The 57,671-nt window shown below is 64.6% G+C and carries 47 protein-coding genes (1 of these 47 running past the window's edge); 24 read left to right on the forward strand and 23 right to left on the reverse strand.

The window, feature by feature from the left end; all coding sequences use genetic code 11:
• Positions 1–253: 253 nt before the first annotated feature.
• Genes ACYQ8K_RS15285 through ACYQ8K_RS15295 form a run of 3 tightly spaced genes read left to right on the forward strand, consistent with a single transcriptional unit; the run spans position 254 to position 3,329 of the window.
• Positions 254–841, forward strand: coding sequence for a helix-turn-helix domain-containing protein (locus tag ACYQ8K_RS15285; RefSeq protein WP_036473535.1), 588 nt, complete (start codon positions 254–256; stop codon positions 839–841).
• On the forward strand, positions 838–1,470 hold the full coding sequence (locus tag ACYQ8K_RS15290) for an RES family NAD+ phosphorylase (RefSeq protein ID WP_036473533.1): 633 nt from the start codon (positions 838–840) through the stop codon (positions 1,468–1,470). The genes ACYQ8K_RS15285 and ACYQ8K_RS15290 overlap by 4 nt, the downstream gene beginning before the upstream one ends.
• Positions 1,471–1,472: 2 nt before the next feature.
• Positions 1,473–3,329 (forward strand): hypothetical protein, encoded by a 1,857-nt coding sequence (locus ACYQ8K_RS15295; protein WP_036473531.1) that lies wholly within the window; start codon positions 1,473–1,475, stop codon positions 3,327–3,329.
• A gap of 306 nt (positions 3,330–3,635) precedes the next feature.
• On the opposite strand, the gene ACYQ8K_RS15300 is transcribed toward ACYQ8K_RS15295, so the two are convergent.
• Both ACYQ8K_RS15300 and ACYQ8K_RS15305 read right to left on the reverse strand, forming a co-directional pair.
• Positions 3,636–4,226 carry a hypothetical protein gene (locus ACYQ8K_RS15300; RefSeq protein WP_036473529.1) on the reverse strand — a complete coding sequence of 197 codons (591 nt, stop codon included), beginning with the start codon at positions 4,224–4,226 and terminating at the stop codon, positions 3,636–3,638.
• A 48-nt stretch (positions 4,227–4,274) separates the two neighbouring features.
• Entirely contained in the window at positions 4,275–5,195 is a 921-nt protein-coding gene (locus tag ACYQ8K_RS15305) for a DUF4333 domain-containing protein (protein ID WP_232232242.1), read from the reverse strand.
• Positions 5,196–5,446: 251 nt separating this feature from the next.
• On the opposite strand from ACYQ8K_RS15305, the gene ACYQ8K_RS15310 reads away from it, so the two are divergent.
• Positions 5,447–5,854 (forward strand): hypothetical protein, encoded by a 408-nt coding sequence (locus ACYQ8K_RS15310; protein ID WP_459970265.1) that lies wholly within the window; start codon positions 5,447–5,449, stop codon positions 5,852–5,854.
• A gap of 104 nt (positions 5,855–5,958) precedes the next feature.
• Here ACYQ8K_RS15310 and ACYQ8K_RS15315 read toward each other — a convergent pair whose 3' ends face one another.
• A complete protein-coding gene (locus ACYQ8K_RS15315) occupies positions 5,959–8,043 on the reverse strand; it encodes a serine/threonine-protein kinase PknH/PknJ (protein WP_231122297.1) in 2,085 nt (694 codons plus the stop codon).
• A gap of 188 nt (positions 8,044–8,231) precedes the next feature.
• Positions 8,232–8,714, reverse strand: coding sequence for a hypothetical protein (locus tag ACYQ8K_RS15320; protein WP_036473518.1), 483 nt, complete (start codon positions 8,712–8,714; stop codon positions 8,232–8,234).
• 121 nt (positions 8,715–8,835) lie between these two features.
• Between ACYQ8K_RS15320 and ACYQ8K_RS15325 the strand changes: the two genes are divergently transcribed.
• Together ACYQ8K_RS15325 and ACYQ8K_RS15330 are read left to right on the forward strand one after the other, a co-directional pair.
• On the forward strand, positions 8,836–10,395 hold the full coding sequence (locus tag ACYQ8K_RS15325) for a hypothetical protein (protein ID WP_036473515.1): 1,560 nt from the start codon (positions 8,836–8,838) through the stop codon (positions 10,393–10,395).
• A 45-nt stretch (positions 10,396–10,440) separates the two neighbouring features.
• On the forward strand, positions 10,441–10,911 hold the full coding sequence (locus ACYQ8K_RS15330) for a DIP1984 family protein (protein ID WP_036473513.1): 471 nt from the start codon (positions 10,441–10,443) through the stop codon (positions 10,909–10,911).
• A 936-nt stretch (positions 10,912–11,847) separates the two neighbouring features.
• On the opposite strand, the gene ACYQ8K_RS15335 is transcribed toward ACYQ8K_RS15330, so the two are convergent.
• Entirely contained in the window at positions 11,848–12,189 is a 342-nt protein-coding gene (locus ACYQ8K_RS15335) for a hypothetical protein (protein ID WP_139813797.1), read from the reverse strand.
• A gap of 161 nt (positions 12,190–12,350) precedes the next feature.
• Here ACYQ8K_RS15335 and ACYQ8K_RS15340 point away from each other — a divergent pair, with 161 nt between their 5' ends.
• A complete protein-coding gene (locus tag ACYQ8K_RS15340; protein ID WP_139813796.1) occupies positions 12,351–12,806 on the forward strand; it encodes a hypothetical protein in 456 nt (151 codons plus the stop codon).
• Positions 12,807–13,226: 420 nt separating this feature from the next.
• Here the strand turns inward: ACYQ8K_RS15340 and ACYQ8K_RS15345 are convergent, their stop codons facing one another.
• The 5 genes from ACYQ8K_RS15345 to ACYQ8K_RS15365 all read right to left on the reverse strand — a co-directional run bounded on the left by ACYQ8K_RS15345 (position 13,227) and on the right by ACYQ8K_RS15365 (position 19,368).
• Positions 13,227–13,838, reverse strand: coding sequence for a hypothetical protein (locus ACYQ8K_RS15345; protein WP_232232241.1), 612 nt, complete (start codon positions 13,836–13,838; stop codon positions 13,227–13,229).
• Between the two features lie 65 nt (positions 13,839–13,903).
• A complete protein-coding gene (locus ACYQ8K_RS15350) occupies positions 13,904–14,389 on the reverse strand; it encodes a terminal protein (protein ID WP_231122296.1) in 486 nt (161 codons plus the stop codon).
• Between the two features lie 230 nt (positions 14,390–14,619).
• Positions 14,620–17,826 carry a hypothetical protein gene (locus ACYQ8K_RS15355; RefSeq protein WP_036473503.1) on the reverse strand — a complete coding sequence of 1,069 codons (3,207 nt, stop codon included), beginning with the start codon at positions 17,824–17,826 and terminating at the stop codon, positions 14,620–14,622.
• Positions 17,823–18,215, reverse strand: a complete 393-nt coding sequence (locus ACYQ8K_RS15360) for a hypothetical protein (protein ID WP_036473501.1) — start codon at positions 18,213–18,215, stop codon at positions 17,823–17,825. Before ACYQ8K_RS15360 ends, ACYQ8K_RS15355 begins: the two co-directional genes overlap by 4 nt.
• A 793-nt stretch (positions 18,216–19,008) precedes the next feature.
• A complete protein-coding gene (locus ACYQ8K_RS15365; protein ID WP_051641682.1) occupies positions 19,009–19,368 on the reverse strand; it encodes a hypothetical protein in 360 nt (119 codons plus the stop codon).
• Positions 19,369–19,655: 287 nt separating this feature from the next.
• On the opposite strand from ACYQ8K_RS15365, the gene ACYQ8K_RS15370 reads away from it, so the two are divergent.
• Complete coding sequence (locus ACYQ8K_RS15370; RefSeq protein WP_139813795.1) at positions 19,656–20,240, forward strand: hypothetical protein; 585 nt, start codon at positions 19,656–19,658, stop codon at positions 20,238–20,240.
• A 947-nt stretch (positions 20,241–21,187) separates the two neighbouring features.
• Here the strand turns inward: ACYQ8K_RS15370 and ACYQ8K_RS15375 are convergent.
• The 4 genes from ACYQ8K_RS15375 to ACYQ8K_RS15390 form a co-directional block, all read right to left on the reverse strand.
• Positions 21,188–22,120, reverse strand: coding sequence for a ParA family protein (locus ACYQ8K_RS15375; protein WP_036473497.1), 933 nt, complete (start codon positions 22,118–22,120; stop codon positions 21,188–21,190).
• A gap of 760 nt (positions 22,121–22,880) precedes the next feature.
• Complete coding sequence (locus ACYQ8K_RS15380; RefSeq protein ID WP_051641681.1) at positions 22,881–23,114, reverse strand: hypothetical protein; 234 nt, start codon at positions 23,112–23,114, stop codon at positions 22,881–22,883.
• Between the two features lie 4 nt (positions 23,115–23,118).
• Positions 23,119–23,997, reverse strand: coding sequence for a ParA family protein (locus ACYQ8K_RS15385; RefSeq protein WP_036473494.1), 879 nt, complete (start codon positions 23,995–23,997; stop codon positions 23,119–23,121).
• Positions 23,998–24,075: 78 nt separating this feature from the next.
• Positions 24,076–25,716, reverse strand: coding sequence for a ParB/RepB/Spo0J family partition protein (locus tag ACYQ8K_RS15390; protein WP_036474044.1), 1,641 nt, complete (start codon positions 25,714–25,716; stop codon positions 24,076–24,078).
• 576 nt (positions 25,717–26,292) lie between these two features.
• Here ACYQ8K_RS15390 and ACYQ8K_RS15395 point away from each other — a divergent pair.
• The 10 genes from ACYQ8K_RS15395 to ACYQ8K_RS15440 all read left to right on the forward strand — a co-directional run bounded on the left by ACYQ8K_RS15395 (position 26,293) and on the right by ACYQ8K_RS15440 (position 39,407).
• Positions 26,293–26,523, forward strand: coding sequence for a hypothetical protein (locus ACYQ8K_RS15395; protein ID WP_081284089.1), 231 nt, complete (start codon positions 26,293–26,295; stop codon positions 26,521–26,523).
• Positions 26,498–27,346, forward strand: coding sequence for an ESX secretion-associated protein EspG (locus tag ACYQ8K_RS15400; RefSeq protein WP_225337319.1), 849 nt, complete (start codon positions 26,498–26,500; stop codon positions 27,344–27,346). The genes ACYQ8K_RS15395 and ACYQ8K_RS15400 overlap by 26 nt, the downstream gene beginning before the upstream one ends.
• Before the next feature lie 33 nt (positions 27,347–27,379).
• Positions 27,380–28,957 (forward strand): MinD/ParA family ATP-binding protein, encoded by a 1,578-nt coding sequence (locus ACYQ8K_RS15405; RefSeq protein WP_036473488.1) that lies wholly within the window; start codon positions 27,380–27,382, stop codon positions 28,955–28,957.
• A gap of 3 nt (positions 28,958–28,960) precedes the next feature.
• Complete coding sequence (gene eccD, locus ACYQ8K_RS15410; protein ID WP_036473487.1) at positions 28,961–30,376, forward strand: type VII secretion integral membrane protein EccD; 1,416 nt, start codon at positions 28,961–28,963, stop codon at positions 30,374–30,376.
• On the forward strand, positions 30,376–31,755 hold the full coding sequence (gene mycP, locus ACYQ8K_RS15415) for a type VII secretion-associated serine protease mycosin (protein WP_036474042.1): 1,380 nt from the start codon (positions 30,376–30,378) through the stop codon (positions 31,753–31,755). Before eccD ends, mycP begins: the two co-directional genes overlap by 1 nt.
• Positions 31,736–33,346, forward strand: a complete 1,611-nt coding sequence (locus tag ACYQ8K_RS15420) for a hypothetical protein (protein ID WP_225337320.1) — start codon at positions 31,736–31,738, stop codon at positions 33,344–33,346. The genes mycP and ACYQ8K_RS15420 overlap by 20 nt, the downstream gene beginning before the upstream one ends.
• Before the next feature lie 352 nt (positions 33,347–33,698).
• Positions 33,699–35,093 (forward strand): site-specific integrase, encoded by a 1,395-nt coding sequence (locus tag ACYQ8K_RS15425; RefSeq protein ID WP_081285079.1) that lies wholly within the window; start codon positions 33,699–33,701, stop codon positions 35,091–35,093.
• A complete protein-coding gene (locus ACYQ8K_RS15430; protein WP_036473483.1) occupies positions 35,090–36,853 on the forward strand; it encodes a hypothetical protein in 1,764 nt (587 codons plus the stop codon). Before ACYQ8K_RS15425 ends, ACYQ8K_RS15430 begins: the two co-directional genes overlap by 4 nt.
• Positions 36,850–38,997 (forward strand): hypothetical protein, encoded by a 2,148-nt coding sequence (locus tag ACYQ8K_RS15435; protein WP_064942977.1) that lies wholly within the window; start codon positions 36,850–36,852, stop codon positions 38,995–38,997. The genes ACYQ8K_RS15430 and ACYQ8K_RS15435 overlap by 4 nt, the downstream gene beginning before the upstream one ends.
• On the forward strand, positions 38,994–39,407 hold the full coding sequence (locus ACYQ8K_RS15440) for a hypothetical protein (protein ID WP_036473482.1): 414 nt from the start codon (positions 38,994–38,996) through the stop codon (positions 39,405–39,407). Before ACYQ8K_RS15435 ends, ACYQ8K_RS15440 begins: the two co-directional genes overlap by 4 nt.
• Positions 39,408–39,431: 24 nt before the next feature.
• Here the strand turns inward: ACYQ8K_RS15440 and ACYQ8K_RS15445 are convergent, their stop codons facing one another.
• Complete coding sequence (locus ACYQ8K_RS15445; protein WP_036473479.1) at positions 39,432–40,127, reverse strand: TetR/AcrR family transcriptional regulator; 696 nt, start codon at positions 40,125–40,127, stop codon at positions 39,432–39,434.
• 781 nt (positions 40,128–40,908) lie between these two features.
• Between ACYQ8K_RS15445 and ACYQ8K_RS15450 the strand changes: the two genes are divergently transcribed.
• The 3 genes from ACYQ8K_RS15450 to ACYQ8K_RS15460 all read left to right on the forward strand — a co-directional run bounded on the left by ACYQ8K_RS15450 (position 40,909) and on the right by ACYQ8K_RS15460 (position 45,417).
• Entirely contained in the window at positions 40,909–43,986 is a 3,078-nt protein-coding gene (locus ACYQ8K_RS15450; protein WP_081285076.1) for an MMPL/RND family transporter, read from the forward strand.
• A 79-nt stretch (positions 43,987–44,065) separates the two neighbouring features.
• Entirely contained in the window at positions 44,066–44,467 is a 402-nt protein-coding gene (locus ACYQ8K_RS15455; protein ID WP_100882369.1) for a PaaI family thioesterase, read from the forward strand.
• A gap of 56 nt (positions 44,468–44,523) precedes the next feature.
• Complete coding sequence (locus tag ACYQ8K_RS15460; RefSeq protein ID WP_023870467.1) at positions 44,524–45,417, forward strand: alpha/beta fold hydrolase; 894 nt, start codon at positions 44,524–44,526, stop codon at positions 45,415–45,417.
• Positions 45,418–45,533: 116 nt separating this feature from the next.
• On the opposite strand, the gene ACYQ8K_RS15465 is transcribed toward ACYQ8K_RS15460, so the two are convergent.
• Both ACYQ8K_RS15465 and ACYQ8K_RS15470 read right to left on the reverse strand, forming a co-directional pair.
• Entirely contained in the window at positions 45,534–45,956 is a 423-nt protein-coding gene (locus tag ACYQ8K_RS15465) for a DUF6188 family protein (protein WP_036473472.1), read from the reverse strand.
• 74 nt (positions 45,957–46,030) lie between these two features.
• Entirely contained in the window at positions 46,031–46,636 is a 606-nt protein-coding gene (locus ACYQ8K_RS15470; protein ID WP_225337321.1) for a TetR family transcriptional regulator, read from the reverse strand.
• A 334-nt stretch (positions 46,637–46,970) separates the two neighbouring features.
• Between ACYQ8K_RS15470 and ACYQ8K_RS15475 the strand changes: the two genes are divergently transcribed.
• The 3 genes from ACYQ8K_RS15475 (at position 46,971) to ACYQ8K_RS15485 (ending at position 49,907) form a co-directional block, all read left to right on the forward strand.
• A complete protein-coding gene (locus ACYQ8K_RS15475; RefSeq protein ID WP_023870462.1) occupies positions 46,971–47,570 on the forward strand; it encodes a TetR family transcriptional regulator in 600 nt (199 codons plus the stop codon).
• A gap of 268 nt (positions 47,571–47,838) precedes the next feature.
• A complete protein-coding gene (locus ACYQ8K_RS15480; RefSeq protein ID WP_036473470.1) occupies positions 47,839–48,423 on the forward strand; it encodes a hypothetical protein in 585 nt (194 codons plus the stop codon).
• Positions 48,420–49,907 carry a coiled-coil domain-containing protein gene (locus tag ACYQ8K_RS15485; RefSeq protein ID WP_036473468.1) on the forward strand — a complete coding sequence of 496 codons (1,488 nt, stop codon included), beginning with the start codon at positions 48,420–48,422 and terminating at the stop codon, positions 49,905–49,907. The genes ACYQ8K_RS15480 and ACYQ8K_RS15485 overlap by 4 nt, the downstream gene beginning before the upstream one ends.
• A 141-nt stretch (positions 49,908–50,048) precedes the next feature.
• Here ACYQ8K_RS15485 and ACYQ8K_RS15490 read toward each other — a convergent pair whose 3' ends face one another.
• The 6 genes from ACYQ8K_RS15490 to eccB all read right to left on the reverse strand — a co-directional run.
• Positions 50,049–50,336, reverse strand: a complete 288-nt coding sequence (locus tag ACYQ8K_RS15490; protein WP_036473467.1) for a WXG100 family type VII secretion target — start codon at positions 50,334–50,336, stop codon at positions 50,049–50,051.
• Between the two features lie 56 nt (positions 50,337–50,392).
• Positions 50,393–50,683 carry a WXG100 family type VII secretion target gene (locus tag ACYQ8K_RS15495; RefSeq protein ID WP_036473466.1) on the reverse strand — a complete coding sequence of 97 codons (291 nt, stop codon included), beginning with the start codon at positions 50,681–50,683 and terminating at the stop codon, positions 50,393–50,395.
• 97 nt (positions 50,684–50,780) lie between these two features.
• Positions 50,781–52,100, reverse strand: a complete 1,320-nt coding sequence (locus tag ACYQ8K_RS15500) for a PPE family protein (RefSeq protein ID WP_036473464.1) — start codon at positions 52,098–52,100, stop codon at positions 50,781–50,783.
• A 27-nt stretch (positions 52,101–52,127) separates the two neighbouring features.
• Entirely contained in the window at positions 52,128–52,445 is a 318-nt protein-coding gene (locus ACYQ8K_RS15505) for a PE family protein (protein WP_036473460.1), read from the reverse strand.
• Positions 52,446–52,650: 205 nt separating this feature from the next.
• Entirely contained in the window at positions 52,651–56,814 is a 4,164-nt protein-coding gene (eccCa, locus tag ACYQ8K_RS15510; RefSeq protein ID WP_064942974.1) for a type VII secretion protein EccCa, read from the reverse strand.
• Positions 56,815–56,829: 15 nt separating this feature from the next.
• Positions 56,830–57,671, reverse strand: the 3' portion of a protein-coding gene (gene eccB, locus ACYQ8K_RS15515) for a type VII secretion protein EccB (protein WP_036473459.1). The gene runs 682 nt beyond the window's last position; 842 of the gene's 1,524 nt are visible here — the last part of the coding sequence; its start codon lies off the right edge, out of view — the gene reads right to left on this strand; its stop codon occupies positions 56,830–56,832.

Here is a 57,671-nt window from a genome sequence, read left to right on the forward strand (position 1 = left end):
CGACCGCCAGCAGGCCCCCGACGTGGAAAGGGTCGTAGAGCATCGAGGCACCGTGTCCTTTGATGATGGTGGTGCACCCCGCGGCGGCGACGGCGATCATCGCGACGACGCTGACCGCCGTCGCCGCAGCGACCGCACCGCGCAGTCGGCTAGTCACGAGGCAACCTTATCGTCGCAAGATCCGCGCGCGCCCCGTTCTGTGTGGCCCATGCGCGGGCCGCACAGAACAGCACATGCGTGCTAGTATGTGCGTATGAACGGTTCGGCGGCGCCCGCGTTGGGTGCCCTATTGGCCAAGCACCGGATTGACCTCTCGGTGGAGGAGGTTCTCAACGAGCTAGATTCCGCGTTTGCGGCGATCCCGGGAGCAACCACGCTGTCGAAGACGGAGGTGGACTTTCTTCGCACCCACGCCGAACCCAGCGCCGAGGCAGTCATCGAGACATGGTCGGCCGACGATGAGCGCCAGGCCCGCGCCCGTGTTGCGTTGCGGCAACTCACCGGCGCGCTTTCTGGATCGGTCAGCATCAAAGAAGCCGCCGCGATCTTGGGTGTCGATCGGTCGCGCGTGTCACGGCGGATCACCGGAAAAGCGCTATGGGCCTTCGATCTTCAGGGAAGCCGACGCATCCCCCGCTGGCAGTTCCTCGGGAAGGAGCTGCTTCCGGGCTTGGACGTAATCGTGCCTGCGATACCACGCGACGCTACCCCCGCGGTCCTGGATGCGTTCATGCACACCGCGCAGCCCGACTTTGACAACCGCACGCCGATCGAGCATCTGGCCGCCGGCGGTGACGCCGAGTTGGTCGCCGGCTTCCTCGAGGATCTCGGACGCTGGTGAGCCCCCAGCCCAAACCGAAAGCGCCTCGAACACCTCCCGCGCAGCTCGTCCAAGAACCGCAAGACAGCATCGACTACACCGGCACGCTATGGCGGGTCCACCGCACCGCCGGCGAGCACGTGCTGCCTTGGAACCAACTGCGCACCTACGGGCCGCTGCCATCGATGCGGTGGGACCCCCACCCGGGCCCTTCACCTGGCGCACGCAGCGAAGGTGTGCTGTATGCCGCAGCCGATCTCGCAACCAGCCTGGCCGAGGTCTACCAAACAACGCGCGTGATCGACACCCGCGCAGGCACTCCGACCCTGACCGCCTGGCACCCCCAGCGGCCACTGCACCTGCTCGACTTGTCCACAACTTGGCTGCTGCGCAACAGCGCCTCGACCGCACTACTGGCCGCGCCACGCTCGGTATGCCGGCGCTGGGCCCGTGCTATCTACACGACTTGGCCTGACCTGGACGGGCTCTACGTCCCGTCGACGATGACCGGGCGGCCCAACATTGTGCTGTGGACCGCGGCCGCCGACTCTATCCCGATGATGCCGGCGTTCTCACGCCCGCTCGCGCACCCGCTCGTCTGGTCGATCACGCAAGCAGCAGCTGGCGAGATTGGCTACACGATCTTATGACCATGGCCTCCGATGATGAGCCCGTCCAGCCGGGGCCAGTGACACCCGAGGGCGCTATCACCGTTCACACGATGGGCGTCCACTACCGGTGGCAAATTCCTGAGGTGGTCCGCCAGCAACTGCGGCTCGCACATAGCCTGCGCGAGGATCTGGTCACCTTGCAACTGGCCTATGACGAAGACATCAAGGCGATCTGGTCGTCGTATCCGACGGTAGCGGCCGCTGAAGCTCACGTCGCGGCGACCGAAGCGGAGGCCATCGCGGCCAACGAGGCACTGAAGGCTGCCCGCTCCGCAGCCAGAGGCAAACGCGTGAACACCGCGATCACCGAGCGACTACACGACGCCAGGACCGCACTCAAAGCCGCACGCCACGCCCGCCGGGAAGCGATCGCCGACGTGAGGCAAGACGCCGCGCAGCGCCGCCGCGACCGCGGCGCACAACTGGCGGCCGAGCAGAAAGCCCTCTACCGCACCTACTGCCAACACGGCGACCCGACGCTGTTCTGGGCGACGTTCAACAGCGTCATGGACGAACATAAGGCGGCGGTGCGCCGAATCCAGCAACAGCGCGCCCAAGGCCGCCCAGCTGCGCTGCGCCACCACCGCTTTGACGGCACCGGCACCCTCGCGGTCCAACTGCAGCGAACCGCCGGCGCGCCGCCACGGACTCCGATGCTGCTCGCCGATCCCGCCGGGCGCTACCATAACGTCCTGCACCTGCCGTGGGTTGACCCCGACCAGTGGGCATCCATGACCCGCGCCGAGCAGCGCCACGCAGGACGCATTACGGTGCGGATGCGATGCGGATCCCTTGGGGGCCAACCACAGTGGATTGACTTGCCGGTCCAAGCCCACCGCTGGCTGCCCCAAGACGCCGATATCACCCGCGCCAAACTCACCGTCACCCGACTCGGCGCCGATCTGCGGGCGCGGCTTTCGATCACCGCGCGGCTCCCCCATCCGACTGTCCCCCGCCGCGGCGATCTCCCCACCCTGGCCATACATTTGGGCTGGCATGCCATCGATGAGGGTGTCGTGGTCGCGCATTGGCGCTCAGACCGACCAGTGGCGATCCCATCCGAACTGGCCGACGTGATCGTGCCCATCGTCGAGGGAATCTCGGGCCGCATCATCGCGCCCGGCTCCGTCGGGACCCGGCTAGAGCGCTACGCCGAGATCGCCTCGGCTCGTGATGCGGCATTGAACGACATCCGGGACCGGCTGAGCACGTGGCTTGCCGACCAGGGGCCGCGGCCGCATCCGATCCGGCCCGACGAACAGATCACCGCCGCCGATGCTGCGCGGTGGCGCTCCCCCGCTCGATTCGCCGCCCTCGCGCTCGCCTGGCGCGGCTCCGACCTCGAGATCGCCCAACCGCTTGAAGCGTGGCGGCGGGCCGACAAACTGTTATGGCAACAGCAAGCGCACGGCCGTGCACGAGCCCTCGGCCACCGCACGGACTTGTGGCGGCGGGTTGCAAGCGCGCTGGTCAGCCAGTGCGGGCGCCTAGTCGTCGATGACACCAATATCTCCGCCGTGATACGAAACACCATGGAGCACACTAGGATTCCTGCCGACCTACAGCGCCAAATCGATCGCCGCCGCGATCATGCAGCGCCTGGCGCTCTGCGGTCGAGCATGGTCGCCGCAGCGACCCGCGACGGCGTCCCGGTGATAGTGGTGCCCGCTGCGGGGTTGAGCCGAATCCACGCCGGCTGTGGATATGAGAACCGGGTAGAGAGCCGACGGCGGCGCCGCAAGATCATTTGCGCCGGGTGCGGTCGCACCTATGACCCCGATCTTTCAGCGACGGCGCTGATGCTCGCTCGAGCGGCGCAACCACCGGTGCAGCCTTGACCCGCCGGCCTAGCGTGCCACTGGCTACAATGACTCACGAGGACTTCGCCCAGCGATCCGGGCCCAAAGGATCGACGGGTCATTCCACGGTTGCCCACGGACTGACAAACAGAGCCCAGCGATCCGGGCCCAAAGGATCGACTCCTTCTCCGGTTGGCAGGCACCCTGCAACGGATATCGCCCAGCGACGCGCTGCCGCGCATTTCAGAGGCGCGGAAGATTCCTGGTGTCCCGCAGTCAGATTCGTGCCGGATAGCGACGGCTCTCATTGCTGCTGTCGGTACCGCTGATCGTCGCGGCGCTCGGCTACGAGAGGTAGCGCCACATCGCGCACGTTTCCAGCAGCGGCTTAACCAAGTCCACAACCTCGCCGTAGCTCATGGAGACGTTTCGCATCGTGCGGTTGCCGCCCAACTGGGGCAGGTAGGGCCGCGGCTCTGCGCCGTTGAGCCGGTCAAGCAGCGCACCGGCCATCTTTTCGACGACTGGCCAGGCTTGTTCTAGTTGGCCCGACCAGTACGGCTCGTTGTCGGGAATGCTTGGGACGACCTGGATTAGACCCGCATAGCAGGCGCCGTCACTGTCAGCCCCGAAGTCGAATTTCTCAGCGACGGTCTGGCGAAATGACTTACCGTCTTCGTCCGTGTCGTCCACTGCGTGCGCTGGCTTACCCCACTGCAAGCGGGCCTCTGCCCACGGGCCCGCGTAATAGATGAACGCGGCCTGCACCGGGTGATCGCTTGATATCAGTACCTTGCTGTTGCCCCCGGACGGACCTCCGTCGATCGTGCCCATGGTGACGGCCATCCGGTCATCAAGTAGCCCGTTGTTCGCAGTCATCAGCGCAGCGACGGTGTGGGCCGCCTCGTGGTGCGCGACCGCAGTCTTATCGGCCATGCCGCGCAGACTACAGACACATACGGTCGGCCCCGGGGAGCCGACCGGTTAGTCGGGTCGGCCCACTTCGTAGTTGCCGTTGTTGTCCAAGAACGTCACGGTGACCTGCCGAGGGGTGCCGTCGACGCTAACCCGGCAGGTGAAACTGGCGCCCTGCCTCACAGGAACATTCGCGCCGTCATTGCATTTGACGTCGGAAACGTTCTTGTCGCCGTAGCCGGTGACCTCGTCGGTCAGTACGCCTTGGACCTCCGCTTCGGCAGCCCCGATGTCGAGTTTCTTGGTGGTTAGGAAGCTGGGCTTGGACAAACCGATAGCCACACCCGTCGCCAGGAGCGCGCCAGCCAGTCCCAGGCCACCCCACAACAGGGCCTTAGACCGCTGAGGGCGCCTGGGGCGTGCGGGTGCAACCGGGCCGTAGGGCGCGGCGGCGTAAGGCCCGGGCGGCGGGAAGCTGTACTGGCTGGCCGGCCCATAGTGCAGTGGTTGGGGAACGAAACCCGGCTGGGGAACCGCCGGTGCTGATGCGTTCTGGGGCGCAGCAGGCGGATAGCCCGGTGTAGGGGCAGGCCTCGGATGCTGCGGCGGCGCCGCCGTTGGCGGAGGCCCAGATGGCGGACTGGCTTCCTGGTTCGGGGTCGGCTGCCAGTTCCCGAGTTGTCCGTACTGTCCGTCGGAAGCGGCCTGGACAGGCCTACCTCGTCGGCTGTCATCTGCGACGTCGGCGTCTTCACTGCGTCGCGGCTCGAGCGACGGGGGCGCCACCATTGTGCGCTCAGGGTCGTCAACCAACTGCTGAGGGTTGGGCACCACGACGGTGCATTCTTCGTCGTCGTGCGAGTGCCCGCGGGGCACGACCACCGTGCGCTCCGGATCATCATGCGGTGCGACCAGGCGGGATTCTTCGCCGCCTTCTCGCGCCAATGACCCCGAGGCGCTGGTGGTCTCCCCGTCCTCCGGACTGTTCATCATCACTCCCTCGCCTGGCTCATGATGTTACGCAAAGGTGCGTCGCGCAGCTCCTTGCCGGGCAAGGTCGAGTAGAAGCGGGAGGTGCCGGGATCCGCAGCTGCCGTCCTCTCACCGGTCGTCGCCGCCTGCGGCGACCGCGCTCGCGACCCGCGTCGGGCCGAGGCTGGTGGCCACCCCGCCCAATGGCCGCCCCTGGTGTGCTCAAATACGGGTATGTGGGGACGATTCCGCTGAGCAAGGGCGACTCCATGGATCCCTACGAGCAAGCGCTACTTTGGACGCGGGCCCAGCTGGGCATCGTCGTCACTGCTGAGGAACGGATGCACCTGGTCGCGATCAGCGATCACGTCGTAACCGATTGCATCGGCAAGCAAGTCGAAACGCTCACCGCTCGTGGCGGCGCGGTGTTTTGGTTCGGCCATACCGGCCGAAATGCGCCGGTTAATCGCATGGCGACACTCAATCTCTTTGCCGCTGCGACGATGTCGGCATTCACCCTGCCCTTGCTGCGTGGCCCGGTCTTGATCACGGGGGCCGATTCGCGCGGCAACCCGAGCGGGCTTTCAGGCTCTCAATTCCAGCTCCTGAAATCTGGGCCGGGCGCGAACTGGCGGCAAAGACTCATCTTCCGGCTTCGTGAGCGCCGGATGGATTGACCTATCCGCTCGGGTAAGGTCAGGGCGGACTTTCGGCTTTTGCCGATCGGGGCCCACGCACCGGCCGATTCCCAGATGAAGTTGCACTAGTACGGCTGCAGCAGTTACGGCTTGACGTTTCCCAGCATTGCGGTGGCCACCCGTTTGGCATCGGGGACAGCCCATGCAGGATCCCGCGGCCATCCCTGATCGGGGTCGTAGTTTGAAGCGATCTTCGGGACCTGGCAGCTGCGCGTTTCGACGATGACGTTCCCGTGGGCTCCCATTGCCTGCTGGCATGCATCTGGCCCGTTCTCCCCACTATTTGTGGCCATGGAAACGGTGATGAGGTCTCCTTGCCGCTGCACTGGGCCCAAGACATAACCGGCGCCGTTCTCGAAGCCCAGGGAGGCATCGACTTCACTTTTCGCACAGGTATTCCATTGAGCCTGCGCCGAATTCAAGAAGTCCTGGGCGTCTTTCGCGGAGGGATACACCGCTGCGGTTTGTTCGATGAGGTGCGGGCCCGGCGAACCGAGGTACACGTGGCCAATGGTTTGAGTTTTGATTTCGGTGGGCTGGGAGGGGGCATAGACGTCATGCTCACCGGTGAACACCACGCCAACACATGATCGTGGCGTGACTTGGCTTGAATGATCCGACATCCCGTACGACGACGATTCAATGGCAAGGCCGCCGCCCCCATCACCGGCGGGAGTGCTGGCGACGGTCACTCCGAGCACCTTGCTCAGCTGGTCAGCAGTCAGCAACACTTGATCGATCGCCTTTGGCGAGAATAACGGCTGCGTTGGTGACGTCGGCGATCCACTGACTGATCCGACGCGATCAGATCCATCGAGGAGCATCACGCCGTTCACCAACACCACTTTGAGCCAACGGGTTTCGGTACTTGATGTTCCGTCTGGTCGGACGTACTTGAGTTCGGCAACCACGCTGCTGGCGTCGCGGGGGCTGACCGAAAGAACGGTCACCGACTGTATTGTCGCCCAGAAATCAACGAATTCACGTTGCCCTGTTTGGTTTTGGTACTTGCTATCGAGTTTTGTCCACGCGTCTGTGGGATGAGCTGGGAGCTCCCCGTAATAGCTGGTGACGAAATCCCGCATGTTCTCGAACGTGACCGGTGACGCAGCCGGCGCCGCGGTAGTTGCGGTGCTCCGCGCGGATTGGTCGTGCGAGGACTGCCGCATCAGCAACGCGGCCGCGCTGATTGAAGCGCCCACAAGAACAGCGACGGTGACGGCTACGGCTACCCGCCGTCGCCGCGATGGCCCGGCCTCGGCATCGACCGAAGGGGTAGCCCGCGGCGCTGACACGGTAGGAGCCGACGGTGTTGAGGCACTGGCAGAATCGAGTTGTTCGGCCAGGGCGTGCACGAAATCGGAGCAACGTTCGAAGCGGTCTTCGGGACGTTTGGCGAGACCGACGGCCAGCACGGGGTCGAATTTGGCAAGTGCCGGTCGCAGGTCAGCCAGAGCTGGTGGAGGCACATTGAGGTGACGGCTGATGACAACCGCGGGGTTTGAATTGTGGAAGAGCTGCGAGCCGCAGAACAGATGGTAAGCCGTGGCAGCCAGTGCGTATTGGTCCGCACGACCATCGAGGTCTTCGCCGAGTAACTGCTCCGGTGCACAGTAGGCCACCGTGCCCACCGTCATGTTGGTCTTCGTCAGCCCGCTGATGTCGTCGACGTTACGAGCTATCCCGAAGTCGGTCAGCAGGATTCGTTGCTCACCCTTGTCGTCGAGATGGGTGAGCATGATGTTGGCTGGCTTGACGTCTCGGTGGAGCAAAGCTTGCTTGTGGGCGTGGTCTAGCGCGCTGGCGACGCCGCTTACGATGCGGACGACGTCTTCGGGGGGCATTCCAGCGGGGTATCGATCGGCCAGGAGCCGGGCAGCGTCCAGTCCGTCGACGAAGTCCATCGAGATCCAGAGTTGACCATCTTCTTCCCCGCGGTCGTGGACACCGACGATGTGGGGGTGCCACAGCGTCGACGCGAGATCGGCTTCGCGGTTGAAGCGGGCCCGGAATTCGTCGTCGGCCGACCACTCGCGAGGTAGCAGCTTGAGGGCATCTCGGCGCGGTAACCGTGGGTGTTGGGCGAGATACACCTCGCCCATTCCGCCCGACCCAAGCAAGCGAATGATGGTGTACCCGGCGAACGTCTGGCCGGTCGTCAATGGCATAGCGTTGACGTCCTCCCCGCAGTCATTGCGGGCCGGCCAGCTGTGGTTTCACGGCTCCTGAGAGTAATGAGCCGCCGTCGGTCCCGACGGGAGAATCCAAGAACTGAGTAATCGGGGACCCCGGGGCTCAGCTCGCGGCTGTCGGCGGCCGAGGTCCGACCGCTGCGAAAAACGGTTCACGCCGGCGCTCAGATGTCAGGGGCGGTCGTGCGGCTGTTGAGGTAAGTCGCGGTGGCCACCAGCACGGTGTAGCTGGCGATGTTCACCGAAACCAGCAACGCAATAGGGGCTCCGTGGAACGCCGCCGTCAGCGCGAGAGTAAGGCCGTAGCTGGTGCCGCCGGATAGTGCCAGGCCGATCAGCCAGCCCAGTGCCTGATTTGAGGGGGATCCGACTGCCACCACTAGCAGTTCCGACAGGTGGGGGTGGCGGTCTAGGAAGGCTTGGGCCGCACCAGTTCTGCGCCCGTTTTGGACTGCGGTTCGTCGTTGCCGTTCCCAGGAGGCGGCCAGGTGTATGCCGGCTGCGAAAAACAGCAGGGCCCCGGCGCCGGCTGCGATGACCGCTGCTGTCGGTAGAGGGCCGTGCTGGCGATGGGGGCCGAAGAGGGCATCGAGGGCCGTGAACGCGAGCACGTAGAGCGGCATCAACCAGATCAGTACGCGGGTCATGCCCAGGTAGCCGTGGCTTGGGTTCTGGTCTGCATTCGTCCACATCTAACACAGTTGTGTGCCATTTCAGCGCGCCTTGAGCCTTGCGCCAATGACACCGAGGCGTGTCAGAATCCGGGCTGTGCCGGATTGGACTTATGTGCCGCTTCGTCGGCCTGCGGCGTTGTTGCTCGGTGAGCGCCTCAGCCAGGTTTGGGCACTGCGGTTGCTCGCTGCATTGATTCGCTACACCGGCGGGCGACGCTGGATTCCTCTGGTGTTCGATCACCCGGCTGTGCCGGCGCAGTGGGCCGGCCGGTTCGGCGCCTCGGTCCCACCCCGGATCGCGTGGGAGGCCATCGCGGTTCTTCCTGTGCAAGGCGCCTCGGTAATCGAGATTAACCCGGTCGGTGTCGATGATGTCGCGACCGTGCGTCGCGCGGCGGCCGGCCGCCGGTGCCGGGTCACCGTGGTGGCCGACAACGCGCAAACATGTGCAGCGATCGCCGGCGACGTCGACGCCGTCAGCGTCGGCGATCCGGACGGCCCCGTTGTGCGGTTGAGCGGCGCGGATTTGGCGCCGGCGGTGTCTGCGCTCACCGATGCGTCGACGACGGTGCTGGCCCGGCCCTCAGTGCTACTCGAGGCGGGGCCGGGCTGGTTCAACCGGGTAATTGAAGCGGCTACCCCCACCTCGCCGGTGCCGTCGTCGCGCTGCAGCCTCGCCGCGGGTCCGCGCCGCTGGCCCGATTGGTTCTGGGCCTCGCTGACCGGGCTGGGGTTGATCGTGGCCGGCTTGGGTGCGGGCGTGGTCGCGTTGGGCCCGGTGCTACTGGGCTATGACCGCGCCTATCTGGGTGCAACGGTGGCCGATCTGCATCGGCTCAACCCACATCTGGTCGGCTTTTTGCAGCATGATCGAATCACCATGGCCGCCAACATGATCGGCATCGGGATCCTCTATCTCGGCGTGGCTGCGGCGATGCGCCAAGGCTACCGGTGGGCGCGTCGTGTTCTGCTGATTTCGGGTGTGGTTGTCTTCGGCAGCTACTTCTATTTCCTTGGCACCGGCGGGTTCGTGGAACCGTTGCACACGGTGGTCGTCGTCGTGTTATTCCCGACGCTGGTGATGGCGGTGTGCCGGCGGGCGACCGGGGCGCATTGGGCGCCGGTGGTCGAAGGGCCTGAGGCGCAGCGCCGCCGGGCGCTATTCGGGCAGCTGTTGATGGTCGGCGTCGGCGCAGGCCTAACGGTGGCCGGCGTGGTCATCTCCGTCGTCGGATTCACCTCGGTGTTTGTGCCCACCGACCTCGGCTTCATGGGCACCTGCGCCCATCATCTGCAGGCGGCTGACGCGCATCTGCTGCCGTTCATCGCCCATGATCGGGCGGGCTTCGGCGGCGCCCTGATCGGGGCGGGGCTGGCGGTCCTGTTGATCAGCACGTGGGGTTGGCGTCGGGGCCAGCGCGCGGTGTGGTGGACTCTGCTGTTGGGATGTGCGTGCGCGACCGCGCCGGTCCTTATCGTCCACTTCGCCATCGGCTACACCGATTTCATGCACCTGCTGCCGGTCTACGTTCTCGTCGCCGCGGCTAGCGTGGCGCTCGCCTTGTCGAAGAGCTACCTGACCGCGCGGCAGGATCTCGAATCGACCAATCCGGTTGAGGGCACCGCGCGCAGCCGAAAAGGCGTTGCCGGCTAACCGGTGCTGGACCATCATGGTTGGGCAAACTGTGAAGGAGTAGCTGTGAAATTGGCAGAGGCGTTGTCGCTGCGGGCGGATGCGGTCCGCAAGATCGAACAGTTGCGCACCCGCATCGTGAGCAACGCCCGCTACCAGGAGGGCGAAGAACCAGCCGAGGATGCTGCCGCCTTGCTCGCCGAAGTCGACGGCGTCATCGACGAGTATCAAATCCTCATCCAGCGGATCAACCGTACGAACGCCGCCACGACGATCGGCTCGGACGGCACGCTGACCGACGCGTTGGGCCGCCGCGACGCGCTGCGGTGGCGCCACCATGTTCTGACCAGCGCAGCGGACGCGGCCGCCGGGAAGAATCAGCAGGGCTACACGCGGCAATTGCGCTCAGAGCTCAAGATGCTGTCTGCGGTGGCGGTCGCTGATCTGCGGGCCCGGGCCGATCAGGTTGCCCGCGACCTCCGTGAGCTCGACGTGCGGATCCAACGATCGAACTGGGAGGTCGACCTACAGGAGTGACAGGACCCCGAGGTGTAGCAGGTAGTCGTCGCGGAGGCGTGCACAAGCCTTGACCGGCGGGCCAAGCCCGGTCTCTGCTGGCGCACGAAGGGCAGTGCGGGGGATTCGATTTCCCCTTTCACATCGCAGCCCAGCATCGCGCACAGGTGACAGGGCACGGCACACAGCACATCACCACGTGCAGATCCGGGACGATGAGGGCGGGCATGGGGCATACACCTCGCGGTAGGCCGCCACCAGGGTCTCGCAGAACACTCTCGTCGAGGCGCAGAACACGCCAGCCGCTCGTGGCATGTCGTGCCCGCGAACAGGATTGGGCCTGCCGTGGCCTCAGTTCTTAGTGAGGGTTGCTGGGACCACGGCGACACCCGGAGGCTGCGCGCACGGTAAGGAGTTGGTGGCGGTCCCCGTCAATGTTTGGGCGTCAAGCGAGTAGCTGATGTTGGAGGGCTCCGCGGCGCAGTCGGCGGGCAGTTTCCGCGTTGCCTGCCATGTGTGTTCGACAAGGTGTAACTCAGCCGTCCAGCCCAGTGAGGACTGCACATGAGCGCAACCAGGCCCGCATGCATTGATCTCCCAGACCGTCTTGGACACGACGCCTCCCGCGCGTGGCTGACCGTCAACGGGTGAGTCGCGCGCCGTCAGTGGTGAACGTGTAGCTTCCGTTCAGCGCTGGTATGGGCTCCTTGGTGGATGGCGCCAGGGTCGGCGCCGACGACGAAGGATGGGACGAACATGCGGTCAAGCAGACCGCGGCGAATGCGGCCCACCCCCACCGTGGCCCGCTGGCAATGCGCATCGAAAGCTCTTTCCGGGCAGGGGGTTTGACCGACGAGTCGAGCCTATCGCACAGCTGTTGGGTCGGAAGGGTCATGCACCATCCAGATCGGGTCAAACCCTGAGACGCTTGCCCGCTCAGGGAGCCAACCATGCGGATCACGACCACGAGCCCAGGTGGCTTTTCGAAGACCACACGCGAAAAAACTCCTCAGCGCGCAGCGCGTGGGATCCGACGGCGTCACCCGCGAATCCACCGGTGCGGCCGGATGCATCCCGCTGCCCACGGGCGACAGTCTGACCTACGCCAACAACGTGGTCCAGCACCTGCGCAGTCGATACCGCCAGCACGCGCTGCACCGTCACCAGCAACCACAGCGTCGGCACCAGCACCACCAAGAGCTTCGTGTCGTCATGAAACTCGGCTACTTTGATTGCTGCAAGATTCACGCGTCTTGAGAGATCGAGGTCGAAGGGTGTCGCAGCCGAACCCGCAGCCACTACCGGGCGGTTATCCTCCTAGCGCCGGGGGCGCGAGACCCGGTTATCTGCCGCCAGCGTCGCCGGGTTATCCAGCGCCCTCAAGCTCGGCTCCGGCGGCATATCCACCGCCGCCAGTGGAGCCGACGTTTCAGGTGCGCACGTTCAAACACACTGGCGCTGTGATGTTGTGGCTGAATCAGCCGTGCATCACCACCGGTAGCTATGCGCAGTGCGAGGCCGCGATCGATGCTGCTCAACAGCACTGCATGCTGGCCGGTTGGTGGAGCATGGGCTCGCTGGTGTGGAATCCGATCTCGTTGGCGCGAAACGCGCGCGCCCGCACGGTGCTGCGCCGCCAAGCCGGTCAAGTTCACGACTACGCGCTATGGTGGGCGACTTACCAAGCAGGCGGCCGCCACATCCATGTATGGGCGCCTCCACCCACCCGTCCGGCGTACACCAAATGGTGGATGTGGCTGCCGCTCATTATGATTCCACTGATTGTCGCACTGATTGTGGCCATAGCAACCAGCAAGGAAAGCCACCGCAGCCCCACCAGGCCCACTCAGAATCCTTTGACAACAATCACGTTGCCCACGTTGGCGCCCAAAGCTACGCAGTCCGCTTCGCGCTGACCTTCCGGCGAGCAAGACACTGGTTCAGGCCGCGCCCACTCGTCGTCGACGGCGTCGTTGTCGCCTGTACGCACGGCGGGTCAAACGCCAGTTCGGGCAGTCAGGAAGCCACTGCGCATAGGCGTCAGGTCGGTAGGGATCTGCCAGCCCGTATGCCTCGAGCGTGACGACAGCACCGGCGTGATGCTGGCGTTCACTGACTGGCTCAGCGGCCACCGCCACCGCCATTGAGCGCGGCGCGGGGGCCCCGGCCTGGGTCGCTGCGACGGGGGGCGCCGTCCCTGATGGCAAGTCGATCGCCGATGAGTCGATCGAGCTCTGACGCCGCATGCCAAAGAGCGGCTGACTCAAGGCTTCGGCGGAGGCGCGTTTGATTCGAGTCCGCGCGGCGAAGCGCCTGAACAGGACCACTTGCTAAGCCTAACCGGCGCTCTGGTCGGAGGCCGGGTGCACTATTCCCAGGTCAGCGGCCAGCGTGGCGAGGTCGACCGGGGGCGCGTCTGCCATCCAGGCTTGTGTACGGCCGGCAGCAAGATAGCGCGGTGCGGGGTGGACTCGCCATGCTTGTTGACGGACCATCACGGCGTGGGCCAGGACTTGGGCGTGGAATCGTGTCGGCACCGTCCGGCTGGCCACTAGCGTTCCCCGGCGTCGCAGTTCCCCTAATGCCCGTGTGCTGGCGTTGGTGACGGCGACTTGCAGCCAGGGCTTGGCGTGAATGGCGATGATGGCCACGGTGTGCGGGTCGAGCCAGCCTTGTTCGCGCCAGGGCGGCAGGATTGCGCTCTCGTCCTCGATCGATGCGAGCGCATTGAGCGCGTATCGATACTGCTGGTCGTTGCGCCGCTCGACATCGGCGGGACCGCGTTGCAGTTGGGCGATCCGATGTTTCGGGATGGCCATGCGCCGAGATGGCGGGTGTCGCTTGGAGATCCAGCGGCGAACGGTGGAGGGTGTGACACCGGCATACGCGGCGACCGCCGCCGCGTCGACGGTGTTCCGGTTGGTGGCGCCGTAACAGTCGAGCAGCATGTCGATGAGTCTTTTGCGGCTCCACCGGGGGCCAGCGTTGGGTCGTATTGCTTTGGCTTGCAGGCTCATTCGGGGGTACCGATACCGAAATCGTCTATAGTGACGAAGTCCCAGCCAGCGACGTACTTGTCGTCGAAGAACTCTTTCATCCACTTTCGAAGGCCCTCATCGCCGCCGTCCTCATAAGCCCGCAACAGGGCCTCGATCTCCTCGGGACTGATGTCGTTGGCCACGCGGCGATCGCGCGCATACCCCTGGTCGTAGCCGCCCACGCCTTGCTCACCGCTGACCCAGATTTTGCTGCCAGTGCGAAGCGCCTGCCTGCCTTGTGAGCTGCTGCGGAAGTCCGCCGTGGCCCCCCGTCGACCCCGTTTGGTCGTCGTGACGCGCCGCGCCGCTGCCCGGATCGACGCCAGTCGGCCCTTCGACGGTTGTTGGGTGCCAGCGGCCCAGCGCCGTACGGTGCCCTGGGAAACTCCGAGTGATTGCGCGGCGGCTCTGGCGTTGACTGTCCCACCACGCGGGCCCCGGCCGAACACTGCCTGCAACATGCCTCGCATGCTGCTGCCCTCTGCGGAGTCGGCCTCACGCCGGCCTGAGATCCGCCGCAAGAACGTGTTGCTTTGCGCTGCTTGTGCTTGCCGGATCGCTTGGCGGACATCGCGTTTGGATGCACCCAAGCCCCGTGCGGCGCGGTCGACGTCGACCGTTCCGTTAGCGACCGAGCCGTACCCCGCCAGGTCGCTGGCACTGATTCGGCTGCGTCTGCCTCGGCGCGCCATCAGCAGCCCTCAGCGTCAGTGCACAGATTGGCGCGCCACTCACGGGCGGGGATCAAGTCTCGTTTGCCGCGGTAGTCACGTCCGTTGAGGTGCTCGAGGTGCTCGTCGAGCAGCCCAGAGCCTTCCGGCTTGTACTGCCCGAAGCCGCGGCCAAACGACTCTGGCCCGCCAGGCCAGGCTGTCACCGGATCCGGGTCATCGGAGGCGTAGAGGACCGTGTCGGTGGCCACCGCCAAGGGCCATTGCCCCGTCTTCTCACCGATTTGGTGTAGCCGGTAGACGATGTTGGCCTTGGCTTTGGCGAGTACGTGCAGCCGCCGTTCGGGGCTGTAGGCGGGTTTGCCTTTGAGGTGCTCATCGGAGCCGATGATGCCGATCCCGTGGGTGCGGATGATTTTGGCTTGATCACGCGCGGCTTGAGCGTCGGGATCGTCGAGGTCCAGCATCGCACTGGCGTCGCGGAACCGTTCGTACCAGCCCAGTAGCACTCGGCCGTGGCGCGACCACAGCCATGCTTGCAGGATTTGTGGTTGGTAGCCGAGCTCGATAGCGCGCTCCAACGTCGGGGTGCATACCCACTTGGGGCCGGTGAACTGCAGTCCTCTCGGGTTGAGGACATAGGGCAGCCGCCAGTCGGGGGTTTCGGGGATGTCGACTAGCCAGTAGCCCGGTGTCTTGGCGTTAAATGGTGCCCCATCGGGGTGGTGGATTGGGTCGCCGATGGGCAACTCCAGACCGGCGATGCCGGCCACGTAGGAGCCGCCACGGTCATAGGCGTGGATGTAGCGGCGTTGGCGTTCGTCGCTGGTGGGTCGGCGTGACCAATCGAAGTCCGATTCCACATCTCCGATACCGAACGGCGGCGCGGTTGTCGACGGCGCGAAGACGACGTCGCGCCACTCCTGTGGGGACCACGTCTTGGTTCTGGTCTGCAACATCAAGTCCACCGCGGTGACACCGGCGTTGATTTTCCACGGGAACCGCAACGCGTCAGCCAGTAGCTGCAGCCGCTTGGCGATCTGAGCTGGCGCCGGTTCATCGGACAAGATCGGCATCTCATCCGCGCCGGTGCCCATGCCGGGGATGAGCGCGATCATCACACCGCGCTTGTCGTCTCGATAGACGCGGGTCCAGGTGCCCAGCCGGTGAGCGTTAGGGTCCTCCCCCGCCCCGCCTAGGCTCCATCCTTCGTTGACCGCGCCGGTGACGAAGTCGATGTTTTCGGTGAGTTGGCGCAGCGACTTGGCGCGATCGCGGCGACTGATGGCAGCGACGTCGATACCGAATTCCTGGCACGCCGCTTCGGTGATCCAAATTTGTCCTGGCTCATTGTATTTCGCGGTGAGGCGGTACCCGAGATGGTGCGTATAGGCAAGCTCGGCGACCTGACCCACGTGCACGATCGGTGGGCCCAGTTCGACTCGGGTGCCATCGGCCAGCCAGAGCCCGTCGGTGTGTAACACCGCGGCCGGTGCGCCGCCAGATACGGCCCTGTTCGAGGCGCGGCCAGATTGGGTCCCGGCCGTCGTCGGCGACGGTGTCACATCGTCCTTGGCTGCCGATCCTTTAGCCGTTACCGACGCCCCGTTGAGGGGCCCCTGGTCAGCATCCACAGCAGCGGTTTCCGATGCCGGGCTCTCCACACCTCTTGGATTGCTGGCTTCCATCTTGGGCGCGACGGCGATGGGCGTTCGTTGGCCGGGTCCCTCGAGTGCAGCGCTCAGCGCAGCGGCGACCTCGGCGGTGTTCTCAGCGGTCAGGACCTCGAGGATGAGCTCGTCAGTCACCGCCGCTTGGTGGGTCACCGTCATGCGTCCCAGGCGGGAATGGGTGTCGGACAGATCCACTGGCTCACCCGTCGCTTCGTCGAGGCCAGTCGCATAGATCATCGCGGCATCGCGCGCATACACCGGCCACAGCCGGTATTCGCGCGAGATCCGCATCGCTGCCCGCCGGCCACGGAATCGCACTCGCGCGGCGATCGCCGCGGCCCAGGCTGGCTGGAAGTGCTGTCGCCACGCTGGATCAGCCCACGGTTCGGGGTCGGCCAGCGCCTGCAGATATTCCGCGGCAGCCGAATCGACGAGCGCACGTAGTGGCGCATCGTTGGCGAACTCTTCCCGGGCTTCGCGCAGCCGCGTCGACCAGGCTTCCAAGAGGCGGGTCTGCTGGGGCCACACGATCGCCTGCTCGATGCCGAGCCGAGCGGCGGGCAGGCCGGCGCCGCCGTCGCGGACGTCTTTGGCCAGCCCGTCAAGATCCTCGGTGGTCACCCAGGCCAGGGTTGGCGTATCAAGGCGCATCTGTGGGTGAGGCGGCGGCAGCATCTGAGGCAACCGCATGTCACCAGCTGGCGGGAGCGTGACCCTCCACAGTCCGAATGGCCGCTTCTGGCCGGTGCTGGCTGCAGCTGCTGTTATGGCGTCCAGCACCTGCGGTTGGCCGTATCCGAACGTCAGTGTTCCCGCGGCCGCCAGCTCAGGGCATTCCTGGGTCAGCCACACCAGCTGGTCGCTGTGCTCGAATTCCTCTTCGACCTCCGAAGCAGGCGCACACCAAGGTGGCTGAACGCGGATCTCGGCCATAACGTTCGCCGGCAGCACCCCGGGCTCGGACACGACGGCCCCCCGCCGCCCGGCGCGGGCCCGCATGATGCGGTCATTGATCACCGCTGCCGAGGCCGCTCCGCTGCCTGCGGGCAGCGCTCCCAGCACGGCCGACCACCGGTGCAGGCGGCGCCCCAATTCAGCCGCGTCCTCGACAAGATCGTCGCGCTCACCGACTAACCAGGGATGCAGCTCGGCCACGATCTCGACCGAAACACGTTGCGCGCCAACTCCCCGAGCCAGAACGACCGCACGTCCCTTTCCGTGCCGCAGCTCCCAACCGCGCCCCACCAGCGGCGCCAACGACCGCCCCAGCTGCTCGACCAGTCCGGAATCCCCCGCGCCGGGGTCGGGAGTAATCAAATGGCGACACCCCGCACCTACCACCCATATCCGGGCAGGGTCCGCATCGGCATCCCCGGCAGGTATCGGCTGCAGTAGGCCACGATTGCCGTGCGCCCACTCGATTAGCTTCTCAAGCTTGTCGACGGAGTCCACCGGCCCGGTAAGGACATCACCGCCGACCGTGAACGCACCCGAGCCGGTGACAATCACGACGTGACGCTCAACGATTAGCGACGCTGTGTTTGCGTCCGTCATAGGCGGCCTTCAGGCGTGCGGGCGGCCAGGTACGGACGGATGCGCGCGCTGGCCCCCTGCTGGGTCATCCCGAGTACGGCACCGACTTCGGTGTAGGTCGCACCGGCCGCGATCGCCGCCGCGGCGGCGGGTCGCTCATCGAGGCCGGCGGCGCGTAAGAGCGCGGCGCGCGTCAGCTGCACCGCTTTGGTTTCAGCGGCACTGGCTCGTTCCACAGCTTTAACCAGTCGAGCACGTTGCGCAGGTGTAGCTTTGCGACGGGCCACGCGGCGCAGCCAGACATCCACTGCGGCCGCCAGAGATGAATCAGCCATCTTCGAGGCAAAGCTTGCCGATTCCCGTTGCGCGGCAGCCTGAATCGACGCGACGCTAGGATCCGTCGTCGTCATGGCCGCCTGCGTTCTGCAGCTACGTTCAGCACGGGTGTGATGCTATCCACGAACTGTGACACCAACAAGCATTCGTTGTGCTTGTCTACAAGTGTTTCTTGTGCCCCTTGATGACCTGGTCCAGGTCTGGCCTGCATAAAGGCACGACGCAAAACTGCTTATTTGTCACACTCAACGCTTTCAGCTAGTCAGTCCACGTGCGATCACTGTGTTCGCCATACTGAGCCGCCACGTCGTGTGGCGACCCACCGTGCCTGCGCGGATTACCTGGCCGCGTTTCTCGAGGATCTCCAAGTTGTGATAGATGCGTTCGTGAACCACGTCCGCGCCGAAACTAGTTGAAAGACCGCGCCGTAGTTCAGCGGTCGTCATTGGCCCGGCCGCTTTAGTCAGCGCGGCGAGCAGTCCTTGTCGCACCGCCTCCGGCGGGAGGCTAGGCATACGATGGACCTTCGTGGGTGGTCTGCGCCGTACTCGCCGAGGTTGGGAAGAACCGCCGCCCCCACCGCTGTGCCCCAACGGCCACAGGCTGCGAGGTGGCGGACGTGTCCTGGTCGGCAGCCAACAATGTTCCTGCGGATCCGTTCATCGCAGCTTTCACTGCCGCCAATGTGCGGCCACGGTCTACATGCCGACCCCTGGCCCGCAGTGCGCCTTCACCAATTTCGATGGCCGTCATGCCGCACACGATGATGATGCGTAGAACGCGCCACAGCCCGCACACCCGCGATCTATCCGCCATGTAGGTCAGGCGATTCCCCTCCCCCGTCGCTGATCAATCCCCGGTCGACAATTAGGTCGTCAGACCACGGAAATCCTCGTCAGCGCGGTCGCTTTCCATCGCGGCGTCCAGTACCTCCCACCCTGTATCGGAAAGCCGTCCTCTACCGTTGCCGGCCACGAGCATCGCGGCGGCCACGTCGGCGGCGGTGTCGCGGTTCCGGGTGAACATATAGTCGAGGTTGGGCTCTGCCACGCGCACTGTTTTCGGCAAGCTGCCGGCAAGGATCTCACGCACAATAGCGACCAAGGCTGGTTCACCACCAAGTAAGCCGCCAGCAATCCCGCCGGGCGGCCCAACTGCGCGCCGCTCGAGCGCACTCCACGAGACGACCCCTCGGGAGGTGCTGAACGTGATGGTCGTGGCGACCATGTTGGGGGCTCCTCGGTTCGCCGGATCAGTGCCCGTGACGTCGGTCGCACACGAGCCCGCGGTAGGGCGCGCGCACACCGGCGTCGAAACATGCATGGCGTCCTGATGTGGGCTCAGCGGACTGTTCATTGGCCAATTGCGGATCCTCTCGGTTCTGCTCTTAACTATCGGTGCTCCGAGTGACATCTCCCCCGAAACCGGCCGATCAGATCAGTCCCGCAGCCGGCTCGGGTGCAAACCTCCACTGTCCCGACAGATAATGCTTTGGTGCACACACACTATCGGCGTTGGTCGACGCGGTGAGTCCGGTCATCCGAGACGGCAAGAGTTGGCCGATTGGTACGCGCGCGGATGTCGCATGGATCACCACGGCTACCTCGATCGGCGTCAGAATCACGTCGGCGATCCCGCCGATATTCGATGACTACGCCACCGTTTTACTGCCAAAGCCCCAAGCTGAAAAGCAGAGCCACGACCAGGCTATCGTCGCACTACTCACTAGACAGTCGCCGGATCAACAGTGGTGGATTGGTTACCTCGACACTGGGTCCGCGGACGTCGTTTTCCCTGACGCGCCAAGAGTGACGTTGTATGCGAACTGGCCTTATGTACTCGTACAGGCCGGACCAGAACAGGCCGCCTGCTGGCGGTCCGACGACTTATGGTCGTCGCGGTCAACTCGCCTGCCGGACCTGATGTTCCCGGTGGATCGGTCCTGGCTGGTGTCCACGCTGTGGGACGACGACTGGACCTGTGTCGGCGGGCCGGTTCCGCTCATCGACGGCTTCCTGAGCGACCCCGATCTGAGGACCCGCGTGCGGCGCGTCGGCCCCAAAGAGGACGCCACTCCACCCGGGCGCAACGCGATCTGACCGCCGATGGGAATCGGTGAATAGCGCCAGATTTCCCCGAACCGACTGGACGTGAACAGATCCCGCGGGACTAACGCCACGCTGGATAATCACAGTCACCCTCGCGCGCAAAGTACTTGACCGTAGCGGACTTTCGCGGGTCAACAGCTGCTCCCGCTCTTCGCGACGGGCGGATGTGACTTATCAGGATGCGATCAGCAATTTGTTCCCGCTGCGACGCGCAGCCAGGCGAATTCGCGCGAATCAGTCCGGGATGAGCCCAAATTCGTATCTGAGTGCTTGTTCCACGAGTGCGCTTCGCGTGCCGGCGGCCCAGGCCTCGACGAGGTTGTCAAGCCGTTGACCGTTTGCGGCTGTCACTCCTGACAGAACGACGGTGCGTGGAGCGGTTGCGTGGCGACGCCGCCGCGGGACTGCGTGCGAGGACGGGCGTTCGAATAGTTGGCCCTCCCCTACGGCGTATCGCTGGGTAGTCCAGGTTGTCGCCAGTTTCGTCGCGTGGGTTTCGATGGCGTCCAAGACGATGGCGCCCATCGTTCGGGCGAGTCCGCGGCGTACCTTCTTTTCGGCGATCTGGGTTCGGTAGAGCTCGTCGTAGACTTCCGCTGATAGCAAGACCTCGGGTGGACGGGTTCTTGTGCTCGGCCGTCCGGTAGTTGTCTGTCGCGGTTTTGTGGGCTGTTCCGGGCTGGTCGTTGCTGGCGTGGTTGCGCGGGCCGATTCAGTCGCGGGGGCGCTTGCGAGTACCGGTTCGATGACCGAGGCACTTGCCGGCCGCGGGTCAGAGTGGGCCGGTTCGGCACTGACAGCGGTGTCTGCCGGTTGTGGCGAAACCGGCGGTGGAGTCGGCGCGGCAGCGGCGCGTGGACGGGCCGGCCACAGTTCGTCCAGGTCCTGATTGAGCGCCTCGGGGTCGAACAGCGGCTTGCCGCGGGTGCGTGAAGGGCTCATCCGACCCGCTCCCCCGCCGTCACTGATTCGTATCGGCCGAGCCGTGTGACGATTTGGCGGACGAGCTCTTGGTAGTCGGCGGCAAGGCCGGTGGGGTCACTCGTCCACATGGCGCGCTCGGGACTTTGGTTGTCGCGCAGCTTCGACAGTCGAGCTCGGCGGTCGTCGTTGGCTAGCGCAACGAGTTCGCCGGCGGTTTTGTGGAGCGTTCGCATGTCGACGGCGGCCGCGGGTGCGGAGCGGATCGTGATGTCGAACGGCGTTGTCCCGCTGCCTTCGAGCATTTCGCTGACTTGATCGAACACGTCCTGGTTGCGCTTTTTCGCTCGTGGGTTGACATCGAACAGCAGCACACCGAGAAGTTGGATGGAGGCACCGAGTTTGCGTGCTCGCCAGAAGCGTCGCGCCAACCGTTCGACACCGCCCAGGCTGGCTTGGTCGTCGCGGGTGGGGATCAACAGATAGTTGGCGACGGTGAGATAGGTATCGAGCAGCGGTACGTCACCTGGACCTGAGTCGATGAGGACCAGGTCATAGCCTTCGTCTTCGCATAGTTTGGCGAGCTGGTTTTCCAGGTTGGCGGCCATGTCAATGCCGTTCTCGGCCATCAGGTGAGCGCCGGCGCCGACGACGGCAAGTTGTGGACCGCCGGCGACTACGTCGAGGTTGGCCCGTACGTTGCGCACCGGGACAAGCGGCGCACCGAATTGCAGGGTCTGGGCCAGTGATTGTCCGCGGTCTCCGTCGACGCCGAGATCTTCGACGGTGACGTTGGCCTGTGGGTCGCCGTCGACGACGAGCACGCGACGGCCCCTTTTTCCCGCGGCGGCGATCATTTCCGCCACTGCGGCGACGGTCGTTGACTTTCCAACTCCGCCTTTCTGATTCGCTACGAGGATGGCCCGCGCATCGGGCCCAGTCATTGTCATGCGTCGCAACGTACGTACCCACCCGCGAGATGTCATGTAGGCGCACGGACGTGAAGTCGAACCGTTACCTAGCCCACTATTTGGACGTTGCGACCGACGGTCCTTCGCCCGTGGGCCCGGGCGGCGATCGGCCCGTGTGGTCACGGCACTGTGCTGCCGTCAATTCGGACGTCTGCGCGTCCGGGACATGTTGTGGGTGCACGGGTGGTCGCTAGAGCGTTGCGACCGCCGTGTGTTCACGCGGTGGGCCGCACGGGTAGTTGGCTGAGGCGTTGGACGTTGCGCCACACGGGCATACGTGCGTTGTCCGTGCGTGTGGCAACGCGTCGGTCAGCCGACAACGATGCGGCGCTAGACCCGGCACCACAGGCGTCACTGCCACGTACGCAGATTCGCACATAGGGCGGGCAGTCACCCGTTGATGACCCTCATGTTATCCGGTGCGATACCCGCGAGTCACACGTCTCGTTATCCGGTTATCGCCCGGATATCGCAGGTCACACGGGCTATATGGACGCGGCAGTGGGGGAGCCTGGTCGTGCAGCGGGAGGACCCTTCACCGCCCCTCGTGTCCGATGCGGCGCCAGGGCACTGAGTCGCGGCTTCGGATTCTCATGGGCGTAAGGCGAAATCAGCCCGGGTTCTTGAATGCGGCGGCGTGCGCACTCGGGTCAGCAACGTGACCTCAGTATCGTGTGCATTTGGCGTCGCCGCATGAGCCCGACGGCTCATCGTGGAGCGGCGGGGCTGTCAACGCGCCTTAGCGTCGCCCCGGTTCGAGGGGTTGTGGGTCGGGGAGGATCTCGCGGCCCTCGTTGTAGTCGTGCTCGATTACGCGCAGCTGGGCGACGATAGCTTCCTCGATGAATTGGGTGATGGTGTAGCGGCGGCCTGTGACGCGCTCGACGATGCGCACAGCCGCGCGGGCCCTGTGGTGCAGCTCGGTGGGGACATTGACCTTGCTGAGGTCGCTGGATTTGGCGGGGCCGTCCACGGAGCTAGGCTTTGATGGCTGCTGGGCGGAACATTCCTTGGCGCTTCATATGGTCAATGACGTTCTCGTAGTCTTTGCTGACGTCTTTGGCTCGGTATCCATACAGCGGGACGGGAAGGTAGTTGGTGTAGGCCTCATCCACGATCGAGCTACGTCGGACCGCCGGTGTGACCTTGTCACCGAAGCCTTCCTGTAAGTACTCCATCTGTTCGCGGTACACGCCGCCGGTGCCTGGCACGGCGCACGGCACGATGGCCAAAAGCGGGATGTCGATCCTGAAGGTCTTTTTGATGATCGCGAGTTCTTGCAAGAGCGCCTGGATGCCTTCTGATTCCTTGCCTGCTGGTTTGGTGCACATGATCAATCCCCATCCGCCGGAAGGGCCGTCCTCGTCGACTGAGGACGCGATCAGTGCCGTGGTGACTAGTGCGCTGTTGGAGCCGGGGGAGTCGATGAGGGTGACGTCAACAGGAGTGGCCGCTTCGAGGGCATCCCGCAGGCGCAGTACGCCTCCGGTCACGGCCGGTAGTTCGACCATCAGTTTGTCCAGAGTCGAGCGGGCGGCGGGCACGACCGTCAGGTTGCCGATGTGCATTTCGGTGGCCTCGTCGGTGGTGTATTCGGGTTCGCCGGCGTCGGTGAAACCCTGGATGATGCGAGCGGGCCGTTCGATGTCGTCGATTGTGGCTTGCTGGCGTAGTACATCGGCGATGGTGACACCGCTGATGTCGGGGTAGCCCAGCCAGGTGCTGGCGTTTGCTTGGGGGTCGAGATCGATGACGCGCACCCGCAGGCCAGAGCCTGCGAGCTGGATGGCGGTGGTCACGACGGTCGTCGTTTTCCCGACGCTGCCAGACATGTTGGCGACGGTGTAAGTGGACATCGATAATCTCCTTTGAGCATGGGGCGGGTGATGCAGCCTGCATCACCCGAGGCGGTTGTGACGGTCGATGCGGATGGTTTAAGCGCCGGCGGTCTCGAGCTGGCGGTGTTCCCATGGAGTCGGTTGGTAGCCGGCTCGGTTGATGAGCAGGTTGACGTGGGCGACGGCGTCGTCGTCCCAGGCCTTGTCTTTGAGTTCCGCGGTGTGTAGTTCAGCCGCGGCCACCGCACGGTGCCAGGCCCGTGCGTTTCGCGCCTTCTCCGCTGGGCCGTCAGCGGTGGCGTCCCAGTCCCGTAGCAGCGCGCTTACCGCTGATGTTGCGCTGCGCGCGGCCACGCCGGACAGGTATTGCGCCACCAGTATCTTGAGGAGCTCGGCGTTGGAGGGCTGCTGATTGATCAGTACCGCGCAGAATTCCCGCCTTGCGCGTTGGGCCTGGGCCGCGGCTTGGGCGTCTGCCTGTCGCTGGGCGGCTTCCGGAGACGGTTCGTCACTGTGGCCTGGATCCTGCCCTGTTTCTTCTCGAGGCGGGGGTGCGTTCGATTCGGCTGGCGGGTCGAGAATTTCAGCAGCGCCCGGCTGAGCGGCCGGGTCCGCGGCGGCCGCGTCGCCGATGCTCGACGTCGTCGACGTCAACCCTTCGCCGGCCAGGGGCCGTGCGTAGAGATCTAGGGCCCCTGAGGCGGGGTTGATGGCGCCGATGATCTCGGCGCCGGGCTCGTAGTCGGGGACGCGGTGGAGGTGGTAGTTCTCGCCGAGCTCGGCGCGGGGGTCCTCGACGAGGGGGATCCCTAACTCGTCGGCCTTGGCGCGGGCAGTGCGCTCGGCGATGACCCGCTCGGCGGCGCGGGTAGCGATCATCCCACGCGTGAGGATCAGGTGCAGGGCCTGCGTTTGTTCTTCGTGGCGCAGGTCGCTGAGCTGGTCGGGGTCCTTGGTCTTCTGCCAGCGCCGAGGCGGGCCATAGGGCAGCTTGCCGGCCAAGGCCGCGGCCTCGGCGCTGGGTAGGCGGCCGTCGTCGACGGCGTCGCGGACTTCGGGAGCCAGTAGCTTGAGCGCGAGCTTGCGCGACACTGTGGCTTGGTCGACGCCCAGTCGCTCGGCAATGGCGCGTTGGGAAAGTCCAATCTCGGAGTAGCGCGCGTACAACTCGCCCTCGGCAAGGTCGGAGAGGTCTTGGCGGCCAAGGTTTTCGGTAGCCATCGAGTCCAGATCGCCGTCGTCGACCATGATGGCGTCGTCGACGACGGCTGGGACGGTGTCTCTGCCGGCTTCGATCGCCGCGACGCGCCGGCGGTGACCGTAGACCAGTACGTAGCGCGCAGTGGCAGCGATGTCGGCGGCCGATGGTCGCGCCGCCATGAACGCATCGCGGGTGACCACCAGCACGGGCAGCCGTACGCCGCTGGCACGTACCCCGTTGAGGAGGTCTTCCCATTTGGGATCGCCAGGCTGCGGCTGTGATCGCCGGGGATCGTTGAACGGGTGCGGTGCGATCTCGGCCACGTGGATCTGGACGACCCGGTGCGCTTCGTTGGCGACCATGGCTGACATGCCCGCGATAAGGCCGGTTTCTTCCTCCGACGCCGCGGAGTCGGTAGCGGGGGAGGGGTCTGTGCTTGGTGCGGCGTCTCCGCCGGCCAGGGCCGCGAATCGGTTGGCGGTTTTGCGTCCGGCTGGCTTGGCTCGGCGGGCGGGGCGGGCTGTCGTTTGGGCCACGAGCACTCCTTTCTAAATACCGGTATTAGAGTAATAAATCGCGCGGCGCCTCAGCAAGCCTTTTGGCGCCTTTGCACGCTTGACCAAAGTGCTGCGGCCGTGATGCAGCGTGCATCACCCAACCCTCGAAGGCCACCGCAAACAAATCCTTCGTGTCACGTGACGATTTGGGGAGCGGGGGATTGGATAGCACGCGGTAGGGGCCTGGAAGACTCTGACGGGTTCACTCGCGTGGTCCCCATCATGGCAGCTCTTCGCGACACTGGCGAGACATGGGCCGCGCGCCCTGCGGTCATCGGGGAAAACGCATAGCGCATACCGAGCGCATACCGGGCGATGCGCCTCGCGCATACTCGCAGACTGCCTACCGGCATCGGCGGCTCGCGCATTGTGCTTTGGTGCGCGCGGTTGTCGCGCTGACTTCTTCGCTTCCCGAATTCTGCGGGGTGCGAACCTTCGCGATGGCTGCGCGAGGGCATGATTGGCGAACGGGATAGGCGATCTATTTGCCGTGTCCGCTTTATGTGCTCTACTGCGAGCGCGCGGGCAAAAGACCCATTGCGAAAGGGGTGACCGATGGCTGAATCAGACCTGGTACGGGAGTTGAGTGCCCGCGTTCTCGCCCAGGACGACAAGGTCCCGACTACCTTCCGTCTCAACCGGCGGACCCTCAAACGGCTTCGGACTCAAGAGAAACGCTGGTCGACATCGATGTCGTTCATCGTCGAGCGCGCCCTGGAACCGGTGCTGACCCAATTGGAGGAAGCCAAGCTGCCCACCGATGGAGCCGGTGCCGATGACGAATAGGTACGACGCGGTCGAGGTCGATGCGCACCAGGCCTGGTTTCTCGCCGACCACCTGCGCGTGGGGGCCTATCCGTGGATGCTGGCGATCACCGCCCCTTATGTCGATCCAGCGGAGCGGGAACCATTCAACCAGCGCTGCCTCGCGGAGCTGGCTGAGGCCGGCGTCATTGACGCAGAGGGGGACATCAAACCGTCTGTCGCGCAGGCGGTTAAGACCGTATGCCAGCCGCGCCAGTGGCTGGAATGGCGCACGATGATCGATCCCGAGCAGATTTTGCGGGGGGTGCTGGCGCGCACCTCACCGCCAGATGCCGTGGTCGCGTTGCGCTACGCGCAGATGGTGACGCTCACGCCGCTGCAGCTGACCCACAGCGAAGCGATCGTGCCGATCATCACCGCGGGATTGCCCCCCGATCAGCCGCCGGCTCGCTTCGAGGAGTTCTCACTGCCGATGGACACCGGCAAAGCCATCGACGACCGTGTCGCTCGTGGCGCTGACTTGATGGAAGCCCTCGTCGAGCTGGGCATCCCCGAACGAGAAGCTGAGATCATGGAAGTGGCCCGTGCTGGCGATCGCATCACCGTCGAACTGACCGCCCATGAGGCCACCAACGGCGCTCACCATCACACCGATGTCAGTGTCAACATCATCAGCACCGAGGTCGGGCAGATCCTCGTCAGCCCCACACCGGGGCAGCCTCGTGCCGGCGGGGTGTCCATTTTCGCTCCCGCTGAACCGTTTTCGATCGCCATGGCGGTGCGCGACCTCACCGAACGCCTCCCCTCGGGCTCGTGGTTCCCCGACGAAAACTTCAGTATCTGACCCTCTACCAACCCGAAAGTAGAAACCGAAGCGATGAGCACACCTTCTGATTCCTTCCCCCAAGACGACACCCCCCACCACGAACAGCCCACCTCAGACCAGCGCTACCCCTATCCTTCTGGGGCCGCCCCCCAGGAGGACGGCAGGCAGCCCAGCAACGGGCCAGACACCGGGCCAGGGCAGCGTGTGCGGTGGCCGGCGGCACCGCCTCCGCAGCAGGGGTCTACTCCCGGCGGCGAGGCGCCGCATCAGCCGCTGCCTCCTCCGCCGACCCGCGCGCCAGTGCCGCCGCCGTCGCGGCCACAACATGCGGCAGCGCACGGAGCGCCAACGTTCAAGCTGCCTGAACCGGCGCGGCCCAATGCCGAACCGCGCCAGCCGGATCCCGCTTGGCAGGCTGTCGAGGAGACGTCTAACGACAAGACCGCCGAGATCTCACTCGACCAGATCGCCGCGCACCGCGGCCAGCCCCCGCAGCACGAGCAAGGCCTTGACGGCTTTTTCACTGACACGCCGCTGCCGCATGAGCAGCACCTGCCGGCGGGCTGGCCTTCGACCGGGCCCTCGCAGCCGCCGGCCGCTGACCCGCACCAGCCGCTGTTCGGAGACCAGCCAAGCTCACCGGCAGCCTTCGCGCCCAGCGGCTACGGCGCGCTTGACGAAAGCCAACAGTTCGTCACCTCGCGGCGCCGACCTGTAGGCAAGGGCTGGCGAAAGCTGGTGTCGCAAATGACCTTCGGGCTCATCACGCCCGGGCCCAGCGCCAAGCAAGAAGAGCACGACAAGCTCATCCGCAGTATCACCGCACCGCTGCTCGACGTCTACGTGGTGGCGTTTGTCAGCGCCAAGGGTGGCGTGGGCAAGACGACCATGACCGTCGCCGCGGGCAGCGCGATCGCCCGCGAGCGTGGGGATCGGGTGATCGCCGTGGACGTCGACACCGATCTCGGCAACCTCTCGTCGCGGTTCGAGCAAAAAGGCGGCGCCGACGCCAACATCGAGGCGTTGTCGTCGCTGCAGGACGCCAGCAGTTATCCAACAGTCGCGACCTTCACCGTGCAGAACAAAGACCGCCTCGAAATGCTTGGCGCTCAGAACAATCCACGCTCCTCGTACACGTTGAACACGCAAGACTTCGAAGCGACGATGAAGATTCTCAAGAAGCACTACAACGTCATCCTGCTCGATTGCGGCACGGCGATCACATCACCGCTGTTTTCCACCATCGCCAATCACGTCGACAGCCTGGTCGTGGTGGCCTCTCAAGCCCCGGATGGACTCAACGGCGCCTGGACCACCATCCAGTGGCTGCAGGCGCACGGTTTCGCGCGGCTGTTGCCCCGCACGGTGATCGCGTTGAATTCGACGTTCAAGAACAAGCCGTTGGTGGACCTCGATGACGCCGAACAGGAGTTCACCGCCAAGATCCCGGGTGTGAGCGTGGTCAGGATCCCCTACGACGTCCACCTCGCCGAGGGACGCGATGTCACCTTCGTGGAACTCAAATCGCGAGCCCGAAAGGCCCTGATGGCGTTGGCCGGCTCGATCGCCCAGCACTATCCCGCCCGGGGGCCGCATCAGCACCGAACGACTGAAACTGGGGGTTTCTGATCGATGGATCCGGCCGCCGCTACCGGCCAAGTCCGCGTCGCCATCATCGGTGAAGACGCCGCGGTGGACTTGGCCCTGCCGACCACACTCGCCATTCGGGAACTGATTCCGCGGATCCGGGCAACACTGGCCACGGGTCGCGACGACGACGACGTGCCAGCCGATGCCGTCAACGACGACGGGTTGCGCCCTTACTCGCTAGCGCCTCTCGGAGGAACACCGTTTAGCTTGGACGCCACCCTGGCCACGCTGAACATCGATGACGGTGAGCAGCTCATCTTGTGCAAGCTGCCGCCGGGCCCCACGGCGCCGCCAGTGGTCGAAGACATCGCTGACGCCTCGGCGATTCATTCGGCCAGCCAGTTCAAGCCCTTCGAGCACGCCATGTTGCGCACCGCCGCCCAAGCGGTGGTGGTCACCGCGGCGACCTTAACGTGCGGCCTGGCGATCTATGGCTGGCACCGCGGCTACCGCGTGTGGTCGGCTGCAGCTTTGGGTGCGCTCGCGGTGGTCTTCGTCGCCGTCACCATCTGGCTGTACCGGCGCGGCCTGCTTGCTACCGCCGGCCGCCTGGGTCTCGCGGCCGCGGCGCCGCTGGCGTTGGCCGGCGCCGCGGTAGTGCCGGGTGATGCCGCGGCGCCGCGGGTTTTCCTGGCGGCGGCTTTCCTGGTCGCCTGGTCGTTGCTGCTGCTGGCCGTCACTAATAGTTGGGTGGCCACCCACACCGCGGTCGTCGCCGTGACGGCCACCGTCGCGGCCGCGGCCGGCGCCCGCATCCTGTGGCACTTGCCGTACTTGTCCCTGGGGTGCGGAGTCCTTGCGGTGTCCTTGCTGTTGGCCTCCAACGCCCCCACGGTGTCAGCGATGTGGGCGCGCTTCCCGCTACCGAATGTGCCCGCACCAGGCGAGCCCACACCCGCCGCGTCGTCGCTGGCCGAACTGGAAGATCTGCCCCGTAAAACCGCGACCTGCAACTCCTACCAGAGCGGTCTGATCGCGGCCTCGGTGATCTTGTCGGTGATCGGATCGGTGCTGGTGGTGTGGTTGCCTGACGCACCGCCACTGTTGGCGTGGTGGCTGGTGGTGGTCACCACCACCGTCACCGTGCTGCGGATGCGGATCTGGGACTCAGCGATCCCCGCACTGTGGTTTCTGGCGACCCCTTTTCTGACCGCGATCGCGTTGACGGTGTCGTTCACCGCCGCCGGCCACCTGGTCTCGGGCCTGTACGCGGCAGCCGCCGTGGTGGCTTTGACGCTCGTGCTGCTCGGCGCTGCAGCCATCAAACCGCGCGAGCTTTCCATCCCGCAGCGCCGCTGGCTGGACCTGTTCGAAAACGCCCTGCTGATCACGATTCCGCCGGCCATGTTGTGGCTCATCGGCCTGATCAGCCTCATCCGCAACCGAGGAATACTGTGATGATCCGCCGACTGGCCTCACTCGCCGCGACCATCGCTGTGCTGGTGGTGTCTAGCCCCGTGCCTGAGGCCGCCGCGCTGGCATATCCCGTCGTCGACCCAGCTGCGCTGCCCCCTGACGGTCCGCCCGCTCCAGGGCAAGAAATGCGCCAGAACGGCCAATGCCAGGTCTACGGCGCAATGCCCGGGTTCGACCCGGCCGCGGTGCCTCCCAGCCAGGCCATGCTCAACCTGCCCGAAGCGTGGAAAACCTCACGCGGCAGGGGAGTGGTGGTCGCGGTGATCGATTCCGGTGTCACACCACAGCCACGCCTGCCCAACCTCGCCCCGGGCGGGGATTACATCGATCCACCCGCCGGGGGTTTGTTCGACTGCGATGGACACGGCACCGCGGTCGCCGGGCTGATCGCAGCCCAGCAAGGCCCTGACGGATTCGCCGGCGTGGCCCCCGAGGCCGCGATCGTCTCAATCCGACAAACCTCAGCGCAGTGGGCACCCAAGACACCCTCAGGACAAGATGCCCAGCAAGCAAAGACCGCCGGCGATGTCGCCACGTTGGCGCGGGCGGTCCGCCACGCCGCCGACATCCCCGGCGTCCGCGTCATCAATCTCTCGCTGATCGACTGCTTCCCTGTCTACAAGCAGGTCGACCAAGCAGCGCTGGGCGCGGCCGTGCGCTACGCCGCGATCGACAAGGACATCGTCGTGGTGGCCGCAGCTGGAAACACCGGTGAGAGCAACTGCACCAGCAATCCGCTCACCGATCCCAATCGTCCCGACGATTCCCGAAACTGGGCCGGCGCCACCACCGTCTCCACCCCATCGTTTTGGCAGCCCTACGTCTTGTCAGTGGGCTCCCTGACCCCCGAAGGGCAGCCGTCGAACTTCACTATGGCTGGCCCATGGGTGGGCGTCGCTGCACCCGGTGAACAGGTCGTCTCGCTCGGCAACGGCCCAAACTCGGGCATCATCAACGGTCTGCCATCCAGCAAAGAGCCGTTGGTTGCCATCAACGGGACCAGTTTCGCGGCAGCCTACGTCTCCGGCGCCGCCGCCCTGGTCCGCTCCAAGTTCCCCAACTTGACCTCCCGTCAGGTGGTCAACCGCCTGGTCGCCTCGGCGCACAACGCCGCCCGTGCACCGTCCAACCTCGTCGGGGCCGGCGTCATCGACCCGGTAGCCGCGCTCACCTGGGACATCCCTCAAGGTGACGCCCTGCCGGCGCAAATGCCGATCGTGCGAGTCGCCCCGCCAGCACCACCGCCACCGGATAATCGGCTGCCGCGCCTGATCGCCTTCGGTGCGGGCATCGCGGCGATCGCCGCCGCCGTCATCGCTGTCACCGTGATTGGAATGCGCCGTGGTCGCACCACCCGCTAGCCGCGAGTCGTCTCGATTCTCCCCAGCGTGGCCCAGCTGGCGGCGCCTGACAACACTGGCCTCGCTGCTGCTGCTCGGGTGGGCGACGCTGCTGCCGCCAGGGCGAACACCCCAGTGGTGGCACTACGCCGCGGCGGTCGCGGCGGTCGCCGCATTCGTGGGGTCCTGGCACGGCCAGCACGTGTCGACGACGGTGGCCCGCTGGACTCCCATGGCGTGGCATAACCGCCGTCAACGCTCCCAACGCACCGGTCACCGCAGGCGCAGCGCAACCCCGGCGCAGCCGCCGCCGACGCCCCGGGAGAGCGCGCTGCAAGCCCGCATCGTCATCCACCTGCGCACCCATCCGCATGCACTGAGCGCCCCCGGCGACCACAGCGACCAGCTTCCGTGGGAGTTCATCACCGCTTGGCTGGATCGTTATGGGGTGCGCGCCGACGCGCTGACCATCTGCTCGGTGACCCGCACCCCACCGGCCAGCGGATTGCGCAGCGACTCAGCGCCGCTGCTCAGCGGCCGCAACAGCCAGCACCGCGACACGTGGCTGAGCTACACATTGCGCGCAGAAAACAACGTGGGGGCCTTGACCGCCCGCCGGACCACACTGAGAACTCCTCCCGGCGTGACCTCCGACGACGACACCTCGCAATCACAACCGCATCGCGCGGCGCTAGCCGACACCGTGGCGCGCCGGCTTATCGCCGAACTGCGGGAACGGGGATGGCTGGCCACCCTCAGCGACGAGGAAGAACTTCCTCGGTTCGTACCGCCGTCGGCAACGGTGCGCAAGGAAACCTGGACTGGCACAGAGTATTCCGATGGCTTCCGCGCCGTGTACGCCGTGGATCCCGCAGCGCTGCCCGATGTCCTGGAAACCCTCACCACCCTGCACACCAAGGCCACCTGGGTGGCGGTCACCATACGCTCACGCGGCCGCCAACCAGCCACCGTCGAAGCCGTGGTCGGCACGCTGACTGCCAGCCGGCCGCCCCGGCAACTGCCGGGCCTTACTGGGTTTCACGGATTGCATCGACACATCGCGCCGGTGCTGGCAGCCACCGGCATCGATGCGGGCGCCGACGTCGAGCTGCCGGCGACCGAGGTGGCGCCGTCAACACTGGCGGCGCTGCGGTGGCCGACGGCGGCGATCGGTGTTCCGATCGGCTATAACCGCGCACGCCAGCCGGTATATCTGGGGCTGGCCTCACCGGAGCCGGTGCGGATCACGGTGACCGGCACCCGACAGTTCCACATCGGCATCATCGCCCGCCTCGCCTTATCAGGCCAGCCGGTTGCCCTCTACACCGCCGATCCACGCCAGTGGACCGCTCTGGCCAATCACGCGGCGCCGCAACAATTCTCGATACGCCCTACCACACCGCCGCCTGACGCGATTGTCGTCAGCGACGCCAGCAGCGATGCACCCACCGGTGCGATCACGGTGACACTGCGCCGCCCGCAGTCTGCTCAGGCTCCCGCCACGACGATCGTCATCACCCAGGACGGCCGGCACCCGGACCTGTTCTACATCACCACCGCGCATGGCCGTCAGTGGCTTAGCACGCGCCTTGTTCCCGTGCCCAACGAGTAAGCGAGGTCAAAGGTCATGTCGACTACCCCAGAGGAATTCCTCGCCGATACGGTCGAGCTGCCTGAGCGGATGCCGGCGTTACCGTTCCCTGCCGAGTCGGCGTGTCGACTAGGTTCAGGGTTTTTTTGAGTGCAGTCTGGGGATGGCGCGGTGGCTGGTCAGCAAACCAGTCGCGGGAGGGTTTCGCTTGGTGGGCTGGCGAGTTTTCTGGGTTCCGGGTGCATGCTCAGCTCAGGGTGTGCGACCGCGGCTGTTAGCCGGCTGGGTTAATCTCGCGAATCGCGAAGAATCGGTTGGGGTTCGGCCGGGTGACCCTATCTTTTTGTCACCGGAGCGGTGAGTCGACGCGCGGCTGTCCGCGTATGCCCAGACGAGAGTCTTTCGCGGTTACACCGCTGAGACACGGCGCAACCATGTGACCGACCTGCGCTTATTTTTGACCTTTCTGTGGGCAAAGAAGGTGGGTTGGTGGGAAGCGACCCGTGATGATGTCGAGGACTATGAGCATTGGCGTCGGTTCGCCGAGCACAATCCTCGCCGTATCGGCGGGGCGAAGTGGGATCGTGAATTGTCAGCGTTGGCAAGCTTTTACGCTTGGGCTTCCGAACACCGGCATGTTCCGCGTAGTCCCGTAGCGATGAAGCGTGTGATCGCTCGTGATGGCGCGGCGGTCACGGTGCCCGCGGCACGGGCGAAGGATGTGCGCCGCAGTAATGTGCACTGGCTTACGCCTCGCAGCTGGCGGCGGTGGATTGATGTCGGGCTACGCGGCTATACCTGCGACGGTGTGCTTGACCGCGGTTGGGGTGGACGTTTAGAGGACCGCAACGTCGCTTATGTGCGGCTGATGGTGACATCGGGTCTTCGACGAGCCGAGGGTGGTTCCCTTCTGACAGTTGAAGTCCCGGCCCGTCGCGGGGATACGAGCCGCTACTGTCGAGGACGGATCGCCGCCGAGGTCACCAGGGCGAAGAAACCGAGAACGTTCTACGCTGCCGCTGATGCTGTCGCTGAGGTGGAGACTTACTGCGATTCCTCCCGCGCGCTCGCGGTCCGCGGCGCGCAGCAGGCGCGGCGCTATGAACGCCTGGTGGAGCGGCGTGTTGTCACTGAGATAACCCGCGGTCTTAGCCCGCTGGTGGTATGGCGGTGCCCGGATGGCTCCATCGTGCGACGTGAATTGAACAGCCTGACCGTCAATGAGCGAATTACCCTGTTTGTTGAAGGCGAACATGGGCTTGAGCCGTTGTGGCTGTGGCTGAATGAGCAGGGACTGCCGTTTCAGGTGCATTCGTGGGACGGTGTTTTCACCGCGGCTAATCGCCGATGCGATACGGTCCTGACTCCGCGGCAGCGGCTCGGGTTGGATCCGCACAAGGTGTATGCGCCTTATGCCACACCGCATTCCGCACGGCACAGCTTTGCCCTCTACATGCTGGTCGTGCTGAATTCTTTGATGGATCAACGGTATGGGCTGACACCTGAGGATCGTCGGGACTTCCGCCATCTCTACGGCGATCCGTGGTTCATGGTGCAAAATCTCCTCGGTCACGCTTCCCGGGAAACCACCGTTGAGCGTTACCTCGCACCGGTAGCTGATCTGCAACTGCGCTCGATGCTGGCAGATGCTGTCGATCCGGTGCCAGCGCCCATGCCTGAGCTGGATGCCGTATTCGCGCGTATTGCCCGGGAATCGGAAGGCATTCAAGACGTTGATGACTTCGGTTGGGCAGGCGGCGGCACATGACTGTGCGTGGCCGGCCCGCAGTGCTTCCGCCTTCCGATCACCGTCGACCCAAGGCGCTGGCACCGCAGGGCTTGGTTGTTTTCCACTGCAACGCTGCGGGCCGGGTCAAGGAATATGACTTCGCCACGTTGCCGGTTGACGAAGCTTTGCAGCGATCGTTAGCGGCGTTGTTCGCCCGCCGCTGCGTGCCACAAACCTGGACCACGCATAGGACCTCGCGCGGCATGTGGCGACAAATCGTGCGGTTCGCCGAATTCCTCGTCGAGCAACCAGAGCACGTGCGCGATCTCGATGATCTCAGCGCCGCCATGGTCAGACGGTGGCGCAATAGCGTGGTCATGCTCAACGACAAACGCCCCTTCACTGAGGTCGCGCTGCTGTTGCAAGAGGATCCGCGACTGCAGTGCGGGCCGGTGGCCGACGAACTTGTGCGCCGCTTCAGGCGAGCGCAAAGCGCCACACAGTCATACAGCCACGACGAGTTTCAGCTCATCAAGGTCGCGGCCCGACGGACCTTCCGCGCCGCGTTAGCGCGCATCGAACATAATGCTCGGCACTTGCACCGTTGGCAGCAAGGGGAATTCGTCGGAGACAGCCCGGATTGGCTGGTCGGGCACGCGTTGAGCGTTCTCGCCGATACCGGGTCCATGCCCGAGTACACGATGAAGAACGCCAGAACCAAAGAGGGAGCGCATCTGCTCAAAAAGCGATATCACGGACCGCTGGGTGGCACCAGGGCAGAGGTGACGTGGCAGCGGCTGTTTTTGTCCAGGATGGAGGCGGCAGCGCTGGGGGTGCTGATGATGGCCGAATACGGGTGGAACTTGTCGGTCATCGACGGGCTGGCGGTGCCTAAGGCATCACCTGATGCTGGCCACGATGGTCGGCCGACGTATCGGGTGGCTTTGGAAAAGCCGCGACGCGGCGCTGGGCGGTATCACGAATCCAGGAACTTCACCGATGACGGTGCCGCCTCGGCCGGGCGGTTGATCACGCAGGCCTTGCGGGCGACCCGTTTTGCTCGCGCGTTGGTCGAACAGATGGCTCCGGGAACTGACCGGCTCATCGTGTGGCGCACCGGCAACCGCGGTCATGTGTGGGTGCGCGGGGACCGTCATCCTCCTGTCGGGGATTTCCGTTTCGGGGTGTCGTCTTTTGACGCATCACTGTGGGCGCAAGCTCAAGGGTTGACCGGTTCGCCATTTCGTCGCGGTCGCAGAACGGTTGTCGCCCTGGGCCGCCGTGAGCCCACGCAACACTCTGAGCAGACCTTCGATCGTAGTTATGCCTTGGTGGACAAGCGTGTTCAGGCCGAAGCCGTCGAGGTGATAGCCGCGGGTGCTGAGGATGCGTTGGGTCGTGCTCAAAAGGGGGTTCTGGTCGCCGAATTGCGCGACCGGCCGGCAGCGGGCGATGTTGAGACAGCGACAGCCGATTGCGCCGACCCTGCGTCAAGCCCGTTCGCAACCTCACCCGAAGACGGCTGCACAGCTTCGTTTTTGATGTGTCTGGCCTGCCCCAACGCGCACGTCCATCCCGGACACCACGCGCGACTGGCGCATTTGCATCAGGCTTTAACGAATCTGCGCTCGGTCCTTCCCTCCAAGACGTGGCGTCGCGATTGGGCCGAACACCATGGCCGCCTTGAAGACCTCAAAACACGTCTTGGCGATCCGCTCTGGGAGCAAGCGCTGTCACAACTGACCGATACTGACCGCGGTCTGGTCGATCATCTGCTGGTGGGAGTGCTCGACACATGAGCACTGCGGCGCAAGATGATCCGTACTTGTTGCTGATGCCTGGGCCGCGTAGCCCGGTGGTGGCACCAGATCTGGTCAAACCTATTCACGCCCACCTCAACCCGTACTACGGGGATCCTGTGTGGTCGCTTGCTGCTCTGACAGAAAACCCTTCGGCGGTACGGCCCAAGATCCACTGGAGAAACTGCCCCGCAGCGTTCGAGAACGAACTGCGCCTTGCTGTCTGGTGTCTTATCAATGGCGAGCTGCGCCCCACTTTTGTCCGCAGCCGCGGTACCAGGATGCGAACGCGCCCGGCGGTCTCGACGCTCATTACCATAGTGCGTCACTGGCTAGAACTGGCCCAATGGCTCGACAGTCGCGGCGTCCGGGGGCTGGCCGATTGCGACACCACCACCCTTGATGGCTACGGTCGGTATCTGCTGGCGACCAAGGCCGAAGTCCGCTCCAGCGCGCTTCGGCGCCTGGTCGCACTGACTCGATTGTGGGCGCTCGACCAAATCAGCCCCGCCCCAACCGGTCTTGGGCAACCTCCGTGGGAAACCACCGGAGTCGACGACTATCTGCCAAGGCCAATCCCGTTGGGTAATGAGAATGCCGCTGCGCCGTTAGCTGAGGAAACGCTCGGGCCGCTCCTTGTCTGGGCCATGCGCGTGGTCAACGACCTAGGCGACGACATCCTTCGCGCGCACGCCGAGCATGCGCGTCTGCTCAATGCGATACCCGACAGTGCGCGTCCCGAGGGCCGACGGGCATTGTGCGCCTACCTTGATGCCCTTCTTGAGTCCGGTGATCCGTTGCCCGTTCATATCGAAGGGGACCGGGTCACGTTCGTGGCCGCCTACATTTGCGGTCGCGTCGGCGCTGCGAAGTCGCAGATGAAGGAATATCCGCGCCGCGACCAACTGCTGGCGGCCGCGACGCAACGCCTGTCGGGCTGTCCGCTTGGCATCCCGATCACCGGCCGCATCGACGGAAAGCCCTGGCGCGACGACATCGACTACGTGGAAGCGTGGCCCTTGTGGCGCCATCTCGGTACGGCGGCATTCATCGTGTGTGCCTATCTCACCGGGATGCGCCCCAGCGAAGTACTTGGTCTGACAACGGGTTGTTGCCCTGACCCCGAGCCTGACGCCGCGGGCACAGTCGGGCGACACTTGATCCGCGGCCGCGAATACAAAAGCGCGGTCGACGAACACGGCAACCATCTCTCCGCCGGGACGGACCGCGACGCGCCGTGGGTGGCAATCACCCCCGTCGTCAACGCCATTCGCGTTCTGGAGAAAATGGTTCCCGACGGGGGGCTTCTGTTCGACTCATCGGCCCACGATAGATACAACCAACCCACCGCGACGGGTTCAATGGTCCATAGGTCGATGCGTTCCAGGATCGATGAATTCGTTGACTGGGCCAACACTCAAGCCGCACGACACAACCTGGCCAGCGAGACAATCCCGCCCGACCCGCACGGCAGAATCGGGCTCAAACGCTTCCGCCGATCCCTCGCCTGGCACATCGCCCGGCGACCAAATGGACACGTCGCACTGGCCATCCAATACGGGCATATGCGTTCGGCCGTCGTCTCCGGACGCTACGCCTCGCGCGGCCGCGACGGTATCCACGACCTGCTCGACATCGAAACCGTACGCGCCGTAGCCGACACCGTCGCCGAACTTCGAGACCACCTCAACGACGGCGGTGGAGTCTCGGGCCCAGCGGCCCGCGACGCCATCAAAATCGCGGCACACGCACCCACATTCAGCGGGACAACGATCACCGCGAAAACCGCTCGCCGGCTCGTCGCCAACCCTGACCTGATGATCTACGACAACCCGCAAGCGTTACTGCTGTGCCGCTACAAGCCAGACCGGGCCCTATGCCAACGCGACGGCATCAAAGATGCCCCCAAGCTGGAAGCTTGCGATCCCCGCTGCGGCAACGTCATACGCACCGATCGGCACGCCGCCCAGCTACGCACCCGCGCCGACCAGCTCGAACAACAGGCCACCCACACCCCCCAACCGATCGGTGAACGGCTGCGCGCCAACGCCGCAAAACTCCGCCACTACGCCGACACCCACGACAACACGCGCGTCACCTCGAGCGGGGAAGACAAACACCACCTGACCGAGGAGCCCATGTGACCGCTGCACTCGACGAACGCGACCGCATCCGCGCCGCCATGGACCGCATCTTCGCCGGCACACCCCAGCGTTCCAACGGTGCACTGACGATCGTTGCCCTCGCACAAGAAGCCGACGTACCCCGCAACGCCCTAACCCAACGCCACACCGACCTGAAAAACCAGTTCTACCAACAGGTACGGGGAAAGGGCGGACCATCAGAACTGGAGACAAGACTTCGTAACACCATTGCAAAGCTTCGCAAGACCATCGTCAACAAGAACGGCGAGCTTAAACAACTCCGAACAGATGTCCCCGCCCTCGTACGCGTCGTCAACCAGCTCACCCTGGAAAACGATCTACTACGCAGCCAGTTAGCCCAATCCGGACGCACAGTCATTGCGTTTCCCAAGGTGCACCCGCCCATGTGAAGGCCCCCCAAAGGTTATGCCGCGTTACCTGGAACGGTTTGTGCCGGACGAGGATTTCCGGGCCGAGGGCCGCGACGGGGGTCTGTCTGTCGGGCGGCGGTGCGCGGCGAGGAAATCATCGACGATGCGTTCACAGTCGTGACGATCGATTGCGCGCAGCCCGGTGAGTCGAGCGAACGCCACCGGGCCGACGAGCTGGCACAGAATCAGTTCTAGATCGAAGTCGTCGAGATCGGCCCGGGCTTCAGGGCCTTCCAGAAGGCTGTTGAACGGCCGGCGATAATGGTCGATGATCCGCGTCCGCAGCGCGTTGCGATCGTAGGTCTCCTCTGTGCCGTCCGGTGTTGGCCCGAGCGCGACCCAGGCCAGCGTGGTGACATGCAGCGGCGCCTCTTGAAAGAGGGTCGCCTGTCGGCTCAGCAGCTCGATCAGCTGGTCGCGTAATGTTCCCGTGGCAGGTGGTGGGGTGACCTGCGGTAGCAACCGTTCAAATGTTGCGGCCAGCAGCTGAGTAGAGCTGCTGAAGTGCCGATACAGCGTGGTGCGTGCGACCTTGGAGGCTTTGGTGACCGCGTCTATGGTGACGGCTTCGATGCCACCGGCATTGAGGAGTTTCGTGGCCGCATCCAGCAACCGGGTCCGTGACCGAAGGCGGCGGGGATCGACGTCGTCGTCGACATCGACATCGACATCGATCGGGATTTCAGCGTCACGCTCCACGTAGTCACCGTAAACCCCCCACGGACCTGGCCTACAGCGAATCGCATCGGGGAAGTCGTTCAATCCGACGAACGGTACTAGTAGTATCGTAGCGATACTACTAGTACACTTCGGCGGTGTAGGCCAAGCACCGAAGGAGGATTGGTGATCAGGCAACCGGTCGAGCGGTTCGGGACCCGGGGGAGTCGACGGCGCTGCCCCCAATCGGCCGGCCGCGTGGCGATCGAAAAATCCAGCTTCTGCCTCCGCGCGGCGACCTCACGGACGAAAGACGTCAAATCCTGATGAATGTGCCGATTTCGCTGACTAAAACCCACCTCTGGAGACGTGCGGTTCGGGATATCCGGCTGGCCAGTCGCGGTATTGCCAAGCGGCTGCACCCAGCGCCGCCGGTCCACCAGGGCCGCGTTCGTCCACGTCACTATCCCCCTCGCTCTTGCTCGTACCTGGACGACGATCTGATGAGTCGGGAAATGTACGATCATGTTCGCGATGAGCCGATCAGGCTCAGTTCCCGGCTGGCATTTCGCCTACGGCGTTCGTGAGATTGTCAGCAGCCAGAGATGACCCATGGCCAACGTCAAATAATCTGCATACCAATGGATTACGCAATGACGTACCCGATACGGAACCGGCAACAGGACATCGAGGTCGAGCGCAAGGGCCGACGCGGCGTCGCGGCGTGGGCGGGCTGGCGGTAGCAATTTCGCCGACACCATGAAAGGGTACCGATAGTACTGTTGCGATACCATTGGTTTCTTTCCAGTAGTGGAGACGGGGGATGGTAGATACCGGGTGGGTTTCGTCGGGCGTGGCGACGTTGAGTCGGCCGGTCCGGGAAAGACTCCGTAAGGTCACCGCTGGTGAGGGCGTTTACAGCGATCGATTAGCCCGCGTGGCGCGGTTTAGTATCCGGCACAAGGTGCTGGTCATCGGTGCGTGGGTGGTGGCTGCCGGCGTCCTGGCCGCGGTGTTTCCGCAATTGGAAACAGTCGTAAAGCAGCAGTCGGTGAACCTCATTCCCTCTGATGCGCCGTCGCTCCAGACCGTTGAGCGGATGGGGATCGCATTCGGCGAGCAGGGGTCCAAGACGACCGTCTTTGTCGCGGTGGAGGAACCGACGGGCCTGAGTGCGCCGGTGCGTCAGCGTTACAACGCGATGGTTTCGCGGTTACGTGCCGATTCCAAGCATGTGCGACTGGTTCAGGATCTGTTGGCCGACCCGGTTACTGCCGGTCAGGCGGTGAGCCAGGACGGCAAGGCATGGTATCTGCCGGTCGGGATAGCGGGCACGCTCGGCGATCCCCGAGCGGCCGAATCCGTCCAAGCGGTGCGCGCTATCGCCGCCAATTCGTTTAGCGGTACCTCCACGACCGTCCGCGTAACCGGCCCTCCCGCGACGTTCAGCGATCAAATTGACTCGGCTGAGCAGGATTTGATTGTCGTCTCCGTCGTGACCGCGGGGCTGATCGCGCTGATTTTGCTGGTCATCTACAGGTCATTGTTTACCGCGTTGCTGCCACTGTTGGTTATCGGCGTCAGTCTGGGGGTAGGGCGTGGAGTGCTCTCGGGGCTGGGCGAAGCGGGAATGCCGGTATCGCAATTCACCATCGCGTTCATGACGGCGATTCTGTTGGGTGCCGGCACCGATTATTCGGTGTTTTTGATCAGCCGGTACCACGAGCAACGCCGCCAGGAGGTCTCGGCCGACCTCGCGGTGATCAATGCAACCGCCACCATCGGACGCGTGATCCTGGCCTCCGCGGCCACTGTGGCGTTTGCATTTTTAGCCATGGTGTTTGCAAAACTGAGCGTTTTTGGCGCGCTGGGCCCAGCGTGCGCGATCGCCGTCTTCGTCGGAGTCGCGGCCACCGTGACGTTGTTCCCACCGGTTTTGGCGCTGGCCGCTCAACACGGCATCGGCGAGCCCAAAGCCGACCGCACACGCCGCTACTGGAATTGGATCGCGGTGGCCGTAGTCCGCCGGCCCGGCCCATTGCTGGCCGCCAGCCTGGCTCTCGTGTTAGGGCTAGCGGCTGTGGCGCTGACCATGCGCATGAGCTACGACGACCGCCAAGGCCAGCCGCCCTCGACCGCCAGCAACGAGGGTTATCACCTGCTGGACAGACACTTTCGCAAAGATATTGTCATCACGCAGTTCATGGTCGTCGAATCACCGACCGATATGCGCACCGGTAAGGGCCTGGCCGACCTTGACGAAATGGCGTCTCGCGTGTCGCAATTGCCGGGTGTCACCAAAGTTTCCGGCGTCACCCGGCCCACCGGTGCGCGACTGGACCAGGCGCAGCTTTCTTGGCAGAACGGCCAGATCGGGACCAAGATGGCCGATGCCGTCGCCAAAGGAGACGCCCACAAGACCGATCTCACCAAACTCACCGGTGGCGCCGACCAACTCGCGGGCGGCTTGGCGCAACTTGACACTACCCTTCGCGCGGCGTTGACTCCGCTGACCGGGATCCTCAGCCAAGCCCAGTCCAGTGGGGCACAATTTCAGCGCTTTCGCCCGCTGCTGCAGCAGCTTTCGGCTACCACACCGACCATCGACCAAGCTATCCGAAGCGGGCCCGGCTTACGCCAAGAAGCTCAACAAGCCCAGAATGCGATCGCCACCATCGACCCGTTGGTTAATGCGCTCAATACATCCCCTTGGTGTGCCACCACACCCGAGTGTGCCCAGATCCGCGACCAGGTACGGATTCTAGTGACCTTGCGCGATGGCGGCTTTTTCAACCAGCTCGCCAACCTCGGCGACATGTACCAGCCGGGCGGCGATACGGCGGGGGGCACTATGGCAGACCTGCAGAACACGGTCACCTCGCTGAACAACGCGTTCGGAGCGCTCGGCGACCCCGCCGACATGGCCGGCAACATCCGCCGCCTCCAAAACGGCATCAGCCAGCTCGCGTCGGGCGCACAAGCCCTAGCTACTGGTGTGCACACCCTCGCCGACAGCAACATCGAAATGTTGTCCGGCATGGGTCAGATCGCCACGCAGCTACAGAATTCCGCGCGGTCTAGCGCCGGTTCGGACAACTCTAGCGGCTTTTACCTGCCCGCTAACGCCTTCGAGAATCGCCAGTTCTCCGATGTGGCGAAGCACTTTCTGTCTGCTGACGGCAAGACCGCGCGCTTTGCCATCGAATCCAGTTACAACCCCTACAGCAGCGAAGCGATGAATCTCGCGCAGAAGATCACCCGCGTTGCTGATGCCGCACGCCCTAACACCTCGCTGGCCAACGCACGGATTTCGATGGCCGGCTTCCCCGCCGTCAATTCCGATATCCAGCGCTTGCTGTCGGCCGACTTTCACCTACTGGCTTTCGCCACGCTCGTCATCGTCGGTTTGATCCTCGTCGTTCTGCTACGCGCCTTGGTGGCCCCGCTCTATCTGCTCGGTACAGTGGTACTCAACTACGGGGCCGCACTGGGCATCGGCACACTCGTCTTCCAATACGGCCTAGGCAAGGAAATCGCATGGCCCGTACCGCTTTTAGCGTTCATCATCTTGGTCGCGGTGGGCGCCGATTACAACATGCTGCTAATCTCGCGGTTACGCGAGGAATCTGCTCACAACGTTCGCGTCGGCGTGCTGCGCACGGTCGCGAACACCGGCTCAGTCATCACTTCGGCCGGGCTTATCTTCGCGGCCAGCATGTTCGGCCTTATGGTCGGTTCGGTCGCGATCATGATCCAAGCCGGACTCATCATCGGCTGCGGCCTACTCTTGGACACCTTCGTGGTCCGCACTCTCACGGTTCCCGCGATCGCCACATTGCTCGGTGAGGTCAGCTGGTGGCCTCAACGGAAGTCCTTGGCCCCACGCGGTAGAGCACGCTGACGATGACCTGTCACCCAAGGGACTGCATAGCGTGACCGGCGTGGACTTCGTCCGGTTCGACGAGCGAATCGCCGAGCAGATGCTCGGTGCGGCGGCGACTGCGGGTGGGCTGTCGACCTACCTGAACTTGCGCCATACCCAGCTAACCGCGGGACGATTAGTTGCCGAAATGGATGCCCGCGAGGACCTGCTTACACCGTTTGGGAATCTCCACGGCGGTTGTCTGTCCGCCATGGTTGACCACTGCCTCGGGGTGGTGTTCTATCCGGTCATGCCTGCAGGATGTTGGGTCGCCACAACAGAATTCAAGGTGAATTTGGTTCGACCTGTCTCGGGCGGAGTGTGCGTCGCCGTCGCTAACATCATTTCGTTGGGCAAGCGCAGCGGTGTAGCACGTATCGATATCACCAACAGCGGGATGCTTGTGTGCGCCGCTCAAGGCACCATTACCGTCATGCCGCCGAAAGAAACCAGGCAATGACTAAGGCCGTACATGCCTCTCATTAGGGGGCGTTCCGCCCGAGGGAAACGAACTACATGACCATTACTCAGGAGCGCATCCGCACGCGCGACGGCATCACCCTCGTGGCGGATTGTTACACGCACGCCACGACTGGTCCTGTGGTGTTGCTCCTCCATGGCGGCGGCCAAAACCGCCACGCCTGGGCCACCAGCGCGCGTCGCCTCCACGCCCATGGCTACACCGTCATCGCGTACGACACCCGCGGCCATGGCGACAGCGACTGGGACCCAAGCGGACAGTACGACGTCGAAAAGTTCGTATCCGATCTGCTCTCGGTACGAGACCACGTCAGCCCCGACGGTCCCCCCGCCGTCGTTGGCGCGTCGCTGGGCGGGCTGATCATCCTCGCTACCCACCAGCTGGCCTCACCCGACCTCTGGGCAGCCGTTGTCCTGGTCGACATCACCCCGCGAATGGAATTTGATGGGGCCCATCGCATCGTGTCATTTATGGCCGCACACCCCGACGGATTCCGCACGCTCGGTGATGCCGCCGATGTCATCGCCGAATACAACCCACGCCGCGCGCGACCCGAAAATCTCGATGGCCTGCACAAAGTTCTGCGCCAACGGAGCGACGGCCGATGGATCTGGCGCTGGGACCCCGCCTTCATCAGCTCCAACTTCGATGTCCTGCAAGGCAATCTCATGACCGGAAGCGAGGCATTCGACACCATCAGCGGATTTCTCGCCGAAGGAGCACGTCGAATCACGGCCCCAACGCTGCTCGTGCGCGGCGCACTTTCAGACGTCGTCTCCCAGGACACCGTCAACGAATTCCTCCAGCTCGTCCCGCACGCCGAAGCGACGGACGTCACCGGGACCGGTCATATGGTTGCCGGCGACAACAACGACGCGTTCACCGGCGCTGTCACCGACTTCCTCGACCGCACAATGGGGATGGCATGAGGATCCAAGCGTTGGACGCGACCCGCACTGCTATTGATCCTCGTTGAATTCGACGAATCCGGCCGCCATTACGACTAAGAGCCCTAGATGGTTCCCTACGTCCTGCATGTAGCGAATTACGTATTATCCGAGTCGTCCTCTTCGGCAGAAAGGTCGTGCCGAACCGCTCGGACTCGGCCCCGAGGCAGACACGCCATGTAGCCGTGCCGTTTGCCATAGAGTTCCCACGCGGTCGCTGCCGCGTCTGGGGGGACATCGATGCGGTGTCCACCGGAGAACCCGAGATGGAGCGACCCGTCATCATCGAACCAGGCCCGCGTGCATACCGCTCCGGCCAGGTCCAACAACGTCCGCTCTTCAGGCGAAAGGTGGGCAGGGTCGATCAACACCTCTTCCTCGGGCCAGGCTCCTACTGCAGGAAGCGTCAACCGCATCGGCCGGGAGATTACGAGCTCGCTGTAATCGTCGAGGTCGAGTACCAGGCCTTCTTTCAGTGAGACTCGCTGGACAGTGCACTGCTCGATCCATTGTGTGTGCATAGCCGCTCCCTTCGACACGTCAGCGGAGCCACACTTATAATACTGATCGTATCGCAGCGATACGATCGGTATCGCTATAGGTTGCCAGCACCCTCCCATGCATCCAGAACACGCCGTGTAGCTCTGTTGATGCACTTGCGTGTCTGCTCCGCTGTCGCCCGGCCGCCGACGAAGGCCATCAGGTTGGCCAGCCAGATATCAGCGATGAGGCTGGCAATCTGTCGCTCGTAGATTCCTTCCGTGCCGCCACTGAGTGCCCGTGCCAGCATGCTTTCGATCAGGTCGGCGGCATGTTGCGCCCCCAGAGCTTCATCGGTGTCAGCAATAATGAATGCGCGCATCACGGCCTCGGTGAGCTTCGCATTTTGCTGCCATTCGTCGTGAAGTCGGCGAGTCAAGGATTCCACTCGCCGAATCGGGGATGCCGCACACGTGCTCCAGTCGCGTTCTTGATCCAGCCGCACAAATTCACGGGCGAGTAGCGTCACCAACAGGTGGGTCTTCGACGTGAAATGGTCACACACCGACCCGACCGTGACGCCGGCCTGCTTGGCGACCGATTTGAAGTGGACCGCCTTGAAGCCGCCCAACGTTGCGACCACCTGGGTGGCATCGAGGATTGCTGCGTTGCTCGCGGTGTGCCTCCCAGGGCGTGACATCGCGGCCTCTGACTCAGCCAACAAGACACACACACCTCTCCTCGAGGATGGACCTAGCAACCTGAGGCTTGCGACGTGCCATTTTCCAGTGGAACGCCGGCAACCGGGACAGCGCCGTGAACGGCAGGCGCGAGCGCACTGTCTGGCGAGGGATTTAGCGGGCGCCTGGGGCCGCGGCTGCTCGCGAATATTCGTGGGGCAGCCGCTATTTCCCATGCAATCCGCGTCACCTGCCACGGTCCCCGACATCGCGACACCAGCAATAGATCCCCTAGTACTGTTGGTTTCGCTACGCTACTGTTCGTACAGTAACTCAGGAAGCAGCCTGGAATGTCGGATTGACGAAGGCGATGTCATGCCCTCCGCAAATACTGGCTCGTTAAGGGACCGGCGCCGCGCCGAGCTGTTCTCGCAGATCCAGGGCACCGCACACCAACTTTTTGCCGAACGTGGATTTGCTGCCGTGACCACCGAGGACATCGCTGCCGCTGCGGGGATATCCATCAGTACTTACTTCCGCTACGCGCCTACGAAGGAAGATTTGCTAATCGCGCCGTTGCGGCAAACGGTCGCCGAAATCGTTGCGGCCTACGGCGCTCAGCCATCGGACCAATCGGCAGCCGACGCGCTGATCGCGTTGTTTGCCGAAACCGCCTGGGACAAAACCAATCCGAACCCGCACTACTGGCAACAAGCCATGCTGACCGCCCCCCACCTACTGAGCGAACCGGCGCTGATCAGCGACAACGATGACCGCAAGTTCATCGAGCTCGTCGCTACAAGGATGGGCATCGATGCGGGATCCGACATCCGTCCCTCGCTGCTGGTCCACACGGGGTTGGCCACCGCACAATTCATACTTCGGCGCTGGCTGAGCGCAGACATTAAGACACATCCACCGCTGCACGTTCAGTTGGAACAGGCCTTGAGAATTACGCTGGCAGGATTCGACTAGGGCAGACTACTTTGAACCCCGGGGCATACGGTTGGCCAGGCAGACGGAATCTGATCCCGTCACAATCTTTGCCTGGGGCCCCACGGACACCGCTCGCCACGACCGCCCGCAGGGCGGCAACCAACTAGCCCAGCGACCCAACACGCTCACCCGATTAAACGAACCCAGCAAAGCCATAATCGCGATTAAAGAGCGCGACGTATCGCTAGTGTGAACGCTATGCCGAGCGCAATCGATGACACCCTTACCACCTGCGCCAACACGCACAATGAATAGGGAACTGCCCCCGGCGCGCGACTTCCTGGTCTCAGGCGGGTTCGGTGGCGCGGCAGCACTAGTCGCCGTACTCATCTTGGCCCTGATCGCGGTGGTGGCGCTGCGCCAGGCTGCCAAAAGGTTCCGCCTGCTATCCGAACAGCGGGAACGCCACCACCAGGAGCTTCGGGACGACGAACGGCACGCGGCGGCGATCAAGGAATGCCGTGAGCGCCTGGCGTGGGTCGTGGACAAAGGCAGCATGGAGCCGGCCGCGGCCGCGGATGCCACCGTGGGATTCGGGCCAGAGCTGGCGCTGACGGTTCTACAAGGCCTGCTCAGTGAGGCACGCCAGCTCGAAGACGCCACCTTGGCGGCCGCCGCAGCGGTGCAGCTCAAGCAATTCTCGCGGGTGCTGGCTCAACAAGGCAGCGCACTGCTGGCAACCGCCGACGCCGCGGCACCCGCGGCCGCCACTGGCGCTGACGAACCATCCAGCCCTGAGCCGGATCACCCACCGCTTGAGGTTGCCGCAGATGAAACGCCCAGCGCTTCACGCCAGCAGGCCAGCACGGGCGGCAGAAGGCGGCGCCGATGACCACGTTGCAGCAACACATCGAGGACCTCGATATCGAGGAGTGGGCCGCGTTGACCAAACGCGCTGCCATGGCCGCGGTGGCCGCCGCTGAACAGCTCGGGATACCCGCGTCCGAAGAGCTCGCCAGGGTCGCGGCGATGAGTGAACGTGAGCTCGTCGACCACCGCAACCGCTTCGGCTCGAGCCCCAAGCGCCTGTCCCCGCTGATGCGGCTCGTCCAAGCAGACCAGCTACGCGTCTCGGCCGAGCGTCAGGCCCGCCAAGCCGAGCAGGACAAGCAGGATGCTGATGCGGCCGCGCAGATGGCCCGAGATGAAGCTGCGCAGTCCGCCCGTGTGGCTCAGGACGCCCGGGAACGCGTGCGCGCAATCCAAGCTGAGGCCGCACGCAAGGACGCAGAGCGCGCCGATCAACGGCTGGGCGAACAGCAGGCCTTGCAGCAGTTGCGCGGCGAACTCGAACAAGCACACGCCGACCACGCCAGCGAATTAGCCGCAGCACACGAACGGACCCGCGCCGCAGAAGCACGCGCACAACAACGCGCTACCGAACGCGCCACCGAACGCGCGAGCACCCAACAAGCCCTCGAGGAGCTCCGCGGCCAACTCGAGCAGGCACACGCCGACCACGCCAGCGAACTGGCCGCAGCACACGAACGGACCCGCGCCGCAGAAGCACGCGCACAACAACGCGCCACCGAACGCGCCACCGAACGCGCAAGCACCCAACAAGCCCTCGAGGAGCTCCGCGGCCAACTCGAACGTGCCCAGGCCGACCACGCCACGGAGTTGGCCGCAGCACGCGGTCAGGCCGAGGGGCAGGTAGCGGCGGCCCGCCAAGCCGCTGATGAGCGGATCGCGCAGGCGCTCGCGGACGCCGAGGCTGCGACAGCTCAGGCGCAGGCAGACGTTGAGCGCATCGGCGCGGAGGCGGAGTCGCGGGTGGCCGCGGCGCATGAGCATGCCGAGCGGCAGGTCGCGGCGGCCCGCCAAGCCGCCGACGAACGAGTCGCGCGGGCACGAGCGGACGCCCAGGCGGCTGTTCTCGCGGAACCGGGACAGCTGGGGCTTGCCTTGAGCGTCCCTATTCCGACAGCGGAGCTGCGGGCGCACACAGGGCCGATCGAAGAGGCGTTGGCCGCGGTCCGCGAGATCGACTATCTGCTCGAAGCCGGTGTGGCCGACCAGCAAGCGCGTCAACCGTGGGACATTGAGCGAGTGCGCGTCTTGGTGCACACAGTCGCGCAGCAAGCCTGGGATTTGGCTCAGCAGTTGCGCGGTCTGCCGGCGCGGTACAGCGCTGCACCGCAGGTGCAGGCCGCCGACAGCTACGCCAGCGCTGCAGCCAGTGTCTATAGCGCGTTCCTGCAGCGCATTGCTGCCGCTAACGAGCGCCTGGCCAGCCGCGGTGACAGCCGTGATTCCGATGTCGTGGACGTGGTCGCTGCCATGTTGGACGACCACCCGTGGCGAACCGCCGGCTAACAGGTCGTAGCGGGAGCCGCCTTCAGCAACGAGCTGCCCACGTGGGCGAGCAGTCGCCGGCGCCGCATAACACGCAGGTGGGGCGGCCACCTTGTATCGGTGACCGCCCCACCTGTCTGTGTTGGAGCTAGTTGCGCCGGGTCAGACCCACTTGGCGGCTTCGTTCTGGTCGTAGTTCATCATGTTCATCGTGTTCTGCTCGTGGATCTCGACCAGGTTGTTGTGGCGCTGAGCGAGCTCCTCTTGCGCCTGGTTCCACTGGCTCAGCCACTGGTTGGCGGTCTGACCGGTGTCGCCTTGCCAGTTGGCGGCCAAGGCGGCCTGCTCGGTGCCGATGGTGGAACCGATCGAGCGCAGAGATGCGTTGTGGGTCCGCATCTCGCCGACGTGCGCGAGCATCGCCGGGTACTGGTAAGTGATTTGGCTCATGAGATGTACCTTTCGCTTCGTCTAGTGGATGTGTAGCCGGGGTTACCCCCGGGCTGCTACATGACGTATTCGCCGGCCGCGTTGGAGTCGGCGGTGGTGTAGGTGGTCGCGCCTTCGTGCACGTTCTGCTCGGCGATGGCCAGCAGCGCGTTGACCTTGTTGGCGCTTTCGACGAAGCGGGCGTGAGCCGCTTGGAAGGCCATCGCCGAGTCGCCCTTGTGGAAGGCCTGGGCGGCCTGGGCGGATTGCTCAGCGGCGGCCAGGGTGCTCTTGTAGATGGCCACGTTCTGACCGAAGCTGTTTCCGGCAGAGACCATGGCTGGAACGTTGGTGTCAAGCAGTCCCATTGTCGGTGTCCTTTCTTGGCGTACCGATGTTGATTTTTCGGTGGTAGTTGGGCTTGTCGTGAGTTGATGCGATCCGCAGTGCGTGGGTGAAGGCGTCCTAGCGGGTCATTGCGTACGCCTCCTTTTCGCTGTCGGCGTCCTCGTCGACAGCGTCGTCGGCGTAGGTGTTGACCCGTTGACCGCGGGCTCGGGTGTTGTGGACGCCGCCGCCCATCATGCCGCCGCCAGCACCACTGCCGCTGGAGCCGGCGGCGCCGGGGAGTCCGGTGGCAACAGGGGTGATGGCACGCGCGCCATTGGCCAGCGACGAGGTGGTGCTTGGCGCCGCACCCCAGGTGGAGGGCATCAACGGTCTGCTGGGCCCGCTGCCGAATGCACCGCCGGCCAGGCTGGTCATCCCGGCAGGGTTGAACCCTGCGAGGGCACCCGTGCCGGCGAAGCCGACCGGCACCGACTGCTGTCCCAGGGAGCTGCCCCCTCCGCTGAATTGGCCCAGCAAGCTGCTCAATTGCTGGGGTGCCTGCAACAGTTGTTGGGGGGCTTGGGTCAGCAGTTGTCCGGGGCCTTGGGTGAGCCCCTGGGCGGCTTGCGGGCCGATGGATGCGGCTTGCTGCAGGAAGCTGCCGGCCATGTTTTGGGTCAGCCCCTGCTCGGCGGTGCCGTCTTGGTTGCCGACCCCTTGTGCTTGATTTTGCGCCGGTGGCAGTTTGTCCGTGACCGATGCCGGGCTGCTCGCGGCTTTGCCGGCGAGCAGCTTGTCACTGGCAATATCGGAGCCGGTTGCCGCGCCGCCACCGGTGGTGCCACACCCGGCGGTATGGAATCCCGCTGTGACGGCGGTCGCCAAACCGGCTTCCCCGGTACCGACGCTCAAGGTGACCGGAGACATCGGGGTGGGGGGTATGGAGGTTGCGGCGGCGCTCGAGGCGCCATCCCAGGTGCTCATCACATCGGCGGCCAGCTGCCACATGCGCTGATAGTCGGCCTCATTGAGTCCGATCGGAATGGTGTTGACGCCCATGAAGTTGGTGCCGATCAGCACGCCGTGAACGAAGTGGTTTTCGAACAATTCCCCTAGGGTCGGCATCGCGCCGACAGCGCCCTCGTAGGCTGCTGCGATCTCGCCGTGGGATGCGGCCGTGAACGCCGCCTTGGCTGCGACGTCGGCCAGCCACAACAGCATCGGCTGGTGAGCGGCGACGAACTGGGTGGCTGCCTCGCCTTGATACTGGGATTCGACCGCCGCGATGATCCCTTCGAGTTCGGCCAGGGCCGCCATGTATTCCGCACTCAGATGCGTCCACGACGTTCCCGCGGCGGTGATTCCCGCCGCGGTCGCGCCGGCGTTGAGCAACGCCGAATGGACTTCGGGCGGCGCCGCCACCCAAATCTGGGCTAGGACCGTATCGAAGGACATGGGTGCACGCTTCGCAGATAACCGAAGTTAGACGCTGATGCCGGCGTTAGCCGCGTAGGCGCCGGCCTGGATGCCGTCGACGAGGGTGTAGCCGATACCGGATTCGCCGACGCCTTCTGAAGAGGCAGCTAGCTGGGTGTTGCCCATGCCAGCCATCGCCTGGTGCGACACGCCCTCAGCGACTAGGGATGCAGCGGTTTTCACCGACACCGCGTCTGCGCCAGGCGGCAGAATGGCCCCGGTGGCCACAGCATGGGCGGCGTTGGTGCCCAAAAGACGAGCGGTCAGTGCAGCCACCTGAGCTGAAGCGGCTGCCAGCGCTTCGGGTGTGACATCAACAAGCATGGAACAACATCCCCTCTGGTTTCACTATGTGCGATTGTTCCTGTAGTAATTGTCGCTGCCCCGCCTCAGTGCGGCCACCGACAATTCGCCTCCCCGTGGCGGTCCGGTTGAGAGCACGGTACCGCCAACACATGACAACTGCCTGTTATTGCATCAGGTGCAACTAACACGCTAACACCTCTATCGTGCACATTTAACATTCCGGTTACATTCGGTCGGGCATCGCCAACTGCGCATATCCCTCGTTTTGACCGCCGCTGGCCAGGACATAGCCGCGGCCTGGATCGAGGTCCTGGAATTTCATTCCACCGACCTTGTCGTTGACCGCTGTAGAACCCAGCATGATGCGGACGGCGTTTTGGTTGGCCAATTGACCCGGCACTGAATTGGGCGACATTTCCGCAGCAGCGGCTCCTTGGGCCCGGTGGGTCATGATCACCCGCAACCCCACCTCGTTGGCAGAGGCGAAATGGCGCAGCATCGGCTGCCAGGTCTGCACCATCCGACCTGATCCACTGGCCGGGACACCGCCGGCGGGGACGTGGTCATAAATCTGCTGCTGGGCGGGAATGGCGTCGAGGTCGTCGACGAAGAGGTAGATCAGCGCCCCTTGCAATTTCCAGGCCCGCTTTTCTTCCCAGGGCAGATCCTTCGGCGGTGTCCTGCCGTCGAGGACGTGCGCCATCTGCTCGAGGCGTTGGGCCATGGAGGCGAAGTCGGTCTCGTAGTAGTCCTCGCCCTCGATGAGCCGGGCGGTCTCTGCGCTGAGCCCAAGCCCCCTGTCGAAGACGCACACAATCGCTTGCTCGGGGCCCGAGCGGCGGGCGACCACGCTGCGTAGCAGGTGGGTGAGGAACGTCGTCTTGCCCTTCTCGTCGTCGCCGTAGACGCCCACGAGGGGGCTTCGGGTGAAGTCGTGCACCAAGGGCTGCAGGTCTCGGCCACGCAGGCCCAGGGCGAACTGCTCTCCGTCGAGCCGATCTTGACCGAGGCCGCTAACGGTGACCACTGCGGGCAGCAGTTGCGGGCACGGCACCGCGGGGTGGCCTGCGTAGTGCTGGGACACGGTGGCCACGGTTTCGCGCACCTTCTCGTCCAGGTTGTCCATGCTGGGCTGGCCGTCGAGGCGACCCACCGCGAAGCGGATGACATCACCGACACCGTTGATGCCGCGACCCAGATCGTGCTTGGGGATGCGGTCTTGCGGTCGGATCATCTCGTCGGTCTTCTGCGGCTTGATTTGGGAGTCCGACGCTTGGGAGAGTTTCAGCTCGAAGCGGGTGTTGATGTGGTTTTGCACCTCGTTGCCGAACTTCAACCAGCTAGCCGCCGAGATCAGCACATGCAGGCCTCGCCCGGCGGTGGCCAACCGTTCCACGCTCTTGAGGTGCGGGTTCTTCGGATTCAGCAGCGTGGTGTTGTCGTCGAGGAAGTTGTCCCAGCCGTCGACCACCAAGAACAGGTCGGTGGGGTAGCCGTCGTCGAGTCCTGGCTCATCGCCTTGGCTTCGGCGCCGCCGGAACTCACCGAGCGAGCCGATGTTGTACTGGTCGAAGATCCGCCGCCGGCGCGCGATGACGGCCTCGAGGTCGCCGAAGATCCGCAAGTTCAGTTCATTGCGCTCGTTGCCGCCGATCGCGCCGATATGGGGCAGGCCGTTGAGCGTCCCCACCGCGGGCCCGCCGTAGCTCATCACGTAGAACCCCACGTCGCGCGGGGAGTGGCGGGCGGCTGCGGACAAGATGAAGGTCTGCACCGCCATCGATGCTTCCTCTTTGCGCATTCCCAGGATCGACACGTTGCCGTCATCGACGCTGTAACTGAGCAGGCTGTGGGTCAGCTGGCGAGGCCGATCGATTTTGCCCAGCGGCCAGCACGGGGCCGCTGACGGTGCGGCCGCGTCGGCAGCAGCGGCCTCGGTCAGCACGGCGTCCAGCGGGATCGGCTCATCTAGCGGCGGTGACCACAGCTGCGGTGAGGGCTTACCGTAGGCGGCGGCCAGCTGCGGCCCGACGGTCAACACCAGCGACCGCGGCGGCCCCTCGATCACCGATTCGCCGGCGATTTCCTCTTCGATCACGGTGTCGGGGTCAGGCTCGACCCGACCGGCGGTGAACACCCGCGCGCGGGGCTTGGCGTTGATCACCTTGCGGCTGATGGTGGTCGGCGGCTCGTAGCGGGCAGGGAGCATGAAGCCGCGGTATTTCATCGGCTCGGCACCAGGCGCGCGCACGAAATAGCCTGTCCCTTTGACGTTTTTGCCGTCGGGAATGTGGTAGGCGTCGCCGTTGCCGATCACTTGCCGCGAGATGGATTCGCTGGCGACCTTCAACCCGATGCGGTAGTTGGTGTTCTTGTCGATGTCCTTGATGTGGCCCTGGTCGAGGGTCTGGCTGGCAAACAGAAAGAAGATCCCTTGCGAGCGGCCTTTGCGGCACACGGTGTCGAACACCTTGGCCATCTCCGGATGCTCCCTGAGCAGCAGTGAGAACTCGTCAATGATCACGAACAAGAACGGAATCGGTGGGAGGTCTTTGCCGGCGGCGGTGGCCCGCGCCTCGTTGTATTCTCGCAGCGACTCAAACGCCGCGCCTCTGATTCGGCGACCGGCGTGAGCAAACGCGACACCGCGCTGGTCGAGCAGTCCCAGGCAGGTCTCACCGAACCGCTCGACGTGGGATCTCTTTTCCTCGAGGTTGGTGATGACAGCAACCGCGTGCGGGTAACCGGCGAAGCCGTCGAAGCCGGCACCGTCTTTGAAGTCGACGAGGATGGCCTGCACGACGTCGGGGGAGTGGTGCGCAAAAAGGGTGAACACCAACGTTTTCAGCGACGTGGACTTGCCTGAACCGGTCATGCCGATCATCAGCCCGTGCGGCCCGTTGCCGCCGTCGGCTTCGTCTTTGAGGTCAAGCATCTGCGGTGCTCCGCTGGGCTGCAATCCCAGCGGAACCCGCAACATCGGTGACAGATCCACTGGCTCTCCGGTGCCCACGGGCAGCATCCGTGGTGCCCACAGCGACTCGACGTCCAGCTTGGCGGCGTTGGTGATCCCCAGCAACGCCAGCAGATTCTGCGCGGCTGCCGATTCGGCATTTTGCCGGCTGGTCGGCGCCGCGTCCCACTTCGACATTTGCCGAGCCACGTGCCGGGAGACGTGCGCGTCGAGCACGTCTGGCTCGGCGCAAAAGGTCTGCCAGCGAAAGTTCTGCCACGTGTCCATTTGCACCGCGGCGGCGCCGTCGTGGGCGTCACGGCCTACCCGCAGCAGCAGCTCGCGCGAGTGGGGCGCGTAATCGCGGTCTGGGCCGGCGGTCGCGCGATAGACGATCACCGTGACGCCGTCGCGTGCGGCGATGCGCCGCACGACCTCGTGCGGGGCGCCGGGGTCATCGACGACGACCACGACGTGTTTGTGCGATTTGCTCACCGCCGCCGAGTCTGTGTTTCCTTTGTCGTCGACGACCTTGTCGCGATCTTTGATCAGCGGGCTCAGCATGGTCTCGACGTCACGCAACGAGATGCCGAGCAACCGTGCTGGTCCGGCGCCGTCGATGTCGTGGCTTTCGGTGTGCGGCAACCACTTCGCCCAGTTCCATTGCGACTCCAGCCGCGGCGAGGCCACCGCCAAAGCGATGTCGTTGGGGGTGTGCCAGCACACCAGTTGCGCGATCCAGGCCCGCAGGATCGCCCCGAAAACAACCTGGTCACCGTAGACGGTGATCATGCCGAAGCCGGCCAGGTCAATCGCCTTGGGGCAGTGGGGAATCGATTGCTGCACGGCCCGTAGATGCTGCAGCGCCGTGTAGGTGACCGGTTCCAGATCGAGTTCGGACTCAACGGGTTTGACCTTGATTTTGCTCTGCAGGCGCACCTCGTCACGTCCGACGCGCACGTGCAGATAGTCTGGGTCTGTAGCGCCGCGTTCCCACATTCGAGGTGATCCAATCACCGCTTCTAGCACCTCGGGGTCTGGGTGTGACCACTCCGCGCTAGCTTTCTGTGTGGCCGCGACCTCCCGGATTTCTTCACCTTTGCCCGACAGCCAGCGCAAGTACTCCGCGCGTTCGGAATTGACTTCGGGCGTCGACATTTCGCTGGTGCCGCCCTGGGCCTGCATGGACTGAAACAGCGCGATCACCATCATGGCGACAAAGAACAGGTACATCGGCTGCATCTGCCGGTACCCAGTCATGAACATGAAGATCACCATGACGACCATCGACGCGCCGAAAACCCAGGGCAGCGCCTTCTTGAGGGCGCCGACTTCCACGGTGCGTGGCAGCTCCGGCGGGGGGTTGAGGGTGAAATCCTTGGCCTTGTGCTGGGGGCCGGCCACGCGGCGCCGATGGGGGAATCGTTCTCGCATCAGGGCTCTCCATTATCAGTGCGCAACCAGCGCATCGGCTTTGGACAGGGTGGGGCCGGGGGCGAACAGGCTCAGCACCGACCAGGGAATCGGCAGTGGAGGCGAGCTCAAGCCCAGCACTTCTGCCGTGGATGTCGTTGACTGGCCGGCTGCTGGGTCCTCCAAGCCGTAGCGCACGCCGAGGTCAGAGACCCAAAACAGCGACTCTTTGGTCGTCGCCTGCGGTTGCTGCCCGGTGACTTGCACGTAGTAGCCGTTGCCCCGGGGCAACACGACGCGCGCGGCGGTGGTGGGCCCGGCGCCAGTGAGCCCGACGGACTTGGCGTCGGCGGCAATGGGCAGGCTCTGCCCGGACAGCAGCGTCAGGCTCGACGTGGGCGCGCCGCCCAGTTTCACCCATTGCCCACAGGTCACAGGGTCGGTGTTGGGATCCATGATCCGCAGCGCCGATGACGGGTAATCGTCGACCGAAATCGGCGTGGCTTTGGGCGCTTTGGCGACCTGGTCTGGCGTCAGGGCGGGCGGCTCGACAAGACCATAGGCGTCGTTGGCGCGCAGGATCGCCGCCACCACCGGGGAGATGGCCTGTAGCCCGTCTGCGGTCACGACGTAGTAGCGGATCTGGTTGTTGGTGTCATGGTCGATCACCACCGAGGCGACCGGCGGGGGCGTCTGTCCAGGGACCGGCCACACAAAGCGGGGCGGATCGCCGGCGTTGGCGACGAACGGCACCACCAGCGGCGCGGATTCGGGAATCAGATTCAGCAGTGAACGGTTGATGGTCCGCGGTGCGGGTGTGTCGGCGTTGATCCCCACTGCCGCGGTGACCGCGGCGTTGTGCAGGTCGATTTGACTGC

Source organism: Mycobacterium sp. MUNTM1 (assembly GCF_054660795.1).

Bases quoted from the DNA above. Each gene is read 5' to 3' on its own strand.
- ACYQ8K_RS15285 (WP_036473535.1), top strand. From the start codon at position 254: ATGAACGGTTCGGCGGCGCCCGCGTTGGGTGCCCTATTGGCCAAGCAC.
- ACYQ8K_RS15295 (WP_036473531.1), top strand. From the start codon at position 1,473: ATGGCCTCCGATGATGAGCCCGTCCAGCCGGGGCCAGTGACACCCGAG.
- ACYQ8K_RS15300 (WP_036473529.1), bottom strand. From the start codon at position 4,226: ATGGCCGATAAGACTGCGGTCGCGCACCACGAGGCGGCCCACACCGTC.
- ACYQ8K_RS15305 (WP_232232242.1), bottom strand. From the start codon at position 5,195: ATGAACAGTCCGGAGGACGGGGAGACCACCAGCGCCTCGGGGTCATTG.
- ACYQ8K_RS15310 (WP_459970265.1), top strand. From the start codon at position 5,447: ATGGATCCCTACGAGCAAGCGCTACTTTGGACGCGGGCCCAGCTGGGC.
- ACYQ8K_RS15315 (WP_231122297.1), bottom strand. From the start codon at position 8,043: ATGCCATTGACGACCGGCCAGACGTTCGCCGGGTACACCATCATTCGC.
- ACYQ8K_RS15320 (WP_036473518.1), bottom strand. From the start codon at position 8,714: ATGACCCGCGTACTGATCTGGTTGATGCCGCTCTACGTGCTCGCGTTC.
- ACYQ8K_RS15345 (WP_232232241.1), bottom strand. From the start codon at position 13,838: ATGCTGCTCGACTGTTACGGCGCCACCAACCGGAACACCGTCGACGCG.
- ACYQ8K_RS15350 (WP_231122296.1), bottom strand. From the start codon at position 14,389: ATGTTGCAGGCAGTGTTCGGCCGGGGCCCGCGTGGTGGGACAGTCAAC.
- ACYQ8K_RS15355 (WP_036473503.1), bottom strand. From the start codon at position 17,826: ATGACGGACGCAAACACAGCGTCGCTAATCGTTGAGCGTCACGTCGTG.
- ACYQ8K_RS15360 (WP_036473501.1), bottom strand. From the start codon at position 18,215: ATGACGACGACGGATCCTAGCGTCGCGTCGATTCAGGCTGCCGCGCAA.
- ACYQ8K_RS15365 (WP_051641682.1), bottom strand. From the start codon at position 19,368: ATGGTCGCCACGACCATCACGTTCAGCACCTCCCGAGGGGTCGTCTCG.
- ACYQ8K_RS15375 (WP_036473497.1), bottom strand. From the start codon at position 22,120: ATGACAATGACTGGGCCCGATGCGCGGGCCATCCTCGTAGCGAATCAG.
- ACYQ8K_RS15385 (WP_036473494.1), bottom strand. From the start codon at position 23,997: ATGTCCACTTACACCGTCGCCAACATGTCTGGCAGCGTCGGGAAAACG.
- ACYQ8K_RS15395 (WP_081284089.1), top strand. From the start codon at position 26,293: ATGGCTGAATCAGACCTGGTACGGGAGTTGAGTGCCCGCGTTCTCGCC.
- ACYQ8K_RS15400 (WP_225337319.1), top strand. From the start codon at position 26,498: ATGGAGCCGGTGCCGATGACGAATAGGTACGACGCGGTCGAGGTCGAT.
- ACYQ8K_RS15405 (WP_036473488.1), top strand. From the start codon at position 27,380: ATGAGCACACCTTCTGATTCCTTCCCCCAAGACGACACCCCCCACCAC.
- eccD (WP_036473487.1), top strand. From the start codon at position 28,961: ATGGATCCGGCCGCCGCTACCGGCCAAGTCCGCGTCGCCATCATCGGT.
- mycP (WP_036474042.1), top strand. From the start codon at position 30,376: ATGATCCGCCGACTGGCCTCACTCGCCGCGACCATCGCTGTGCTGGTG.
- ACYQ8K_RS15430 (WP_036473483.1), top strand. From the start codon at position 35,090: ATGACTGTGCGTGGCCGGCCCGCAGTGCTTCCGCCTTCCGATCACCGT.
- ACYQ8K_RS15435 (WP_064942977.1), top strand. From the start codon at position 36,850: ATGAGCACTGCGGCGCAAGATGATCCGTACTTGTTGCTGATGCCTGGG.
- ACYQ8K_RS15450 (WP_081285076.1), top strand. From the start codon at position 40,909: ATGGTAGATACCGGGTGGGTTTCGTCGGGCGTGGCGACGTTGAGTCGG.
- ACYQ8K_RS15455 (WP_100882369.1), top strand. From the start codon at position 44,066: ATGCTCGGTGCGGCGGCGACTGCGGGTGGGCTGTCGACCTACCTGAAC.
- ACYQ8K_RS15460 (WP_023870467.1), top strand. From the start codon at position 44,524: ATGACCATTACTCAGGAGCGCATCCGCACGCGCGACGGCATCACCCTC.
- ACYQ8K_RS15465 (WP_036473472.1), bottom strand. From the start codon at position 45,956: ATGCACACACAATGGATCGAGCAGTGCACTGTCCAGCGAGTCTCACTG.
- ACYQ8K_RS15475 (WP_023870462.1), top strand. From the start codon at position 46,971: ATGCCCTCCGCAAATACTGGCTCGTTAAGGGACCGGCGCCGCGCCGAG.
- ACYQ8K_RS15480 (WP_036473470.1), top strand. From the start codon at position 47,839: ATGAATAGGGAACTGCCCCCGGCGCGCGACTTCCTGGTCTCAGGCGGG.
- ACYQ8K_RS15485 (WP_036473468.1), top strand. From the start codon at position 48,420: ATGACCACGTTGCAGCAACACATCGAGGACCTCGATATCGAGGAGTGG.
- ACYQ8K_RS15490 (WP_036473467.1), bottom strand. From the start codon at position 50,336: ATGAGCCAAATCACTTACCAGTACCCGGCGATGCTCGCGCACGTCGGC.
- ACYQ8K_RS15495 (WP_036473466.1), bottom strand. From the start codon at position 50,683: ATGGGACTGCTTGACACCAACGTTCCAGCCATGGTCTCTGCCGGAAAC.
- ACYQ8K_RS15500 (WP_036473464.1), bottom strand. From the start codon at position 52,100: ATGTCCTTCGATACGGTCCTAGCCCAGATTTGGGTGGCGGCGCCGCCC.
- ACYQ8K_RS15505 (WP_036473460.1), bottom strand. From the start codon at position 52,445: ATGCTTGTTGATGTCACACCCGAAGCGCTGGCAGCCGCTTCAGCTCAG.
- eccCa (WP_064942974.1), bottom strand. From the start codon at position 56,814: ATGCGAGAACGATTCCCCCATCGGCGCCGCGTGGCCGGCCCCCAGCAC.